The sequence below is a fragment of the uncultured Chloroflexus sp. genome, assembly GCF_937951745.1.
Taxonomy (GTDB): domain Bacteria; phylum Chloroflexota; class Chloroflexia; order Chloroflexales; family Chloroflexaceae; genus Chloroflexus.
Genome location: NZ_CALFBQ010000030.1, coordinates 1 through 57,671 on the forward strand (window position 1 = coordinate 1; position 57,671 = coordinate 57,671).

The following is a 57,671-nucleotide window of genomic DNA, read 5'->3' on the forward strand; positions in this document are numbered from 1 at the left end:
CGACAGGCCGTCATACGCGACCGGGAGTTCGATGAACTCGATCCCGTTCTTCTTGCAGATTTCCATCTCTTCGACGCGAATGGGGCGCGAAGCGTTCGAGATGTCAGTCTCGCCGTTGCAGAACTTCTTGAACCCGCCACCAGTGCCCGAAATACCCACGCTTACCCGCACATTCGGCGCCAGCTTGGAGAACTCCTCCGCTGCCGCTGCCGTGACCGGATACACTGTCGATGAACCGTCGATCAGAATGTCGCCGCGCAGTGCAGCAAGATCCGAGGCGGGTGCCGCCGTTGGCTGAGCCGGTGCCGCCGTTGGCTGAGCCGGTGCTGCCGTTGGCTGAGCCGGTGCCGCCGTTGGCTGAGCCGGTGCTGCCGTTGGCTGGGCTTGCTGCTGACCGCCACATGCTGCGATCACTGGGATCAACAGCACCATGAGCATAAAACCGTAGATCCATCGTTTCGTGCTTCGTACCATACGTGTCACTCTCCTTACCAAGCCTATCTGCGAATCGCAAGCATGCTCTACCATAGCAGAATGTCTGCCCGGTACACACACTTCATGGTGCAACACTCTAACAGGATGCAGAGAGCAACGCTTGCAGGGATACGATATCAGTGATGGTTTAAGAAAATATCATTGGATAGTTAACCAAATGTTAAATACAGGTGAACGTTCGGGGGAACAAGGCGGTTATGGACGAAATGCCAACGGGATGTAGACGTGCGAGACGAGCGCCGCCACCCGCACCTGCGTCGCACCAACGACGCTTCCCGGCCCGCTAAGGCTGATAGTCAGCAAACCAAGGTCAGCGACATCGCTTGCAGTCAACGTCACCCGCACGGTTTTACTGTCAATAAACGTAGTCGTCCGTGGTTGCCCGTTCACCAATGCTTGCGTCGCATCAGTGAAATCAATCCCGAACAGCAGCAACGATACCGGTTGATCGAGCGTCACTAATGGCGGGGTTGCTATCAGGGGCACTTGCAGCTCGAATGCACCGAGATCACAGCCGTTAAGCTGAGGTCGCGGAACACCACGCTGATCGTTCACCGGGCATGCCACACCAGCATCACGTGCCGGGCTATCGGCAGGAATAGCCATCGTTTGGGTTGCCCCACCGTTATTAGCTAATGCTCGCAGCAGGGGATCACGAAACTGCAGATCGGCAGTCTGGGTTGGCGCACTCTTGCCGGCAAAACACGTCACATCATTCCAAAAACTTGCACCGGTTAACCGTGGCGGGTATTGCAGGCTGCGGCCATCGTGAGTCAATTCACGCGAGCAGTGCTGCTGAATATTCCAGCTATTCCCGCCATTACCGGCAGTGTTATACGCAAACAGACTGTTACTGACGCTACCGTTGCCAGAATGACTGATTGCACCGCCAACCCAGCCAGCGTAGTTGTGGGCAAAGGTACTCGTTTCGATAATGAATGGTGCTGAACGGTTATTGATGACGTACAGCGCACCACCGTTGGCATTATAACCGGTTCCCTCAGCCTGATTCGCTACAAAGGTTGAGTTGACAATCCGTAGCGCAACTTGCTGCGGGAAGGCTACTGCGCCGCCCGAACCATCTTCACGTGGATTCCCTTCCGCCCCCGCTGTACGACGAGCACGGTTAGCGTGAAACAGGCTACCGCTAATCAAGACGCTAGGGTTACCGGTACCACCACCGCTACTCGTACCGCCGCCGCCAATGGCGCCACCCTGCCCGCGATTGCCACCAATAACAGCATTATGAACAAACGAACTATCAATGATCTCAAGACCACTGCTGTCTTCGTACATGTTGGCATGAATCGCACCGCCGGAATTGTAGGCTTGGTTATCTTGAAACACACAGCGCACCACTCGCAATCGCCGGTCAGCACCACCAAGTCCATCGGCTGAAATCGCGCCGCCGAGACTATCTTGCGGACGCGCGCCGATAGCGGTATTGCCCACAAAGACGGTATCCTCAACCAATAAACTGCTCTGTAACAGGTGAATCGCACCGCCAGCGCCGTTGTTGGCATGATTGCCTTCAAACCGACTACTAGTCACAATTACAGCGCCACCGCGGCTGTAAATCGCCCCACCACCGTAATCGTAGGCGTCGCGACCGGCAGGTACAGCGGTCAACGTCGTTTGGTTATCACGAAAGATAACCCGATCAATGACCAATGTTGGCGTAAAGGCTGGATTGGCAGCGGCGAAATAGCTCCGGATCGCACCGCCGCTGCCGTTGACAGCCGACTCATCGGTACCGCCGCCGCTGGCCCTGCCGCCAATGATCGTCAAGTTACGCAGCTCAAGCCGGCTAGCGCCGATCAGACCGGTGGTGTAGTGGTCAATCAACCGGCTATTGTTACCTTGCAGGATGATCCGTCTGCCGCCATCAATGATCGTCTGCGGCGCAGTAATGATCAACGGAGAGGCGAGCAGTATGGTGTGCGGATTCGGCCCGCAATTGAAGCTAATCTCGCCGCCGCCGGCAACTGCTGAAACTAACGCTGCGGCGGTGCAACTGGCCGACGTACCATTGCCGACCACTTTTGCTTGGGCGCGCGCCGGCATCGCTGGCCAGCCGGTGAAAACCAGCATGGCAATACCGATCCAAAGTATCGACCAGAACCGCTGGGTAACGATACGAGCACAAGCGCGGTTCACCATAGCTAGCCTTTCTGCGCAGAGCTGCTTTGTTAACGCAGCAGAGGAGCATCACCGAACGAAATCCCTCTGCATCAAACACGCCCCCGGTTTACCCCATCAATGCCTCGCGCAACGCACCAAGTGGCAACCCAGCCAATGCCTCTTCATCGCTGCCGGCCAAGCTCGACCAGAGCACAATCGCATCGGGATCGAGCCGGTAACGGCCATCGAGCTGGCGCAGCAGCCAGCGCAAAGCACGCACCTGCGCATCGGTATTGCCGGCGTCGCGCGTTGCCGGCCATCCTGCTGGGCGCTCAAGGGCAATGCCGATACTGATCCGGTTGAGGTTATAGCGAGTGCCGCCGCTAGTGGCAAACCCGGCATGCCATGCCGCCTTGGCTTCATCAACTAGCCGGTAGATGTGGCCATCGAGGCTAATCAGGTAATGGGTAGCAAAGCGAGAGTTGAAATCGGTCATCGCGGCAATCGTCTCGGCGACCGGGCCGGGAATAGCGTGGAGCACGACCATACTCACCCGCTCACCGCCGCGTTCGCTAAAGGCCAGCGCCGGCGGCGCCACTTGGGTAATATTAAACCCGCCATCGGTCGGCGGTGTGATTTCGGCGCTACGCACTGCCAACACCGGAGCCGGCATCGCCGCACCAAGCACCGGCATCCCATGCTGGCGGGCCAAGTCACTCAGGCGCTTCACCTCGCTCCACTTTGGCACCACATTGTAGAGCACGTCGAGCGCAAACGGCTGCAAGGCGTAGGTCGTCTTTTCGAGCGTGACTTGATAACTCTGAGCCAACGGCGCGCCAATCGCCCACTGGCGGGCCAACTGGTGAAAAGCCCAATCAGGGCGGTAGGTTGTACCCGCCTGCCGATAGGTCTCAGTCAGCAAAGCATCACGTAGCCGCACCGTCGCCGGGTCGGTCGCGGTACTGATTTGACTCAACTGACGCACATCTTTCCAATTGGGCACAAGATTGTAGAGCGTATCAACCGCAAACGCCTGATAGGCGTACTGCTTGCCGTCAACCGTGATCTGGGCGCTTTTGCCAACTGGCGGCCCCAACTTACGGGCCACGGCGTATTGATGGAACGCCCAATCAGGCCGGAAGGGCGAGCCACCAGCTTGATAGGTTGCCTCAAGCAAGGCACGCCCCAAGCCGCTGGACGGAATACTCCCACCCAGTAAATCGCTCAGCGTCTTAACCTCACCCCAATTTGGGACTTCGCAGTAGAGAGTATCACGAGCAAACGGCTGATAGTTGTACTCCTTGCCCTCAAACTTCATCCGCACGCTTGGCCCCATCGGCATGCCAAGCTGATGCTCGAGCGCGTACTGGTGAAAGGCCCAATCGGCATTGTAGCCTTGCCCCTTTGTTTTATGCCGGTAGCCCTCTTCGAGCAATGTTTCGATCAACCGCTCTTCATCCGGCGACGGCGTACCAATCTGACCGGGCGGCAGCGCCGGCGGCGGCGCAGCATTATTCAGATAAGCTTCGACTTGCGACCAGACCCACTCTTTGGTAACAGCCCAGCCGGGGCAGCTCTTCTGATTGGTGTAGTCACGGTGAAACGAGATGAGCTGGCGTGGCGGTATCTTGAGCCGGCGCGAGAGTTCGCCCATCACGGCGACCGAATGTTCCCAGACCTTGCCAGAGGGTAACACCCGATCAAAATAGCCTACCATCTCTAACCCGATCGAATACCAACCTTGTGCCAGCGATCCGTTCCCGGTACCGGCGTGAATGCCAATCTGCGCCATCGGCGTCGCTAGCCAAATCCCATCAGGGCCGGTAAAGATATGCGGCCCCGCCGTCCAACCTTTACCGGCATAAAACTTCTGAATCCCGCGCATAGTGGTCAAGCCGCGCCACATGGTCTCATCAGGTCGATAGGTGTGATGCAGCACCAACCGGCTAGGCGCGAGGCGACCAAAATCGTAGTTCGCGACGTAATCACGCCACTCGGCGATCGTCAGCATACGGTTGATAAAGGGCGGCGAGCCTTCGGTAGGAAAATCGGGCATAACCAAGCTCCTTCCGGCGCTAATCGGTCGCCGCGGCCAATCGCCGCGACCGAATGATCGATGCTGCAACCGAGGCCAGCAACGTCACGACAATCACTGCTAGCGAGACCGTGGTGGGGATATGTAAGCCATGGCCACCAAGAAACCAACCGGTGACCAACGGGGTAAGCATCTTGACCCCAATAAAGGACAGAATTATCGCTAACCCGAAGCGGAGATAGTAAAATGCGCGCATAAAACTCGCCAGCAGGAAATAGAGTGAGCGCAGACCGAGGATGGCGCAGATATTCGAGGTATAGACAATAAACGGATCATGGGTGATACCGAAGATAGCGGGAATTGAGTCAACCGCAAACAGCAAATCGGTGCTCTCCACAATCACCAGCACCAGCAAGAGCGGGGTTGCGTTGAGCCGGCCCTCTTCACGCACAAAGAACCGATCACCGCGCAACTCGGCAGTCACCGGCAGAAACCGGCGCACTAAGCGAGCCAATGGATTCTGTTGCGGATCGACTTCCGGATCATCATCTTGCCAGAAGAGCCGCACGCCGGTCACGAACAAGAACGCACCGAACAGGTAGAGGATCCACTGAAACCGTTCAATCAATGCTGCGCCGAGCAAGATCATCGAACCACGCATGAGCAGCGCGCCGAGAATGCCCCAGAAGAGTACGCGATGCTGGTACTGCGGTGGAACGCGAAAGTAGCCAAACAGCAATACGAACACAAAGATATTATCAACACTAAGCGAGTATTCGACTAAATAGGCGGTGAGAAAGTTGAGCGCATCTTCGGGGCCGCGCCAGAGCCAAATCAGGCCGTTAAAAGTCATTGAAAGCGAGATCCACACCAACGTCCAGATACCAGCTTCACGCGCCGAAACCCGATGCGAACGGCGATGAAACACGCCCAAATCTAGGGCTAATACGAAGAAGACAACTGCATGGAAGGCAATCCATGCCCAGATGGCGGTTTCCACGATAGCTCCTTGGTTGTCCTATGATGGTGATACACGTGGGACACACAGCGAAGGGACGCACAACCATGCGTCCCTTCCGGGTTACAAATCGATCCGATCGTCTTCAATGATCCGTTGCGGAAACCGCACCTGTGCCCGCATCCAACCCGCGGTTTCGTCACGGATCAAACTGAACGAACCGTCCAGATCGCTCTTCACCAGCGTTTCGATAATTTGCAGGCCCAACCCGCTGCTGGGGCGCGGCGGCGGCGGCGGATGGCGCGGGCCATCATCGCGCACTTCCATCAACACGTGCCCTTGCTCAAGCACCGCTTCCACCTCGATCCGGCCACCTTCGGCGGCAAGCCCGTGAGTTAACGCATTATCAATCAACTCGTTAATGACTAACGCCAATATGGTCGCATCGCGCGAGCCAATCCGCACCTCATCGCCAAGAATCGCAAACTCAACCCGGATATCAGACTCGATCAGCGGAGTCTGAACATTTTCGATGACTTGCCGGGCGACGGCGCCGACCGTCGTCACGCCAATATCATCACGCGATAGCAAATTGTGAATGGCAGCAATGGCTTGAATGCGGGCAGCGCTCTCGCGCAACGCTTTCGCGCCGGGACTGGCTGGGTCAAGCCGGCGCAACTGCATTGACAACAGCGCGGCAATGGTCTGCAGGTTGTTGCGCACGCGGTGGTGCATCTCTTTGAGGAGCGCCGACTTGACGCGCAACGCGCGCAAACTCTCTTCGTAGAGACGGGCATTCTCGATCGCAATGGCCGCTTCATCGGCGAACGTGTTAAGCAGGCGCACCTGTTCGTAATCAAACAAGTGCGGCTCACGCCGGTAGAGGCAGATACCGCCGATGGTGCGACCACGGGCGCGCAACGGCATGCAGAAGAGCGAGTGGAAGTTCTCGCGACGGGCCACCTCAGGCAACTGTGGAAAGCGCGCATCCTGATAGGCGTTCATCACTGCCAATGGGCGGCCATCGCGCACCGTCTGAATGATCAGGTCGCGCACGCCATCACCCTCGCCGCCATAGCTGGCCACTAGCTTCAGATTACCATCATCGCCGACTTGAAAGATGGCCGCCCGATCGACCTTCGACAAATCGACCGCCTTCTCAGCGATCAGACTTAGCACATCATGCAACCCAATCTGCTCGGCGATCGACTTCGAGACCTGTTGGAGCGTGGTCAACTCGCGCAACTTCTGATGCAGGCGTTCGTCGGTCTGCTGATAGAGCTGGGCATTGGCGATAAAGAAGGCCAATTCGCCGGCAGCCATCTCGACAAACGAAATCTCTTCTTGGGTAAAATCGCGGGGCGCGATTGTCTGCACTGTAATCACGCCTTGCAGTTTATCGGCGCTAAACTGAAACCGCTCAGCCGAGAAGAGCACGATTGGCACCGCCAGCATCGAGCGAAAAATCTCTTCGCCGAGTTGTGGCTCACGATGGTAGCGCGGATCTTTGTAAACATCGCTCACCGAAACGGGATAGCCGAGTTGGGCCGCCCAGCCGGTCACTCCTTCGCCCAAGCGGGCCACCACCTGCCCGACCGCCGCCCGATTCAGGCCATGGGTCGCGCGCAAGACCAGATCATCGCGGTGCTTGTCGTATAAATAGATCGAACAGACCTCGACGTTCATCACATGCGCCACCGTCTCGACTACGGTTTGCAGCGAGGTGTCGAGGTCGAGAGTCGAATTAGCGGCAGAAATAATCCGGTGGAGACCATCGAGCTGGTCGGCGCGTTCGACCAGCCGCGCTTCCCATTCGCGGGTGCGCTGTTCTTCTTGAGCAGCACCAAACGCGAGCAACAATTCGCTGACCACCACCCCTTGCGACATAGGCAAACGGGCGGCCAGATGCAACCCTAGTTCGGTCAACACCTCGGCCAAACCACCGCAGGCATGCCACTCGGTACCGATCTGCCGCAACAAGCTCAAGCGCATCGCCGGATCAGACTGGTGTTCCAGCGCATCGATCAACATGCCGATCGACGGAATTGTCTCGCGCAACGCGCCGATCAGATCAGGCGGTTGCGATGTCAGCACCTCATACATTGGCAAGCTTGTCGCGCTCATAGACCACCCTCAACGAATGTTTGGGTCAATTATACCCCGTCGCGCAAGGATGATCAGCGCCAGCGCGTGAGAATCTTTTCGCGCTGAAATACTTGGGTTGCCAACCAGAGCAAACCGACCGCAACCAACGCCAATACCAGCGAGAAGAGGAGCGCCACCACCGGATTCAGCACAAACAACCCCAACATCTGGCCGAAGAAGAGCAACATCACCGGCACGATCAGCACGCCGGCAATTTGCTGCGCGCTGCGTGGATCGTTCACCCGCGCCGAGACCATCACTGTTAGCGCAACGGAGATGAGGGCTAGGAGCGGGCTGGCCAACAGCAACATGACCATCCACCCCGGATGCAACACCAACCCCGGCACGGCCGGATCAATGGCAACGAAGCCTAAACCGGCAGCAAAGATCAGCGCGCACAACCATGTCAAGGCGATACCGGGAATAATTGCCGCCAACACCTTACCCAGCAACACATCGCCGGTCGAAATCGGCGCAGCCAGCAGCGGCTCAAGCGTACAGCGATTCTTCTCGCCGACGATGCTGTACGAAGCGAGCACATTGGGAATCACCATCGGCAACAGCAAAAAGAGGGTGGAAAACTGGCGGCCAAAGATCACTTGGGCCAAGGCTTCGAGACCGAGACCGGCCAGCGCCGGGTCAATCGCCGCAGCCGGTATCTCGGCAGTATCAGGATCGCTGACCAGACCCATAGCGAAGATCAAGCCGAGCGCAAGGAGTGCCAAGATCAGTGGCGGCAAAAAGGTGCTAAGCAGCAAACCGCGCGAACGGCGCAACTCCAGCCACTCTTTGCAGATCAAGACGGATATACGTTCCCAATGGAGCATAGCGATTCTCGCTCTCTTTGGATTGCGCGATGCTATGGAATGCGGTCGTTTGACTGTCGCACTCCCCATAAGAGGCACCCAGTCAGACGGCAGTCTAGCGTTCAGCCTGAGCCATTTACCGTTACCGCCTCCTGTATCAGCTCGAGGTAAACCGTCTCGAGCGAGGGGGTAAACGGTTCGAGGTAACAGATATCAGCGCCGGCAGCAACCAACGCCCGCACCAGCGCCGGATTATGCTGGTCAGGATTGGCGAGACGCACCAACAACACCCGCTCCTCAGCAGACACTTCCGACACAAACGGTAACCGCTGCACTAACGGCGCTAGCGGCGCAGCCGGGCCGGCCAACACCACCCGCACGCTCTGGCCAAACAGGCGGGCACGGAGATTGGCCGGCGTGTCGAGCGAGATCAAACGGGTACGGAAGACGCCGATCAGATCGCACAACTCATCAGCCTCGGCCAGATTGTGAGTAGTGAGAAAGATCGTGCGCCCACCAGCGCGCAGCGTCTTAATCACATCGCGCACTGCCCGCGCCGCAGCCGGATCGAGGCCGGCGGTCGGTTCATCGAGAAAGACCACCGGCGGATCGTGGAGCAAGGCCCGCGCGATCGCCAACTTCTGGCGCATGCCTTTAGAAAAGCCGCCAACCGGATCGTGGCGTCGTTCCCACAATTCAAATAGCCGCAGATAGTGGGCAGCGCGCTCGGCGGCTTGCATCGCCGAGAGACCGTACAGACGGGCGAAAAAGGTCAAATTTTCGAGCGCGCTGAGGGTATCGTACAAGCCGGGAGTCTCGGTCAAAATACCGGTCGCGGCTCGCACCGCAGCGGCTTGAGTCTGCACATCAAACCCGGCCACCCGCGCCGTCCCACTCGATGGCGCGATCAAGGCGCACAACATACGCACCGTCGTCGTCTTGCCAGCGCCGTTGGGGCCAAGAAAGCCAAAGATCGTCCCCGCTGGAATCACGAGATCGAGATCGGCAACGGCTACCAAGCGATCAAACTGGCGGGTGAGACGGTGGCATTCGATGGCATTCATAGCATTCTCGTGATCACATCGCGAAGGCGGTTGGCGGATCAGCTAACAGGCGCTACAGAATGGCAAGCAGTGTTTACAGACCTTCGATTATTATGACAAGTTGACGCCGCAGACAAGGCATGTTGATTGCGAAGCAAGTTGGCGCTGGTTGGTTGATCCGCTACCGGTAACAATCGCGCTTAGAGGATTGCTGCGGGCAGAGCGTACCCGCACTATGACATAGTACCACGAGCGATAGCGTTGGCGCAGCGGAAAGCTAGCCAAGATTAGTTTCAAACTGCGCTGCCCCGCGCAGCGACGCCATCCCCCGCGAGCACGAACTGCACCCACTCAGCGCCCATACCCGCTACCGCGGGAGATTGCTTCGGTCGAGCGGCACCCAGCAGCGCTGGTCGCCGCCGCTCTCGCCCTATGACAGATCTCAGCGAACCCCTGCCACAAGAGCAAAAAAAGGAACCATCGCAGTATTCCATGTCGTTGTATATTGTACAGTGCGAACCACGCGAACTAGACCGTCACTCGCGATGCGCATCACAAAGTATCGCATGCAAAGATTCCTGAGTTCCCTATAATAGCGGGTGCAGGGGCAACTGTTTTATGATGGAGGGTGTATGGCGCGGCAAGATTTAGCCAGTCTGATCCGGAACATTCCCGACTTTCCGATCCCCGGCATTCAGTTCAAAGATATTACGACCCTCATCGGCAATGGGCCGGCGTTTAGCGAAGTGATCGATCGATTGCACGAACGGTACCGCGACCAACAGATCGACGCCGTTGTCGGCATCGAGTCGCGCGGATTCATCTTTAGCGCACCGCTAGCTTACCGGCTCGGCGTCGGGCTAGTGCCGATTCGCAAGCCGGGCAAACTGCCAGCAGCGACATACCAAATCGAATACCAACTGGAATATGGGACAAACAAGTTAGAAATTCACCGCGACGCTTTCCAGCCGGGGGCGCGGGTACTGGTGATTGACGATCTGCTGGCGACAGGCGGTACCATTGCGGCGGCGTGCGATTTAATCGGGATGGCTGGCGGGCAGGTGGCCGAATTAGCCTTCGTGATCGAACTGACGTTCCTCAACGGGCGTGAGCGATTGCGCAATCATAACATCTTCTCGCTAATTCAATTTTAAGTGCCCTTGCTGTGGAAGCGCGGTAGCAGGCGAGATACTTGCCGCCGCGCTTTCAGCGCAACAGCTTGCGGTGATCTTGACATACGTGTTATACTAGACCCAAATCCCGAATGCAAGATGACCGTAGCGCTCCGTGACTCCTGCGCCGCTGGCGCTGCGACGATTTCCCCATCTTCACATTGCTGAGCAGGCATCGCACTGATTACCGGCTCTCGTTGTATGCTGGTTCAATACACAACAAAGTAATTTCGTTTCTGCATGCTTGATGATCATGTACCGCTTGATCCAACCGGCCAAAGGATCTGGCGCGTATGGATGAATTCAGTCTTGTTTCCCTTCATTCTTGCTGTTCCAAGGAGTACGTATCGTGATGACGGTGGCCGAACTAGAAAACAAAACGCTCGCGGATTTGCGCGAGATGGCACGTAAACTTGACATCTCAGGGGTTAGCGCCCTCAAAAAACGCGAATTAATCGACAAATTACTGCATGCCCAAACGATTGAACAAGCGGTTGATCCCGGCACCATTTATAGTGATGGCATCTTAGACATTATGCCGGAAGGTTTTGGCTTTTTGCGCGGCAATCGAATGATCTCTAGCCCCGAAGATGTCTATGTGTCGCAATCGCAGATTCGCCGCTTTGCCTTGCGCAGCGGAGACCGGATCTGGGGGCAGATTCGCCCGCCGAAAGAGAGTGAGCGATACTATTCACTCTTGCGAGTCGAAAAGATTAACGACTTAGACCCCGAAACGGCGCGCAACCGGCCCTTCTTCGATCAACTGACCCCGATCTTTCCTAACGAACAAATCAAGTTAGAGACAGAGCCAAACCTCTTACATACGCGGCTGGTTGATCTGATTGCGCCAATCGGGCGCGGCCAACGCGGCTTGATCGTCTCGCCACCCAAAGCCGGCAAGACGATGCTGCTCAAAGCGATTGCGAATGGCATCACCACCAACTATCCGGACATTCACTTGATGGTACTGCTGATCGGTGAACGACCCGAAGAGGTGACCGATATGCGCCGCTCTGTCCGCGGCGAGGTCATCTCTTCGACCTTTGACGAGCCGGTCGAAAATCACACCAAAGTCGCCGAGATGACGCTCGAACGGGCTAAACGGCTAGTTGAGATCGGGCACGATGTTGTGATTCTGATGGACTCGATCACCCGGCTGGCCCGCGCATACAACGTCGCTATGCCGCCGAGCGGGCGCACCCTCTCAGGCGGTATCGATCCGGTGGCACTCTACCCGCCCAAACGCTTCTTTGGCGCGGCACGGAACATCGAAAACGGCGGTTCACTTACGATTATCGCCACCTGTTTGATCGATACCGGCTCGCGTATGGATGATGTCATTTACGAAGAATTCAAAGGCACCGGCAATATGGAGCTGCATCTCGATCGCAAACTGGCTGAAAAGCGCATCTTCCCTGCGATCGACATTCAACGCTCGGGCACCCGCCGCGAGGATCTCTTGCTCAGTCCAGAGACGCTCCGCCAAGTGTGGACACTGCGCCGCATGGTGAGCATGCTCGGCGACAACGAGGGCACCGAGCTAATGCTGACCCGGATGGCAAAGACCAAATCGAACGCCGAATTTCTGCAAACCTTGAGCAAGAGTTGAAACGTTTATGGCGCTCGCTGCGTAGTATCGTTGCGTCTGATGTCGAACCAGTCGCAGTCTGAGGAGGTCGCGGTATGAATTGTCCGCAATGTGGTTCGCCCGTTGCTCCGGGAACACGTTTTTGCACGAATTGCGGGTATCGGCTGGCGCCAGCTACGCCGACCCCACCGCCGATGCCGCCCACCCCACCCTCGCTGATCCCGTCGTCGGGCGATGCCGCGAGTATGGCCGATGTGTACGATAACCGTCCCGGTGAACGGCTTGATCTGCCTGAGCCGCCGGTAGCGGGCACTGGTGTCGGCGCTAGCGGTCTCCGCTTCAAGATCATTGGCACTACTATGCAGGCGGTCATTCTAGAGGTACCCGCCGGCCAGACCGTCTACTCGGAACGCGGCGGCATGAGCTGGATGAGCGCTAACGTCCAAATGCAAACCAATATGGAGGGTGGCTTAGGCGGCGCATTTAAGCGCATGTTCTCAGGCGAATCAATCTTCTTAGTCAACTTCACCCCCCAAGGCGGACCGGGGATCATCGGCTTCTCGGCTGAGCTGCCGGGCAAGATCGTCCCGCTCAACCTTGGGCCGGGGCAGGTCATGATCTGTCAGAAGGATGCCTTCATGTGCGCCGAACGCAGCGTTTCGCTCGATATTCACTTTCGCCGCAAGCTAGGGGCCGGTTTCTTCGGCGGCGAAGGATTTATTATGCAAAAGCTGACCGGGCCGGGGCTAGCGTTTGTCGAGCTTGACGGCGATATTGTTGAGTATACGCTGGAAGCCAACCAGATGCTGAAGGTGGATACCGGCCACGTAGCACTGTACGAACCGACCGTCCAGTTTGATGTCGAGATGGTGCGTGGCTTCAAGAACATTCTCTTCGGCGGTGAAGGGTTGTTCCTAACCACATTGCGCGGGCCGGGGCGAGTCTGGCTGCAAACGATGCCGGCAATGAATTTGGCCAAGAAGCTTGCCCAATACATGCCGAGCACCGGCGGATCGAGCAGTTCAGGTGGGATTAATCTTGGAAGCCTATTTACGAACGACTAAGAGGGTCGAGCGCTGCTCGGCCCTATCGCTCAATATCATTGTACGGGTCGAGCGCTGCTCGGCCCGTACCATTCCTACGACCAACTATCGTACACACCCGCAAGACACAAACAGCCCGCTAAGAGCGAGCTGTATGAGCATCTTCCCGGCTGGCTGAGCGAGCAAGGGCTAGACGAGGTTAACCAACTCGTTCGCCGTGCGCCGCATATCGAGGAACACCAGACCGAGCTTAGCCCGGCTTTGCGCCAGCGCAGTCAATACCGCTTCCTCACCGATAGCCATTAGGATCACGTACCCATCTTCACCACGCACAAAGACCTGATCGAGCTGCCCGCGCCGTAACTCGCTAGCGATACGCTCGCCGAGCGAGAGCATAGCAGCGCTCATCGCCGAGACGCGATCTTCTTCGACATCTGCCGGCAGCGCCGAAGCCATGATGAGGCCATCGACGCTCACTACGGCGGAGGCCTCAATATCGGGCGTGTTCATCGATAGGGCCTTAAGATGCCGCACCATCTCTTCGGTTCTGCTTGCCATTCATATCCTCCTTAGAGGCCGTCAGCCAGTTCGGGACAAAGACGAAACCGTGTGGGCCTTGACACTGACTAGTGCAGAACTACCTTTACGACGGCCTACACATCGCTTATTCTACTACATCTTTGCAAGCACAGCAACTAGGTTTGCCGGCTTTTTGCCCATTGAGCGTTTGGTAGACCGCGGACACCGCTGTTATTGTAAGAGGTTTTTGGTTGTTGGTCAACTCTGCTATGGTGGCGCTAACCGACTGCGGAGTATCTCATCAGCGATGGTGACAGCCTGTTCAGGTGTGAGCAGACCACGCACAGCGCTAAGGTGCATATCAACCAGCGTTGTCCAGACCACTTCATTCGCGAGGCGTTCGGCGGGCATCGGCAAGCCCTGCTGAGCCTGTGCGCGAAAAGCGCGGGCCGCCGCCAATTGCACCCGATCATCGAGGTCGGTATCACTAAGCTGCAGGGCCAGTTGGGTGGGTTGGCGACCGGCAGCCAACAAGGCGCGCTGGCTATTGACCTCGATCATAAACCGCATAAACGCTTGCGCGGCAGCTTGTTCGGCCAGATCGGTTAAACGAGCATTGAGCACGATCACATCGGCCTGCACATACGGTTGGGGCGGGCGATCGGTGGCGTTTAGCTTCGGCAGCGGCGTAACGCCAAGCTGGTCGTTCCAGATCGCGCGATACTCGGCTTGGGCATGGGCCCAATCGATGGTCATAATCGCCTCGCGCGCCTGCAAGACGCGATCGACGACCACACCGTCGAGCGTCGCCAGCACGCGCTCATCGCGGTAGAGTTCGCTCAACCATGCTAACCAACGCTCGGCGCCCGCCCGCCCGCTGTCACCTAACACCACGGCGCCATTCTCATCAAACACCCGGCCACCAAAGGCATACAGGTAGCCAATTGTCCGGTCGAGCGCAAGATTGTAGGCCAACCCCCACACCGGCGGCATTCGCTCGCGATCGGTGAGCGCGCGTCCGGTTAGGAGCAATTCTTCGACACTAGCCGGCGGTTGGAGCACATTGGCGCGGTTGTAGTACAAGGCCAATGTATCAAAGCTGATCGGCAGGCCGAACAATGTTGACTGATCACCGACCGTCACACGAGCCGCGCCGGCGGCGGTGGGAATCAGACTATTCAATTCGCTGGCCGATATCAGGTCATCGAGCGGGCGCAGCGCACCTGCACTAACGAGCATACCGAGAGTATGGCTCTGGACGATCGCGAGATGCGGTCCGCCGCCTTCATTGACTGCGGTTGCCAAATCGATTGGCAATGACACCGCCGGTCTGGCTTGTACGATGATTTGCCATTGCGGATGCGTCTGATTGAACTGATCAACGAGGGTTTGCAAGACACGGCCTTCCGCTGCCGGCCATGCATGCCAGAGGCGCAGTACGACGCGATCAAATCGATTGGGTGGTGTGCTGGTCGGCGGCACGGAACATGAGACAAATACCAGCAGCCAGAGCAACAGCAAGCGGCGAAACAAAAACTGGCAACGCACATTATCCTCGCTGGATCAGCCGGGCTGCTTCATTATAACAGGATGCGTGCGGGGATTGAGAATAGCGCCAAGCAACTCAAGTAGCGCAAAGGGGCGAGCGCTTGTCAGCCTTGCGCCAAATTGACAGAATCACCAACACCCGCTACCCTAATAGTTCAGCCATCAACCAGAGGAGGTGTGATGATGCGCGTCGGGCTTGACTTTGGTACCACCAACTCAAGCGCTGCGGTCTACGATGGCCACAACCTGCGCTTGATCGACCTTGATCCGGTGAATGCGCAGCCGGCCATTCTGCGCTCGACGCTCTTCATTACTCGCGAGGGCGTGCCGTTCATTGGCCGCGAGGCGATTAACCGCTTTACCGAAGGTAATGTCGGGCGCGAAATTGAATACGTGTGGAAATATATTGGCGACGCCGAACTGACCTTTGCCGAGAGCGGCACGGTGACGCAAGCACTGTACGTCCCGGTTGACGCCAACGCGCCGGGGCGGTTGTTTCAGTCGCTTAAGAGCAGTTTGCGCGATCGTAGCTTTCAGAAAACCAACGTCTTTGGCGTCTATTACACGCTGGAAGAGCTGATTGCGCTCGTTTTGCGCATGATTGTCGAGCGGATCGAGCAGCAGCTCGGCCAGCCGATTAGCCATCTCGTGATCGGGCGGCCGGTACATTACGCAACTGATCCGGCCAGCGATGCGCTCGCGTTCCAGCGCATGCAAGCAGCTTGCCGGCTCGCCGGTATCCGCTCGTTCAGCTTTTTGGCAGAGCCGACGGCAGCGGCGCTGTCGTATGCCCGCACCAACCGGCGCACGCAACGGGCGCTGGTGTTTGACTTTGGCGGTGGTACGCTTGATATCACGATTATGGAACTCGACGAGCGCGGACAACCTACCTTCTTGGCAACTGACGGCGTGCCGGTTGGTGGTGATCTGCTCGACCGTCGGATCGTGATGGGCCGCCTGCTGCGCCACTTCGGCGAAGGCGCGACGCTCGGCGCGCGCCAATTGCCGTTCCCTAACCACGTGCTCGAACATCTCAGCGAGTGGCAGACGATTATTGACCTGACCCAACCTAAATATCTGGCAATCATTGATGAAGCCGTGGCTATCAGCGACCGTCCGCGCGAGATGCAGGCGCTCCGCACACTGGTGCGCAAGAACTACGGTCTGCCAATGTACGAGGCGGTGGAACGCACGAAGGTGGCGTTATCGCAAGCTGAACGAGCAACGTTCACGCTCGATATGGGCGAGATTACGGTGCGCGACGAGATCCCGCGCTGGGACTTCGAGCGGCTGATCGGCCCCGACGTGCGCGCGGTTGAGAAGTGTATTGACCGTGCTTTGCAGACAGCCGGCTTGCGGCCTGAGCAGATTGACGTTGTGCTGCGCACTGGCGGTAGCTCACGTGTGCCGCGCTTCGTGCGTATGTTGAGCGAGAAATTCGGTGCCGAGAAGCTGCAAGAGATGGATGTGTTTACCAGTGTAGCAGCGGGGTTGGCAGTGAAGGCATATGAGGAGTGAGTGATGAGTATGGTCATACACAGGTACAAACAACGAGCGAGTTGAGAGAAGTCAGATATAGCTTCGTTACACCTCCTTCGTACAATATGCCTTGATCTGGCATAACGCGAAGGAGGAACCTAATGAACGACATCTCTAGCACGAGAAACAATTTCACTTATGTCTTCCGCTGGCCATTTGGTAACGCCAGCTTTAACGATGTGACTCAGCATTTAGGGTCATTCTTCACTCAGATCGATTCGTCACTGGTCGATAACCTCAATCGCCGGTTGTGGAGCATGGGCATCGGTAGCAGCGCGGTGTACTGCTCGTTCAAGCGGTAAATATTGCCATAATCAACGGCACATATACCGTGACCTTTTCAGCCGAAGGACAACGCCTGCTCGGACTCGGTCAATTGTCCATTATGAATGGCCAACGACCACTCTTGGTCGATTCAGCAGGCAAGATCGTGGAAATAGGCCGCATCACACCCAATATTGCTCTTGTAGCAGCATCGGTGACGTCGCTCGTTGTCGCGACTGCCCATCTCATCGCAACTCGTGATCTTATCCAACGGATCGAGCTGCTGCAACACAACGTTAACTGGCTAATCAAAGCGCGTCAAATCGACCAGTGGGCAACCTTCGAGCGTATCTTCTACGCCGCGCGTGAGATCTGTGCGCGGCCAATTGATGAAACGGCCCGAATGGAGTTGTGGCGCATGCGGCAGGAACTTCGCGAGCAGCGCATCAGGCTGCGCCGAGAGTGGCAAGCGAAGCTAGCAGAGATAAAGATCGAACCGCTCTGGGTTGACCAACTGCCCCCTAACGTCGTCGAGGGGATCTTGCGGAATCCGTTGATCCGGAAGATGTATGATGATGCTCTTGTCCGAGAACAAAAGAAGACAACCCAAGCACTTGATCAAACCTTGAGCTACCCGTTGCTCATCGAACTAGGATGGCGGCTGGAGCATGTGCTGGCTGTCGCCAGCCAGACCGAGTTAGAGTTTGGGATGTCGATCAGCAATGAGGTGGAGGAAGTTGCGAACATTGTGCAAACCATTGCCGAAAAAGGGCAGCGGGTCAAATTGCAGTATTGGTTAGTCGAGCCGTATAACGAGCTGGTTGAGCGTTATCGCCAGCTTAGTAGGTGGGCGCCGGGTAGCGCATTGCCGGCGTAGCGGCTGTTAGCCCTCACCCCCAGTTCTGCCCTCGCTCCGCGGGAGCGGGGTGCAGTTGTCCTGACGCACTCCAGACGATACGAAGGCGAAGCGCTGATTAATGTCACGCATACGGACGTGATCTGCGGCATGCCAGTTCGTGCAGGTATTGTTGGCAACCCTACCCCGCAACGTAACACCACCGGTTATAATAGGCGCGAAGTTTCTACGACGGAGCGCCTATGCCGTTTCAACAGCAACTTGACGAAGCGATTGAGGTGTTGCAGGCCAGCGCAACACTCGTCGTTGCGATCGATGCGATCACGACGCTGGCAGCGGATGCGTTGCTGGCCGGGCATACCCTCTACACCGCCGGCAATGGTGGCAGCGCCGCCGATGCGCTGCATTTGGCGGAAGAGCTGATTGGCCGCTATCGCGGCAATCGCCGTCCGCTGCCGGCGATCTGTCTCAACGCCGATATTGGCGCGCTGACTTGCATTGCCAACGATTTTGGCTACGATGAGGTTTTCGCTCGCCAACTAGCTGCGCTGGGCAAACCGGGCGATGTGTTGGTGGTATTTAGCACCAGCGGCCATTCGCCCAATATCCTCAATGTGTTGCGCACAGCCCGATCAAAAGGTGTGATCAGCATCGCATTGCTCGGCAAAGATGGCGGCGCGGCTCGCGCCTTGGCCGATCATGCGCTGATTGTGCCGAGCAATAACACGGCTCGTATTCAAGAGGTGCATACGCTCATTCTGCATGCGATTTGCGAAGAGGTTGAACAACGTTTTGCCTCCACGACGAATGCAGAAAAGGTTTAAACCAAACGTGCCAAGATTTCTCTGCACACATACAGTACTCACTTGACAGCAGGAGCAAAAGGAAACCATGAACCGCATCCTTGTCACCGAGAAGATCGCCGCCGAAGGTCTGAACGTCTTGCGCCAAGCCGGTACGGTTGATGTCCGGCTCGATCTCGACAAACCAACGTTGTTGTCTATCATCGGCGAATACGACGCCCTCGTCGTGCGTTCGGCGACGAAAGTTACCGCCGAGGTGATCGCCGCTGGCGAGCGGCTGCGGGTGATCGGGCGGGCCGGCACCGGCGTCGATAATATCGATGTCGATGCTGCGACCCGGCGCGGCATTATCGTCGTCAATGCGCCGGCTTCAAATAACGTGGCCGTCGCGGAATTGACTATCGGCTTGCTGCTCTGTCTGGCCCGGCGCATTCCACAGGCGCATGCCTCGGTACAGAGCGGGCGCTGGGCGCGCAACGATTTTGTCGGTTGGGAGGTGCGCAGTAAAACGCTCGGCCTCGTCGGGTTGGGGCGGATTGGCTCGGAGGTGGCACGACGGGCGCGGGCGATGGAGATGGAGGTGATCGCGTATGACCCGGTTGTTTCGTTCGACCGCGCCGAGCAGTTGGGCGTGGCGCTGGTGACGCTCGACGAGCTGGTACAGCGCAGTGATGTCGTCTCGCTGCACGTGCCGTTGATCGAGAGCACGCGCAACCTGTTCGACCGTGAGCGGATTAGGCAGATGAAGCGCGGTGCGTACCTCATCAATGCAAGCCGAGGCGGCATCGTTGATGAAGGAGCACTGGTCGAAGCGCTCAACGACGGCCATCTGAACGGCGCGGCGCTCGATGTCTATACCCAAGAGCCGCCACCTGCCGATAGCCCGCTGATTGGCCATCCCAAAGTTATCACCGTCCCGCATATTGGTGCTTCAACTGTCGAAGCGCAATTGAGCGCCGGCACCGAGATGGCCGAAGGCGTGGTGATAGCATTGACCGGCGGCACGCCGCGTTATGCGGTGAACGCGCCATTTGTCGCACCGGAAGCGTGGAATGTGTTGCAGCCATACCTCAGTCTGGGCCGGCTGCTCGGCACACTGGTGATGCAACTGGTGAAAGACCCAGTGCGCAGCTACGATCTCGAACTGGGTGGCGAACTGGCCGAGATGGACACCCAACCGGTGCGATTGGCGGTGTTGCAAGGCTTGCTAGCGGCTAGCAGCGTCGAGCGGATTACGCCGGTGAACGCACCGATCATTGCCCGCGAACGCGGTCTACGACTTACTGAGCGAGTTCGTCCTGAAGCCGAGAATTACGCTGGCCTGATTACGTTGCACGTACAAACGGCAGAACGCACGCGCACCTTCAGCGGTACCGTCCTGCGTGGCGAACCGCACATCGTCCAGATGGACGGCTACTTCGTCGATTTTGTGCCGCAGGGAGCACTCTTAATTACCTACCACCACGATCAGCCGGGTATGATCGGCAAAGTCGGACAGTTGCTCGGCGCGGCGGATGTCAACATTTCCGGCATGTACGTAGGCCGGCGTGCTCCCCGCGAGCAAGCAGTGATGGTCTTGACGCTCGATGAACCGGCCCCACCGCACGTGATGGAGCAGGTGGCGGCCATTCCGGGAATTGATGCAGCGTTTAGTGTGATGTTGTAGGACATTTGCCTCCTTACCGCCCGTGTACCTCTGCCACGTGGTGGCAGAGGTTTTTTCTTGGCTTGACTCTCTCTCATCTATAACGTTCGTTTAGGCGAAAACTGAACTTTCGCGCAACAACTCTGCGATATGACATTGGTATCCTCCATCCCATCCGCAGTACCAAGCGAAGGACACGCTGAGCGAGTATGCACTCAACCTTCACCAACTACCAAAAGCTACGGCACTGTCCAAGCACTCAGGGGACATCGCTGAGGGTCAATCGCGGTGAAATCTTTGCGTTGCAAGGGCCAAACGACGCCGGCCAATTTACCGCACTAAGCATTACCGAGGGAATTGGTAGAAATCTAGACGCCCGTACTGCTACAAGATACCGCAGCACGGGCAATCTATGCACTTAGCAAACTTCAGAAAAAGTGTGGATGCCGGTTATCCTCTGGGCATCAGAGGAGTGAAGATCATGGCCGCGACATCTTGCCACCGCATTTCACGCCTCTGGGCCTCCATAATGCGTATGGTTCAGACACACGCTCAAACCAACCTAGGCCGCACTCTCGGCTTCAGCCATCGCCTTCGCCGGCACTAACAGCAGGCGGCGATCCAGTCGGAACATCGTCACAATACCGAGTATCTGCACAACGGCGAGGGCTACCAGCAAGACGAAATAGACCGGTGAGAACTTCTCAACCAACCCGTTCTGCACCAAGCCAACGTGCAGGAAGAACATGCCGAATACAAACAGGCCAACTGCCGGGCAAATCAGGCCGTAGGAACCGGGACTACGAGCCGGGCCGTTCAGATAGGTACGGAAGTAACCCACCCGCTGCAACACCGACCAACCGAACAGACCGGCCAAGAGTTGCAGGCTAAAGAAGACCGCCGTCATCAACAACCGGTGCGGCGCTTCAATGTGCAGCTCAAAGCCACTGTGTAGGCCGTGGCTAATGCGCAAGAAGGCAATGCCGATCAGGGTTATGAGCGGGATTGGCATCCACAGGCTTGGCGCTGCCTCAACCGCTAGCCCGCTGGTCAACATTGCCCGCACACCCAACACCAGCAGCACCAGCGCCAGCACAATCGCCGCCGAGATGAAAAAGATCGAGCCGAGCATCGCGATGCCGATCGTCAGCTTGACCGTGCTCATCGCCGCTGGCGCCGCCAGTCCAACGCCAACCATTGCGAAGGCGAAGGATGCCATCAACTGGGTCAAGTTGTTGTTGCGCGTACAGTCGAAATGGCCAGTAACAATCGCGCGACCAAAGATGTCGGCGAAGGTGCGCAGGGCCAGCACACCCACGGCAAAGAAGGCCGCCAACGAGAAGGGGAAGAGATATTCAACCACGTTCCACAGACCGGGCACAAACACCGCACCGAGCACAAAGAGCACGTTAATCGTCATCGCCAGTGTCAGCGGCAGAGTCATCAACATCACTGCACCGTTGGTTTCGCGCAGTTGTATATGCGCACTGCTGCGGCGGAAACGAGCAAACTCGCTCAGATTCCAGATCAACGACTGGACATGGCGGATAGCGAAGAGCGCAATACCAGCCATCGCCAACAGCAAGAGTGCCTGCCCGACGAGATCCGACTTCGCCCAGAGAGCAGCAATGCTATCGAACGTTACAATGGGAGTTTTTGGATGGGGAACGAGAAAGTTCAACCAGATGAAGAAGGTAATGGTCATCCCACCATTACCAAGCGCCGCCAAAAAGTAGGTCGGCACATACTGCTCGCCGAGTGTCCGCAATCCCGTCAAACGACTGATCAACTGACTCATAGATAGGCAACCTCCCTACTTGTCACAGATATTTTGACCTTTTGCCCATAAGATGCAATATATTGGGTGAAGGTTACACAATTCGCCCAACAAAATAGGGCGACGCATCCGTCGCCCCACACCGGTGGTTGATCACGCCAGTTATCGGCCTTTGGCAGCGGTCAACGAACGCCGGCCACGGGCAACATGTTGCGGCGCCGGCGCCGCGACCAACCACAGCAGTGCAGTCATTGTCATAGCCGACAACAGACACCACAGACACGTTGCCCCAATCACAAACGGCTCAAGAAAGGTGAGGTAGAGCGAGAAGAGCGTACCGGCCAGCGCCATTACGACTAACGCTTGGCGGGCAAGGCGGAGATGCGCAAAGTGATCGAGCAGCCATGCCACAATGATTGCGAGATAGCCAGCCAAACCAATCAAACCCACCGGAATACCGAACAACCGGGCATACGCACTCTGATGAACGGTATTGCAATCGCCGACCGGCCCACAGACCGCGCTTTGCTGGTTCACTTCAATGAAGGCCAGATAGCCCGCCAACAACACGCCTACCGCTGCCAAGACCGGAATCCAGCGCGAGCGGGTGCCGGGCAATGGCCGGTCGAAGGGCCAGCGTAGGCGCGTAACGGCGACAAAGAACGCAATAGTCATTCCGGTCAACACCAATAACGCGAGCGTATTGGCGAACGGATCGCGACTGAATGGCGACGATGCCGGTGGCGCAACCGGTGCAGCACCCGCCTCAAACGTCGCCGTCAGCGGCTCGATGCCGGGGATGGCCGGCCATGCATTCCCGCCGGCGGCGAGCGCCTGTTCGATCAAACCGGACAGGCGGGCCGGGATCTCATCACTGCCAACCAGATGGGTTTGGCCAAACAACAAGGCCGGTACTCCTTGGCGGCCAGTAGGGACAGCAAAGGTTTGCAATGCCGCACTGTACAACGACTTCCCAGTAGGAGTCGTCACATCTATCGTGAGGATTTGCAACTGGCTACCATAGCGGGCCTGCAACGGCGGCAACACTTCATCGAGCACGACGTGACAATGCGGGCAGGTTGGCGAATAAAAAAAGTACGGCGCGAGCAACCGGGGCCTGTGCGAACGCCGGCGACACGCCGAGCAAAGCGATCAACACTACCAGCATCAGCCCAAAACCACGCAGAGCCATGACAACCTCCTTTCAGCATTACATGCATGATATTGGTTGTCATAGCGAGCAAGTAGCGCAAATCACCCAACGAATAAGTACAAATTACGCAACTAGCCCAACGGCGTATAGATTGCGCCGCGCGGAGTCAGTTGGCTGCGGAAGAGGATGGGGCGCTCGCTCTGCCACGTGAGAGGTTGGGGAACGACCGCGGGCAACGCCGCGCGGAGGGCGCGCAGCTCAGCCGGCGTGGCTGCGGGGCGGGCACGAGCAAGGGTGATGTGAGGGGTAAAGGGGCGGGGATCGGTGGGCAAACCAACCGACTGAACAACGCTGACAAGCGATTGGAACAGCGCCTCTAGACCAGCCAGATCGCCGCTGAGACCAACCCAAACGACGCGCAACGAACCGGTTGGCGGAAAACAACCCAGCCGGTCGAGGCTGAGACGCAAAGCTGGCGCAGCAATAGTGCGCATCCCGACCAGCAACGGTTCCACTAACCGTTCTGGCGTCTCACCGAGAAAGTGGAGGGTGAGATGCATACCGACCGGGTCACTCCAGCGCACAGCTCGGCTATGAGCACTGAGGCGCATCTGCACATCGCGCAACTCACGGCGGACCTCGTCCGGGAGGTCAAGCGCAATGAAAAGGCGCATAGTTGGTTCAGCAGTCGGCGATGGATCAGACATAGCTGTATGGTGAAGCTTCCGGCAAATCCGATGCTATTGTACAACAAAAAGCAACTGCCTTTTACATCAGCGAGTAACGGCATGATACTGTTGAAGACGATTGGTGATCCGCGTGAAAAGGCGGAAATAATAATTAATCCATCCAGCGCCCAACCTACAAAAATCTACTATCATGCCAATCGTATTACGTGTTAGACCATATCGATCACACGTTTATTTGTATAATCGTGATAAAACTCACCATATTCATATAGATCATGATAACCTCATTGCTAAGTTCTAGCTTGATCCTGATATGAGGTTGGCAGAAAATCGAGGTTACAACTACAAAGAGTTACGCGATATTGAACGAATCGTCTGTTCAAACCTAGAGATATTACGCTATGAGTAGGACCAATTTCTATCACGATCACCCTACCTAGAATAAGGTAAGTTTCGATCAGCGATAACACTCTTACGGTTAATTGGGAAGGTGGGCGAACTATTTCAGCGCCAATTGCATAGTATCCGCGCTTAGCGTGTGGCACACCAGCAGAACGTGCCAACTTCTAGATCAGCAGCGCCGGCTACGGCATCCACCGACCGGATCTAGACGAAGATATTGGTATTGAGGGATTATTGCCGAGAAACGTTCCAAATGAGCGCGCGACATCGGTTGAGCGCTGGTTACGGCGACGGCAAAAATGCCAGTGAACGATCATTCGTGCGCTCAACTATTGTCATTCTGCCTACATCAATCTCTTGCTACTCTCTACTCCCAGCCAACACCTCCCGCCAGACCTCAATCGGCTGTGCACCGGCCAGCAGACGGTCGTTGACAAAAAAGACCGGCGTGCCGAAGACACGCAAGGCATGCGCCTCGCTGACATGGCGGGCAATGACGGCTTTGGTCTCGGCGCGTTCGGTGCAGACTTGTAACGCCGCTGCATCGAGGCCAAGCTCGGCAACGATGGCCTCAATGTGGCGCTGCGCTGTGGCCGCGTCGCGTTGCCATGCTTCACTAGCGGCAAAGAGGGCATTGTGCATCTCCCAGTAGTGGCCTTGTTCGCCAGCGCAGAGCGCCGCCAGCGCAGCACGTTCCCCTTGCGGACTACTGACCGGCATGTGCTTGACGACGTAGAAGACATTCCCGGTCGCAATAAATTCTTCAACCAACGTGTGGAAGGTGAGAAGGTGGTGGCGACGACAGAAGGGGCAGCCGAAATCGGTGAATTCAACGATAGTCACCGGCGCGGCGGGATCACCGAGCACGGCGTAGGGTTCAGCGCTGAGGCCAAGGCGGGCCATGCTCTCGGTGAGAACGCCGTTTTCGGTGATGGCCGGCGTTGGCGTCACGGTCAGTGATGGCGTTGGCAAGGGCGTTTCCCCCAAGCGGATGACGCGCGCAGTGGGTGCTGGCACTGCCGGCGGTTCAGGGGTAACCGTTGGTAAGCGCGCGATCGTGGGTGAGGGTGTGGGAAGATTCGCGGTTGCGGTGCAGCCGGTAAGAAAGACGAGGAAGAAGATGAAGGCACGAATTGCGTTTACTGAGCGACTTTGATAATAGGCCATAGCGCGAGCCTTTGTTTAACGACAAAGTGGCAAGCAAGAAAAGCATACCATACCTTGCCCGCGACCATTTCCGGCCCACAAAAATATCATTGCGAGGGAGTGGCGGCACCCAGCCGCGCTAGGTGGCACCCGACCGAAGCAATCTCCTCTTTCGACAGCAACAGACACTGAGCGGGTAGCTCCCGTGCTCGCGGGGACTACTTCGCCGCCTCCGGCGACTCGCAATGACAGAGGGGCAAGCGAGGAAGGGCGTCACCGCGCTCGGCGTGACGCACATAGACAGAGAGGGAGCAGCGGAACACAGCCCCCACCTCAGCCTTCCCCCGTTGGAGAAGCGAGTCCCTTACCTCTCCCCTCGTGGGAGTGGGGCACGATCATCGCTCATGCTCGCGGCAGATGGCTGCGCTGCGCATAGGAGTATTGAGATGCGGCAGTTGACCCGCCGCACTCCATAATCCTTACCCGCTCACCGGCGCAGCAACGAGACCAAGCTCGCGCAGCACTTCGTCCATGTGCTTGACCAGCACAATTTCGAGCTGTTCTTTAGCTTCGGCGGGCACTTCGCGCAGATCGATCTCGTTTTCGGCGGGCAACAGCACCTTGCGCACACCGGCCCGCTGCGCGGCCAGCAATTTCTCTTTCACCCCGCCAATCGGCAAGACTTTCCCGCGCAATGTCACCTCGCCGGTCATCGCGATCCGCTTGTCCACTTCGCGCTTGGTGAGCGCCGAGACAAGCGCGCTGGTGATAGTAATGCCGGCTGAGGGGCCATCTTTAGGGACAGCACCAGCGGGCACGTGAATGTGAATGTCGCTCTTTTGGAAGACCTCACTCTCGATACCCAACTCAGTGGCCCGCGAACGAGCATAAGTTAACGCCGCCCGGGCCGATTCTTTCATCACATCACCTAATTGGCCGGTGAGGATCAACTGGCCGTTGCCGGGGATCACACTCACCTCGACGAAGAGCACATCACCGCCGGCTGGTGTCCATGCAAGGCCGGTAACAACACCCACCTCGTTCTCGCCGAGCAACGTCTCGCTACGGAAGCGTGGCGGACCGAGCAGTTCATCGAGATCGGCGGCGTCAATCTGAGCCGGCAACTCTTGGTTTTCGGCCAGCCGGGTCGCCATCTTGCGATACACCGCGCCGATGCGCCGTTCGAGATCACGCACACCGGCCTCGTGGGTATATTCGCGAATCAGCCGTTGTACCGCAGCCGTCGTGAGTTCTGGGCCACGTGCCGCCATCCCCTGCTCGTTCCGCTGACGCGGAATCAGATACCGGCGCGCAATTTCAAGCTTCTCTTGCTCGGTATAACCCGACAGTTCGAGCAACTCCATCCGGTCGAGCAGCGCTGGCGGGATAGTGTCAGCGCGGTTGGCAGTGCAAACGAAGAGCACTTTGCTCAGATCGAACGGCACATCGAGATAGCGATCAACAAAAGCGACGTTTTGCTCAGGGTCAAGCACTTCAAGCAACGCCGCCGCCGGATCACCCTGAAAGCCGATGCTGAGTTTATCAACTTCATCCAGCAGGATGACCGGGTTATTGCTGCCGGCACGACTGAGACCTTGGATGATCCGCCCGGGCAGTGCGCCGATGTAGGTACGACGGTGACCACGGATCTCAGCTTCGTCGCGCACACCACCCAACGCAACACGCACAAACTTGCGCTCAAGGGCACGGGCAATCGAGGCACCCAGACTCGTCTTCCCTACACCGGGCGGGCCGACAAAACAGAGGATAGGCCCGCGTGCTTCGCTGTTAGCACCCTCTTCCTGCCGCAACTTACGCACCGCCAGATACTCGACGATCCGCTCTTTGATCCGTTCAAGGTCGTAGTGATCCTCATCAAGCACTTGCCGCGCCCGCGTCATATCGAGATTGTCAACCGTGCTGTTGTGCCACGGCAGATCGAGGATCCAATCGAGATACGTCCGAGCGACGGTATACTCAGCCGCACCGGGTGGCATCCGCTCTAACCGAGTTAATTCTCGCTCGGCCTCTTGGCGCGCTTCGGCAGGCAGGTTAGCTTCTTCCAGCCGCCGGCGTAGCTCGGCAATTTCGGCAGCGTGATCGTCAGTCTCGCCAAGTTCACGCTTAATTGCCTCAAGCTGCTGGCGCAAGACATACTCGCGCTGGTTCTTCGAGACCTCTTCCTGCGCCTTGCGCCCGATCATCAAAATTTCACGCTCCCGTTCGAGCAGGCGCAGCACGTGCTGCAATCGCTCGGTGACCTCGAGCATATCGAGCACCGCCTGCTGATCGTCAAGGTTGAGGTTGAGATTAGCCGCAATCAGGTCGGCCAGCATACCGGGATGGGGCGCATTAGCCGCCGCCATCGCCAATTCATCGGGCAGATTCGGGCTAAGCTCAACGATCTGCTGGAAACCGGCCAAGGCGGCCCGCGCCAAACCCGACACCTCCACCGGCACATCAACCGGATCGCGCGAGATGCTGACCCGCGCTTGCGGGTATGGCTTAAGCGACACCCAGTGCTGCACCTTGATGCGAGCCTGCCCTTGGAGCAGCAACTGCACGCCACCTTGCGGCATCCGCATCATGCGCACAATCACCGCCGCCGTGCCGGTAGGCGCCAACGCCGCCGGATCAAACTCCTCGCTCGCGTGCGCTCGGCGAAAGACGCCAATGGTCTTAGTTGAGAGCGCCGCTTCATCAACCAACTTCACCCAAGCGTCGCCACTCACCACCAACGGCAAAAACATGCCGGGAAAGAGCACAGCATTATTGATCGGCAAAACCGGCAAAACTTCGGGTATTTCCGGTGTTGCCGGACGGGGAATAGGGATTGGTTCACTCACGGTCGTTCTCCCTCCAACACCGGAATCACTACCTGCCGCAGCGCACGCCCGGCGAAGGGCAGGTGAATTTCGAGCAGGCCATGGATTGAGCGGGCGCTGGTCTGTTCGGGATCAATCAGGCGCTCGAACGGCACTTCGATCTGAAACACGCCGGCGGCAATTTCCATACGGTGCAGACGGCGCAACCCCGCCGGCAACGACAATTGGCGTGCGCCGGCAATGCGAACGACCTCTGGGTAGGCTTCGATCTGCAAGGTGGCCGGATCAACGCCGGCCAGCTCGATCACCAGCACCATTTCACGATCGGTCTCAAAGACGTTCAAGGGCGGCGACCATGGCCGGCTGTCGAATTGGGCATACGGTAACCGGCTGCGTAGAATGCGAATGTACGACGAATCGCTCATTGTTTGCTTCCTTTACAGTTATGGCTCGATAAGGAACGAGCGCTTAAAGAGTTCGTACCGCCGTGTGACCTGACGCACCCGCCAACCCAATACGAGCAAGACCACGCCAATTGCAATGAAGAACACTGCGGCAAGGTATGCCAATAGCTCAGGCCAAATGATCACTGCTACGCCAAGCACCACCAACGCAATCCCTTGCGAGAGGTAAAACCACCAGAGCGCCGAGAGTTCGGCAGTGATGTAATCAAATGGGCGAAAATCGATCGAATAGACCGGCATTGCTCCACCTCCTTTCATTCATACCAATCGGCGTCAACCCACGTGGTGACGCGATCGAGTGCGCGCCGGTAAGCCAACTCGGCGCGCAAGCGGGCAATTTCGCGTTGCATTGCCAACATACGCCAGCGCATGCTCAATACAAGATCGATGACATCGACAGGCACTTCTAGATCGTCAATCAGCCGGCGTATCCGGCGCAATTCATCAAATTCGGCTGCCGGCAATTGGGGAATTGGGTGAATGTACCCCAACTCTGCAAGATGTTGAAGCACCGATACTGGCAGCCCAACGACACGTGACAGTTCCTCTAAACTCATGCGTCGCACTAACATAGGCGGCGTCTCCTCGTGTGGCGAAGCACTGCTTCACTATCGGTGGACGAAGCACTGTTTCGCTATGGGTGGACGAAGCAGTGCTTCGTCCCTACAAGGGTTATCGTAATTCGGCCAACGTCACCGGCAGGGTCTGCTCGCGGCCATCACGGATGAATGTCACCTGCACGGTTTCACCGACTTTGGTTTCCGTTTCCAAATACACCAGCAATTCCTGAGTAGTGGTAATAGATCGGCCATTGATAGACACAATCACATCCCCGCCAATCGGCAAGTTCCAATTGCCAACCCGCCCTAACCGGTTGGGGCCGCGCAAACCGGCCCGCGCCGCCGGGCCGTCGGCCACTAATTCGGCAATCAACAATCCCTGAGTCACCGGCAATCGCATTCCGGCCCGCTCGAAGAGCGCAGCCCGCTGGGGAGTCAGTTCGATCACGCGCACGCCCAGTGACGGGTGTGGATAACGCCCCTCGCGGATCAAGACCGGCACGACCCGCTGCACCGTGCGCGCCGAGATTGCGAAGCCGATACCGGCATTAGCTCCACTAGGGCTGAGGATGGCCGAATTCACCCCAATCACCCGCCCCGACAAATCGAGCAGCGGCCCGCCAGAGTTGCCCGGATTGATCGCGACATCTGACTGGATCACCTCGCCAATGAAGCGCTGGTTCGGGCTTTCGATCACGCGGCCCAAGGCGCTGACGATGCCGAACGTGAGGGTGCGCTCTAGCCCGAACGGGTTGCCAAGCGCGAGCACAAATTGGCCGACATAGACCTGCGTCGAGTCGCCGATCGGCAACGGGCGAATCTCGTTAGCCGGCAGATCAACTTTGATTACGGCTAAATCGTTTGACGGATCGCTGCCCGCGATCTGCGCCGGTACTGTGCGGCCATCGGCCAACGTTACCTGCAATTCATTGGCATCGGCAATCACGTGATAGTTGGTGATGATGTGCCCTAAGGTATCGTAAAAGAAGCCTGATCCGCTCCCTTGGCGTGGCACCGGATTGAAGAAAAAGTCATAACTAATCGAGCGGCTGGTAATATTGACAACACTCGGCCCGGCCTCGCGGTAGACAGCCGCGATCTGGGCTTCTAGATCGGTCGCGGTCAGCGGGATAATCGTCGGTGCTCCAACAACCACCGGGGTCGGTGAAGGCGCAATAGCCACCGCCGCCGGACGATTGCCGGCAAACGCTGTCCATATAAACGCGCCGGCGATAACGGCCAGCAATATCAATTCGATGAATAACACGATCCAACGACCGCGACCGGGTTGTGGCGACATAGAAAACCTCGTGGCAATTTTATTTCTTGTTGGAATCGCACGGCCACTAGAGCCGCACGGACGGGCGGCTTCACTGGCCGGATACTGTCACGAACGCTTGCGATTACGGATCAACTCGCGCAACGTATGCAATTCAGCATCGCTCAACGGTTCTGGTAACACCAACTTCACCCGCGCAAACAGGTCACCGCGTTCAGACGGGTTTTCTAGCTTTGGCATACCCTTGCCACGCAACCGGAAGACCTTATCAGCTTGGGTACGCGGTGGAATCTTGAGCGTCACCGTGCCATCGATCGTCGGCACGCGCACCTCGCCGCCTACCGCTGCCGTAAAGGCATCAACCTCGATCGTGGTGGTCAAATCATCGCCGTCACGCTCAAACTGCGGATGCGGCTCGACTTCGACCACCAGATAGAGATCGCCGGCTGGGCCGCCACCAATGCCAGCAGCGCCCTGCCCACTTAGGCGCACACGGGTACCGGTACGCACCCCTCGCGGAATGCGCGCTTCGATCCGCCGGTCGCCAACTTGCAGCGAGCGCGTCGTGCCAGAAAAGGCCTCTTCTAGGGAAACCGTCACCGGCGCTTCGAGGTCGCGCCCGCGGGCCGGACGGCTAGGCCGGCGGAATTGCGGCTGCCCAAAGATCGAGCTGAAGAAGTCAGAGAAGGGACTATCAGCTCCAAATAGGTCTTCAAGGTCTTCGGGCGAGACATTATAAGTGTACACCTGCTGACCCGGCGCCGCCTGCCATTGGCTCCAGTTGAAATCGCCGCGCCCGCCGCTACGCTGCCAGCGCTGATAGTACGAGCGCAACTCGTCGTACTTGCGCCGCCGTTCAGGATCGCTCAGCGCCTGATAGGCTTCGTTAATCTCTTTGAAGCGCTCTTCGGCTTTCTTGTCACCCGGATTGACGTCAGGATGGTATTGCCGCGCCAGTTTGCGGTAGGCTTGCTTAATCGCCTGATCGTCAGCATCGGGGCTAAGGCCCAAGATGGCATAATAATCTTTGAATTCCATAGTATTTGTACCATCTCAATGATGTGATATAGGTAGCGCAACCGCACGACCTCACTATTGCGCCGCAGGTCCGACAGCCCTCATACGCCGGATTACCAGCGCAAGATGCCGGCCAACCCGCTGAAATCGCGCAGCAATCGCTCTTCGGCTACACCCGACATAAATTCAAGCCGGGTCGCAAAGGCAGTGCAGGCGTCAACCAGCACATCACGCAAGGCAATCGGTTGCGGTTGTGTTTCGGGCTCCAGTATCATCGCCTGCTCACGGCTACCGGCCAACAAACCGTTGCCAGCCAGCCATACCTGCTCGTTGAGCCGCCACGGTGCCAACAAGACGCTCAGCCGGCCTTCTTGCAGCGCAGCCAACACCGGATCAATGCCCCATACGCCGGGTTGGCGCATCACCTGATCAAGTAACTCTTGCTCATGAACCTGTTCGACATATTCAAGCGCCGGTAAGACTTTTGCCAGCACATGGGCCGGCGCTGCGTCGGGGTGAGGCAGATCAGCCACGTGGGCCACCACCATCTGCTGGACGGTACGCGGCAACAGTGCTGCAAATTGCTTCGTTGCCTCATCCCGGCCGAGCAAAACCAGTCGGCGAATGCCGAAGTGGGCCAATGCCCGCTCGGTCAAACCTGCCAAGCGTTGCAAGTAGCGCGCCGCGATATTCTCCATCCGGCGCGCGAAGCGATCGCGGTTACCCATTGCCTGCGCACGCAACCGCTCACGCAACCGCTGTGGGTCAAACTGATCGACTTCGCGCCAGAGATCGGCCTCGACGCTGCGGAAGACATCGGTATGCTCGACAATCTCGCCCAAAAAGACCTCATAGAAGCGCCAGCCCTCGCCGCGCAACCAAACGACCGCCGCGCGCTCGTATTGGTCAAGCGCATAGATGATCGGGGTAATGTACGGCTCGCCCCAACGCGCCTCTACCCGGCCATTGCTCAAATCGAGCAGCGGCAGCGCGATGTGCAGCGGCAAGCGCGTTATCGCGACCTGCGAATTTGCAAGCTCAGCCGCAAAGATCGCTAACGTGCGCGCTTCGGGGGCAAACTCTGCCTCGAGCGCGGTGATTACCGCCTGCTCTACCGCAGCCGGCGCGGCCAGCGCCTTCACCGCATTGCGCGCCCGCAACTCCCATGCCCGTCGCGCATTGTCTGGCTGCGTAGGATCGACCTCAACATACAACGACAGCACCGGCGGCTGCAACGCTCCCAACTCGGCTCGGATCTGTTGCACTGTGTCGCGATCGATCATATATTCCTTCCTTTCTGGTGATTACCGCCACCAACGCGCAATGAGATTGGCAATGACGGTCAACACCAGACTCACCACCAGCATAGTGCCGAGTGGAATAAAGATGGTTAGATTATCGCGTTCGATCAAAATATCGCCGGGCAGCCGGCCTAGCCACGGTAAACGGCCGGCAGCTAACACTACCAGCCCGATCACGATCAACACCACCCCGGCGCCGATCAACCAACGTCCTAGCTCGGTCATGGCTGCACCTCATAACGGGCAGACGAACGCCCCAATATTTGTCTGCTTTGGTATTATGGTGAAATGATATTAGCTGGCGGTCAACGAGGTGCTAATAATGTGTTAGAAATGCATGCCGAGAGCGATTCCGGCAACCGTGATCAGGCTTGCCAGCACCTCTTGCCCGCCGACCAACGGCGTCGGCGTAGACAGGCTACGCGGCAACAGCCCAATCCAACAGCGCAACCCTAGCAACCCAAAGGCTACCAGCACGGGCCAGCCGATCCAGCCTGCGATCACCAATCCGCCCACCAACCCCAAGGCAGCGCCATGCCACCAAAATGCCGGCGCGCGGTGCGCCGGTTCGTTGCGGGCGAGGCGTAAGCGAATCCGGACATAGATGATCGCGGTGACGGCTTGTAAAGCCAGCAGCATCCATGCCAACAACGCTCGCGATGCCGGCCAGCCATTTGCCATCATGATTGCCGCCGCCAACGCACTGATCGCCACTGCGCCGCACAGCTCGGCGGCCAGCGCGCGACTCTCTTTGCGCAGATCGAAGAACAATTGGCCCAATGCAAAGGGGACTGCCAGCGCGATCGGCAACCAAACCGGCGCTGCTGCGGTGCTGATTGCTACGCCAAGGCCAGTCAGCGCGATCGCGCCGTACCCCAGCGCAAAGCGCTCGGCCCAGACGGTGCGTGGATACCGTTTACCGCGCTGGTAATCACCAAACGCCAACTTCAACGGCTGACGGGTCAGAAACGCGCCTAATGCAGCTATGCTCAACCCAATTCCAGCCAGCGATGGGGCCAGCCACAGCCCTAATAGCACCGGCGCTGCCAACAAGCCCCAACCGCCGTGCTCGACCGGCAAAGCGATCGGTCGCAAACGTACTTGTGATGATTTCGCTACTGCTACTTGATTATCGCTTTGCATCTGCACATCCTTACCGTAATCCTCTGAGCAACAGCAACAACATGATCACCGGTGTACGCGCCTGAATACTGTGCGGCAAATGCGCTGGCATATGCACCCACGTGTTGGGCTTAGCATCAATCACCTCTTGACCAAGCGTTACCCGTGCTTCACCTTGCACAAAATGGAGAATTGCCGGCATTGCAGCGGTGTGCTCCGATAATGCTTGCCCAGCGGCGAAGCCGAATAACACTGCTTTGATCGTCTCGTCTTGGTAGATGGTTCGGCTGATCGTGCCATCCTCCGGGATAGACACCTGTTCAATGAGCTGGCGAACTGTGGCGAGATTCATCGCTTCTCCCTTCTTACACACTGGACGGAGAGGCACTACAGGATAGGCAGCTTTTGCTCAAGGCTCGTAGCAACACACATTATCAAGTGCATCATACCAAATCTATGTCGTTCGCAACAGCCTGTCCGTAGAGCAACCACACCACGCTAGGCCTCGTAGCACGGTAACCCAGAGACAGATTCCACCGATCAAGAGTGGGAGAAATCCCCCCATCATTAACCGAGCATAATAGGGTATGCTGCTCATGAGAGTCTTAAATGACAAAGATGAGATGGAATGTCCATCGTCATTTCTTCATACAGGTAGAAAGAGAATTGCTATGGGTCAAAGTCGTCAATCATTTCCCACCCCGACAATGCAAGGATGGTCAATATCAGCACTGATTACCATTGTCCTGATTGCGATGATCGGCGTGTTTATGGCAAGCAACGCAGTCACAACGATTGAAGCTGGTACTCGCGGTGTCTTAAAGACGTTTGGTGAGATTACCGGTATACTTGACGAGGGCTTGCACTTCCGCATGCCGTTTATTACCTCAGTAACCGTCGTCGAAGTGCGTACTCAACGCTACGTGTCGAATTCGAGTGCTGCGTCGCGCGATTTACAGACAGTTACAACGGAGGTTGTGATTAACTATCGTCCAGATGCCTCGCAAGTTGACCGGCTCGTGCGCGAGATCGGCGTTGACTACGAACGGCGAGTCGTTGACCCCGCTATTCAAGAGGCGATCAAGGCCGCAACTGCCCGCTTTACAGCGGAAGAATTGATTACCCGCCGGCCAGAGGTCTCGGATTTGATTTTAAGTGTGTTAAGTGAACGGCTCCTACCACGTGGCGTGATCGTCGAGAATGTCTCGATCACCGATTTTAACTTCAGCCCAGAGTTTGCCCGGGCCATTGAAGCCAAGCAAGTGGCCGAACAAGATGCATTACGCGCTTCGCGCGAGCTAGAGCGCGCACGGATCGAGGCACAACAGCAAGTGGCTCGTGCTGAGGCAGAAGCTAAGGCTCGGCTCGAAATTGCTCGCGCCGAGGCCGAGTCGTTGCGCTTGCTTGGTGAAGTTGTTTCACCACAATTGCTGCAACTGCGCTTTATCGAGCGCTGGGACGGCATCTTGCCCCGCTTTGTCGGCGGTGACAACGGTCTACTGACGATGCTTAGCATCCCGACCGACGACATCTTGAACGAGCCGGCAGCCACGCGCGCGACACCACAGAACATCGCCCCGGCGGGAACGGAAGCGGCGCCGAATCCGTAAGTGCGTTGCTCGTCGGTAACGTGTGTGTAACGACCATCTCTTTGCTTGTCATTGCGCGCCGCGCAGGGCGCGGCGCGGCAATTTCCCCCACGAGCAGGAGCATCCTGCTCACGCATTACATTCCGCTAAAACGGGAGATTGCTTCGGGCGCTCCGCGCGCTCGCATATGAGAACCTCCACTTGCGGAACGACAGCGTCGGCTACGCTCACTTATCGCCCCACTCTCCATTTGACACCACACCCGACTTCTGATATATTCTCTACGCTATGAGAAACATACACGCATCTACCAAGCAGAGCAAGCGCGCGAAGAAGCCGGCCGCAAGGTCTGGTTAGCTACGCTTGTCTGCTGTGCGTAAGAGACAAGACCCGGCTCGCCAGACCGAATGGTGGGCCGGGTTAATTGTTTGTGTCTGGAGGGACGTATGAAACAGATTCGCACGACTAGCCCAATCGCGTACACGCCACGTTACTGCCGGCCCGAACTCTTCGGCTCCTGTCAAGTAAGAGAGGTGCTACCGTATGTCGCTGCCTGAGCGCCTGTTTTTTGTCGATACGACCCTGCGCGAAGGCGAACAGTTCGCCAGCGCCCGCTTTACCACCGCGCAACGGATCGCTATCGCCGAGATGCTCGACGCTTTTGGCGTTGAGTACATCGAAATGACCTCGCCCGCCGCCTCGCCGCAAAGCGCGCGCGATCTCGCCACCATCGCTCGCCGCGGCTTGCGCGCTCGTATCCTCACCCATATCCGCTGCCACATGGCCGATGCCCGCCTCGCCGTCGAACACGGCGCGCAAGGCGCTAACCTGCTTTTTGCCACCTCTGAACCACTGCGCGCGGTCAGCCATGGCCGGAGTTTGAGCGAGATTCTGGAAGAAGCGCAACAGGTGATCAGCTTCTTGCGTGACCACGACCTCGAAGTGCGCTTTTCAAGCGAAGATAGCTTCCGCACCGATCTCGCCGACCTGATCCGCATCTACCGCGCTGTTGAGGCAATGGGAGTGCAACGGATCGGCCTCGCCGATACGGTTGGCATCGCCACGCCACGGCAAGTCTACGAGGTGGTCAGCGCAGTGCGCGCCGAAGTCAATTGCGACATCGAATTTCACGGCCATAATGACAGCGGCTGCGCCATTGCCAATACCTTCTGCGCTGCTGAAGCCGGCGCGACCCATCTTGATGTGACGGTGCTCGGCATTGGCGAGCGCAACGGCATTGCTAGTCTGAGCGGGATGATCGCCCGGCTGGCTAGTGTAGACCCGGCCCGCGTGCAGCGGTACCGGCTCGATCTGCTGCCCAAGATTGATGAGACGGTCGCCACCATGCTCGGGATCGAGATTCCGTTCAATCAGTGCATCACTAGCCCTACCGCCTTCCATCACAAAGCCGGGATGCACACCAAGGCGGTGCTGGCCGATCCGCGCAGTTACGAAGTGCTCGATCCGAATTGGTTTGGCCGCCAACGCACAATCGCGATTGCCCATCGCCTAGTGGGATGGCACGCCGTCGCCGAACGAGCCCGCGAGCTGGGTATTACCCTCAGCGAAGCGCAAGCCCGCGCCGCCGCCGCCCGTATTAAGGCCCTTGGCGATGAACACGATCTTGATGGCGCGATGATCGACGAAATTTTGTATAGCTACGCCGAATAACGCCCGTGGCCGCATAGCACGCGGCCACCAACCAAACGAGGATACGACTATGCCAACGATGAGCGAACAGATTTTGAGCCGCGTCGCCGGTCGTCCGGTGCGCGCTGGCGATGTCGTGACGGCGAACGTTGATCTGGTGATGGTGCATGATAGCTTGGCCCCCGGCATCATTCGCATTCTGCACCAAGAGTTGGGCGCCGAGCGGGTGTGGGATCCGCAGCGGGTGGCAGTGGTGATCGACCACGTGGCTCCCGCTGCCAGCGTGCAGACCGCCGAAAAGCAGCAAGAGGTGCGGCGCTGGGTGCGCACGCAAGGCATCCCCAACCTGTTTGATGTCGGGCGCGGCATTTCGCACCCGGTGTTGGTTGAAGAGGGGTTGGCCCAGCCGGGGATGTTGATTTTGGGCAGTGATAGCCATAGCACGGCGTATGGCTGCGTGGGAGCGTTTGGCAGCGGCATGGGCAGCACCGACATTGCGCTGGCGCTGGCGACCGGCAAGACATGGCTGCGCGTGCCGGAGACGATTGTGGTACGCGCGCGCGGCACGTTTGGCTTCGGCGTCGGCCCGAAGGATTTGGCCCTCCGCGCCGCCCGCTTGCTCCGCGCCGATGGCGCCACCTACGCCGCGATCGAGTGGCACGGCGTCGAGCAGCTCAGCGTGATGGAGCGGATGACGCTGGCGACCCTCTCGATTGAAATGGGGGCCAAAGCTGGTATTATCTCGCCTGCTGGTCTCGACCTCACCGGCCCGCTGGTGCCTACCGTCGATGCCGATGCGCAGTATCAAACGGTGGTTGAGATCGATCTCGGTCAACTTGAGCCACAAGTCTCCGCCCCACATTATGTCGATAACGTCGCCGATCTGAGCGATCTGGGCCGGGTGGCGGTTGATGTGGTCTACCTCGGCACATGCACTAACGGCCACTACGAAGACATGGCGGTCGCGGCCCAGATCTTGGCCGGACGCCGCCTCGCGCCGGGAGTGCGTATGATCGTCGTGCCGGCCAGTGCGCAAGCCTTGCAACGCGCTGCTAGCGATGGCACCCTCGCTACGTTGCTCGCTGCCGGGGCCACGATTGGTACACCGGGTTGCGGTGCATGCATTGGCCGTCACATGGGAGTGCTTGCCCCCGGCGAGGTTTGCCTCTTCACCGGCAACCGCAACTTCCGTGGCCGCATGGGCAGTCCCGAAGCGCAGATCTACCTCGCCTCGCCGGCAGTCGCCGCCGCAACGGCACTTACTGGCTATCTAACCGATCCGCGTACAGTGATGGATGGCCAGCCGGTCGTATCGCAATAACGCTCAGTGCAGAAAGAGAGGCTTTGCTATGGCTCGTGTGTGGCTCTTTGGCCCCGATATCAATACCGATCAGATCGTTCCCGGTCGCTATGCGCCGTATATGTTGAAGGATGAGAGTGAACTGCGTCGCTACCCGTTCATCGAACACCGGCCCGATTTCGCGCCCAACGTGCGCCCCGGCGACATCATCGTCGCTGGCAAGAACTTTGGCTGCGGTAGCTCGCGCGAATACGCTCCGTTAGCTTTGCGCATGGTCGGCGTTGGCGCAATTATCGCCCCGCTCTTTGCCCGCATCTTCTTCCGCAACGCGCTCAACCTCGGCATTCCCTGCTTTACCGCCGATCTGACCAGCGAGCTGGCCGATGGCGATGAGGTTGAACTTGATCTGGAACAGGGACGGATTACAACCAGTGATGGGCGCGTGATCCACTTGCCACCGCCACCGCTCTTCCTGCGCGAGGTGTGGGCCGCAGGTGGCATTGTGCCGTTCTACCGCCAGTATGGTCGTTTCCCCGGTGAGGTGGCGTGATGCAGATTTGTGTCATTCCCGGCGACGGAATCGGCCCGGAGGTGATGGCTGTAGCGACGGCGGCGCTGCGTGCGCTGGCGCCTGACCTCACGCTGACCGAAGCTGAAGCGGGGTGGGGCGTCTTCCAGCGCACAGGCGTCGCTTTACCCGCCGAGACACTGGCGGCAGCCCGTGAAGCGACCGCGATTCTCTTTGGCGCAGTCGCCTCGCCAAGTCACCCGGTGCCCGGTTACCGCAGCCCAATTGTCGAACTGCGCCGCACCCTCGACCTCTACGCCAACATCCGGCCCACAGTCGGCCCCGGCGTTGATCTGGTAGTCGTGCGCGAGAACACCGAAGACCTGTATAGCGGGCGCGAGCGGCTCGAAGACGATGGAAACACCGCCATCGCCGAGCGGGTCATCACCCGCGCCGCCTCGGCCCGTATCGCCCGCACCGCTTGCGAAATAGCGCACGCACGCCAAGCAGCCGGTCATCCCGGTAAAGTCACAATCGTTCACAAAGCCAATGTGCTGCGTGTCACCGACGGCCTGTTCCGCACCGTGGCGCTGGAAGTCGCCGCCGATTTCCCCGAATTGACTTTTGAGGAGCGGTTGGTTGATGTGGCCGCAATGCAACTAGCTGCCCAACCGCAGCGGTTTGATGTGATCGTCACTACCAACCTGTTCGGCGATATTCTCTCGGACATTGCCTGCATTCACGGCGGTGGCTTGGGTGTCGCCGCCAGCAGCAATCTCGGCCACGGTCGGGCGTTGTTCGAGCCGGTGCATGGCGCGGCGCCCGACATCGCCGGACGCGGCATTGCCAATCCAACCGCAGCCCTCAACTGCGTGGTGATGCTGCTTGAGTGGATCGACCGGCCCCACGTGGCCGAACGGCTGCGCCGGGCCATGGATGCCGTCGCCGCTGCTGACATTCGCACCCCCGACGCTGGCGGTGACGCAACAACTCGTGAAGTAGCCGATGCTATTCTGGAACAGATCGCAACCCTAGCTTGAAAGGAGCACCTAACTATGCACGCTGAATGCCCCGAATGTGTTGCCTTGATCACGCTGCCGGCCAACACGCTAGAGAGTGAGATTATCGCTTGCCCCGATTGCGGCGCTGAATTGGAAGTTGTTAGCTTGAACCCGCCTACCCTCGCCCTCGCCCCTGAGGTCGAAGAGGATTGGGGCGAATAACGACCTTATGTCTACCCAACAAAGGAGTTCATCGATGCGCGCCGAATGCCCCGAATGCGCCGCCGAGATCACGCTGCCGGCAGGCACGCTTGAAAACGAAATCATCGCCTGCCCTGATTGCGGCGCTGAATTGGAAGTTGTCAGCCTCAACCCGCCCACTCTCGCCCTCGCCCCTGAGGTGGAAGAGGATTGGGGAGAATAGGAGAACCGATTATGCGCATTGCCGTCCTCTGCTCGCGCATCCGCGCCGAAGAGAAGCTGCTCTTTCAAGAGCTAGAACGCCGCGGTCTCGATTATGTCAAAATTGATGACCGCGAGCACATCTTTGACCTCCACCAGACCAGCTACCCGTTTGATGTCGTGCTCGAGCGCGCCATTCAGCATAGCCGCGCACTGTACATGCTCAAAATCCTTAACGACGCCGGCGTACCAACGGTCAACACCTACCACGTCGCCCTCACCTGCGGTGACAAGTTTCTCACTACGCAGGCGCTCATCCATGCCGGGGTGCCGACGCCACGCTGTTTGCTCGCCTTCACGCCGGAAAGCGCGCTTGAAGCGATCGAGCAGCTCGGCTATCCGGTGGTGCTCAAGCCGGTAATCGGTTCATGGGGGCGGATGGTGAGCAAGATCAATGACCGCGACGCCGCCGAGGCCATTCTCGAACACCGTGATGTGTTGGGTAATTACCAACACTCAATCTTCTACATCCAGCAGTACATCAATAAGCCGGGCCGCGACATCCGCAGCTTCGTGATCGGTGACGAGTGCATTGCGGCGATCTATCGCACCAGCCCGCACTGGATCACCAACACTGCCCGCGGCGGCGTCGCCACGAACTGCCCGGTCACGCCAGAGCTGGCCGATCTGAGCGTGCGCGCCGCCCACGCGGTCGGCGGCGGCGTGGTCGCGATCGATATTCTTGAGACACCAGATGGCGAGTTGTTGGTCAACGAAGTGAATTACACGATGGAGTTCCGCAATAGCATCGACACCACTGGGGTTGACATCCCGGCCCGGATTATCGATTACGTGGTAGAGGTGGGCAGCGGGCGTCGTAGTGTTTAATGAGGCGTGTATGACTTTGCGCGTTAGCATTGTGGGAGCGAGCGGCTATGTCGGCGGCGAACTGTTGCGCCTCTTGCTCGACCACCCGCACGTGACAATTGTGCAGGCGACCAGTGCCCGCAACGCCGGGAGATACCTCTATCAGGTGCATCCCAACTTGCGTGGCCGCACCAATCTGCAATTCGTCCACCCCGACACCTTACAGCCGTGCGATCTGCTCTTTCTAGCCCTACCTCATGGCGAAGCGGCGCAGGCCATCGAGCGCTACGCCGCCCTCGCCGAGCGGATCATCGACTGTTCGGCTGACTTTCGCCTGCGCGATCCGGCGGTTTACCAGCAGTGGTACGGCAATCCGCACCCGGCCCCGGCGTGGCTGGAGCGGTTTGTGTATGGGTTGCCCGAAGTGAACCGGGCCGCCCTGATCGGCGCGCGCTATGCCAGCGGCGTCGGTTGTAACGCCACTGCCACCAACCTTGCCCTGTTGCCGCTGGTGCAAGCCGATCTGATCGACCACACCCGACCGATTATTGCCGACGTGAAGGTGGGATCATCGGAAGGCGGCGCGACGGCCAGCGACGCCAGCCACCACCCCGAACGATCCGGCGCGGTGCGCTCGTTTGCGCCGGTTGGTCACCGCCACCTTGCCGAAGTCGAACAAGTGACCGGCTTGCGCAACGTTCATATGTCGATCACCGCGATCGAGCTCGTGCGCGGTGCGTTAGCGACAGTGCATGCCTTCGCGGCGCGTGACTTGACCGAAAAGGATTTGTGGCAGGCGTACCGTGGCTTTGCCCGTGAGCAGCCGTTTATCCGTATCGTGAAGGAACGGCAGGGGATCTATCGCTATCCAGAACCGAAGATACTGGCAGGGGCCAATTACGCCGACATTGGCTTCGCCTACGAGCCAACGACCGGGCGGATTGTCAGTATCTGCGCGATCGACAATTTGATGAAGGGGGCTGCCGGCAGCGCTGTGCAGTGCATGAACCTGATGTGTGGTTTTGCCGAGACGACGGCGTTGACGTTTATGGGGTTGCACCCGTAGGAACAGGTTGATGAGCGTTTTATGGAGTGCGGCAGTCATGCTGCCGCATTTCACCCCTGTGGGCAATCGCGACCCTCAGCGCCGCACTGGGCCATCCATAAAGTAGGGAGTGCAGCAGTATAACTGCCGCACTCCCCAGCTTCAAAGAAGCCGGCTTGCAACCGGCCTCTATTCATGTTCGGTCAATTGCTGATCGGCCAATTCGGCCTGCAACGCCTGAATCGCTACTAGCAACTGGCGCTCGCGCTCGGCCAACGTGGCCGCCATTGCGCGCGCCGCCGACAATTGTGCAGCACGAGCTAAGGCCGTCGCCCCAGCGGGGACGGTATCATTTTCTAGACGGGCAACCGATTGGCGCGCCCGCTCAAGGCCGGGGCGCAAGCTGTTGAGGCGAGCGGTAAGTACTTCGATGCGCTGGCGAAAGTGATCTTGCATGGTTTATCCTCCACATATTCGCCGGGCACATCCGTAGCGCCGCGGCGACAATGACCTGAGCGGCACCGTCGCCGCGATCCGCCATCTAGTATATCGTGTTTGCACATTTTTTGCAATGGGTGTGCAGAGATGGTGAAATACAATGCGCAGGGAATATTGCTTTCCCTGCGCATTGTGCTGTGTTACGTTACTCCAAAGGATTGATCACGCCATCGCGATACACTTCGATCACCAGATCGTGTTCGATGCGGCCAGCACAGCGAGTCGTCTTTTGCTCTGGCGGTTCGTCGCCGATCGTCTCAACAGTGACGACAATGGTTATATCAATGTCGGTGTAGGCATTCTTCTGCGTGCTGATCCGCCAGAGCGGTTCACCGAGCGTATCGCCTTTACCCACATATTCGAGTTTGTCGAGCGTATAGCGGGTGTCGACATTGCCACTGATCGACACACCAACACACCCCGTTAGCGTCGTGCTCATGAGCAACCCAACCAACAACAGCGCTATCCGGCGGCGCGATCGCCACGCGAGGATGCCGGGAGGCACAAAGACCAATGCCAGCCACACCGGCGCAGCATTACTCGTGGCCGGCGGTGGGAAGACAACCTGCATCTCGCCTTCGATCGCATCAGGTGAGATCAAGGCTAATGCCGCGAACTGCGAGGTATCATCCGCTTCGCTGGTCAGCGAGGCTGCCCCTCCGTCAAAGACAAAGGCCAGTTCGTTCAGGCCGCTCCACTGGTACGAACCGCGCGGTGCCACTATCAACGAAATCGCTTGAGCCAGCTTAATCAGATCGGCTGGATCATCATTAAAGTTTTCATTGTCATTCACACACGATACGGTCGTGCTGATCACCTTCTGGCTCACCATGATCCAGTCACCCTGCAAATCGACCACATGCACTTTGGCCTTGAAGGTGGCTGACTGATTGCGGGCCAAGGCTACCACCCGCACCATGTCGTAACCCATACCGCGATGGATTGGGCCGAGCACCAGTTGGCTGGAGCCATCGTGATACGTGACCGGCTCATCGCCCCGCCGGTAAAACAGCTCCACTCCCGGCTCAATGGTGAGCATGACCGGCCAGCCGGATGTGTTCGGGTTAGCTCCGCCGTTCACCACACTCAACGGATAGACGGCGCCACTGTCAATAACGGCTTGGATCTGGTACTCAGGCGGACGGCCATTTGGCGTTTGTTTCTCGATCTGCGGCGCCTCAGCAGTCGAACTGAGCACAAAATGATCACCCCTGTTGCGGCGAACGCTGATCACATCACCGACCCGGCTGGCTTGTTGCAACACCTCCGGCAGCATGATCCCGGTATTGGCCCGTTCCGGCGCCACCCCAAGCAAATAGCGGGCATAATCATCGAGGTTAGCGCGCAGCTTCGCTTGGCGCGCTTCATCCATCAACGGGTAGCTGCCCTCGTTGATCGCCTTCACCAGCTCTTCCTCGCTCAGCGCGCAGGCACTGTTCGCGCAGAGGTTGACCTTCAGCAATTGGGCGTGAATGTAGCGCGATTCATCGTTCCGTCCCCACGTGAACGGTTCGGACTGAAAGCCAAGCTTCGGCCCATCAACCGTCGTTTGGCCGTACTGAGTGAGGTTGTGCTCTTGCGCTGCCGGCTCGATCAGAAAGACCAAGTTCTCATCGGTTGTCTCTAACCACCACGCCTTGATGCCAGAGAGGGCCGCCACCGTCATCGCATACTCTTCATCTTGCACCCAGTGGGCCAGCTCGTGAATCAGTTCGTAGCGTCCGGGCGGGTTGGCGATGGTTTGGGCGCTATCAACCGGCAACGAGAGGATGCTACTCTTGGGGCTGTATGCCGGCGCGTTGAGATCAGGCTTGATCACCACGAAAATAGACGAGTTCGACTTGGCTGCGGTAAACCCTTTCTGAGCAAAACTCCGCAGAATCGAAGCGATCTGGCGAATCACTTCATCGGCCTGATCAAGCGTGAACTTGGCCGTCATTGGCCACATCACGTAGATTTGGCCATTGGTGCGGCACAGTGTGTTCGACGTCCATTGCAAACAGAGATGATAGTCGTCGGCGGCGAATGCCGGCGGGGGTGCGAGCGTCTGCCACAGCTTTCCATCGCTCGCGGCGCTCTGCGGGCGAGCCACGAAGTAGCGGATCGTACCACCCCCGCCATTGCCGGAGGTGAGATCAGGCACACCGGTGGGCGCCACCCGCACTGCCAGCTCCAGTTTTCCATCACGTGGTTCTTGATCGAGCACCGCCAGATAGGTGTCATCGACTAACGCCACAATGCGCGATTCGGGTGAAGCGGCGGGCAGCGACAGCGTGACCCGGCCCCGACTATCGTTTGGTGCAGTCACTGCGTAGAGCGGCGTCTCGATCACGGCCTGTTCTTGCAAGGCGACGGCCAATGGACCCTCAGCGGCGCTGAGGGCAACCGTAATCGGCTCGCCGGTTTCCATAACGGTGGGTGGGGCAATGATTTGCGTGCCGTATTCATCGGTGTAGGGTTGACCATTGGGTTGCACCGGCAGGCTGGCTAACGGCTTTACTTCCATCACCAGCGGAGCGGGAACAGCGGTTGGCGGCGGCGCAACCGTCGCCTCCGCGCCACCCGGTGTAGACTCGCTCGCGGTGGGAGGGCCGGTCACGCAAGCGGCCAAACCGCTCCCGATGACAAGAATAAGGAACCAATAGAGGGCGCGTGAGATGCCTTTAGCAGGACATGGAGCAAACGGCGGACGAGATGGGGCGAGCATACGGTTCCTCCTTGGCGAAAGGATGGTTCGGCACAGGGAACCTGTATGTTGTTGTAGCGCGTACTGCACCAACTGTCACGGTGTTTCGATATAACTCCGCATTGCGAAGAAGCAACAAATGGACAACCGCTATAACACTGTGCTAACACTACGCTACTACCCAACTAATATCGCCAGAGTAGAGTGATGTTAGCTGAAAAACAACAGAACTCAAGCGAGGTCACTATGGTCTTTGCAAGCCCAATTCGCACGGGCGAACAGAGCATCAACCGCGTCTTGCAAGCAGGATTGCCGGTCTTACTCGTCTTCGACCGGCGCGGTTGCCAAACTTGCCAGCAACTCGAACCAACCCTCGAACGGTTGGCGCAACGCTTTGCTGGCAAGGCGCTGATTGCGCGGGTTGATGCCGATGATAACCCGGCTCTAGTGCGGAAATATAGCGTCACCGATCTACCGGGGCTGGTCTTTATTAGGCATGGCGCGATAGTGGCACGCACTGCCGGCGCTGCGCCAGAGACGGCCTTACAAGCATGGTTAAACTACCTGAGCGGCGAGGGTTCGCAGCCGCCGTTGCCGAGCGGGCCGAGTATGCCGCTGCACCAATCGGCGCCGGCCACCAATGGCACCGCACCCAACCCTACGTCAAACCGTCCAGCCGCCAGCGAACCACGCGCGCCGGCTGGGCCGGTGATACTGCGCGACGCCACCTTCGATCAAGTAGTCGGCCAGAGCCAGCAGCCAGTGCTAGTCGATTTCTGGGCGCCGTGGTGCGGCCCGTGCCGGGCCGTCGCGCCATCGATCGAGCGGCTGGCGCAAGAGTTCACCGGCAAGGCGGTGGTTGCCAAGCTCAACGTGGACGAAAACCCGTACACGGCCCAACGCTTCGGCATCACCGGCATCCCAGCGATTTACGTCTTCAAAGACGGTCGGGTCGTTGAGCGGCTAGTCGGCGCACAGCCGTATCAGGTCTTGCGACAAGCGCTGGCCCGGCATGTGGGACGATAGCACACGGGTAGCCTCGGCGGGAATATCTCGCCGAGGCCGTTTTTGCATGCAATGATGGTTACGCATAGAGTGGGGTTAGCGTGAATTATGCGCAAACACTGTGTTCGCCTTTCATACGTCAGGCTCCCTGCTGTATGAAATACTCCTACCTATCTTTAATCCACATTCAGCAGAGAGGTCATGAGGAAGGTATAGTCTCGCTATTCGCTCAGGACCATCATTGAGTGGCCGGGCTTGCTCATCGCTGATGTGCTGTTCTTCGCCCTCGGCTGGAACATCCGCGCCGATCTTGCCCGCCAAATGGCAACCATGATCCCGGCACAAGGCACCGTTGTCGAAGACGTATCGCGCATTGCCAACACCAACAGCGGGAAGCGAACCTTCGACGACCCGGTAGTCAAGTTCTGCACCGCCAATGGCGAGCCGATCCGGTTCGAGAGCACGCTTGGCGGCAATCTGCCAGCGTTTCAAGCCGGCGAGCAAGGAGAAGTGCTGTACACCCTTGTCAATCCATAGGAAAACTGACTACCGGTATATATCTTTCTCGGCAGTTTGGTGACGCTCGATCTGTATTGAATTCTTGAAACTCGGCGGATTGCTTGGCCTGATCGGCACGATTCTGTGGCGCCGCCGCGCCTAGATACACGGCATCCCACCTTTTCTGTCGGGCAGGATGCCGGGTTGACACTTATGGATTAGCCGGCGTTTCTCCCGGCGTTGACGGCTGCGTGCGATTTGGCTGCGGAACAACAAGGGCCTGTCCATCCACCGCTTGATTGTTAAGCAACAGGGTCAGATTGGTGTTTGGGTCAACGAACCACACATTCCCCCTCGACATCATTTGCACGAGCAATTCACGCTTGCGCAGCTCGAACAGTTCGGGGTTTTCGCGCCAGTAGCGACCTTCAATTGCTCGCACCTGCGCTTCGCGATTGGCGGCCTCAAGTGCCGCTGCCGTGATACCTTTTTCGCGAGTCAACGCGACCAAGGCCTCTTGCTCGGCTTGGAAGAGGTTATTGGCTTGTTGCGCTTCGATCTGCTGCCGGCGTTTCTGCTCGGTTTCAATCTGCACTTCAAGATTCGCTTTTTCGGCCAACAACTGAGCGTATGTCTCACCAACCTTGATATCAAGTACCTTTACCGCTTCGATCGTGATGTACAGTTGATCAACCGGCGCGCGTTGGCCATCACCGGGCGGCGTGGTAAGAAAACGGCGGATCCGCTCGGCAAAGGCGCCACGATCCGAGAGCGCTTCATCGAGGGTAAACTGGGTACTGGCGCTCTTGAGCGCATCATTGATAAACCCATCCAGAAAATCATTCAGTTGCGCATCACTGACCCCGATCTCAGCATAGGCGGCGCGTAACGCCTGCTCAGTTGGTAAGCGGCGAAAATCGACTTGAATATCAATGTCGTACAACTGTTTGTCACTGCTGGCAACATTTTGCGAAATTTGCCGTGACTGGCGGCGGATATTGACCAGTTCGATTGCGGTGAAGGGGGCAAAGGGGCGAAAGATCGGCCCCGGCCCATGCACAGCCACGATCCGACCTTGCACCAGCTCAATTGCAGCCTGACCCTCATCAACCTGTACATACTTCATTGTGCTGAGGCCGATACCAGCAATGATCAGCACAAGAATAAGCCCGCCAACTAATGACAACCGTGCATTCATACTTCCTCCTCCACCCGGGCGTGACGCACGTTGCGACAGCGCACCCCCCGATTACGTCGGGAACGACGTGTGTTCTCGTTGATTAGTACGCACCGCAGGGGCGGAAGTTGCAACCGCCTCGTCGATCCCTAACGTTTCGGCAACAATATAGAGTGGCCGGCCTTTCACTTCGTCGTAGATGCGACCGACATATTCGCCGATGATGCCGAGCGAGATCAGTTGAACCGCACCAAGGAAGAGTACACTCGCCAACGTGCTGGCCTGACCATAAAACGCCGGTTCGGCGGCAGCGGGATTGGCTAACCGCATTACAAACACCACAATCAAGAAAATCATACTGATTGCGGCCACGATAAAGCCGAGATAGGTCGCTAGTTGCAGCGGCAGATACGAAAAGCTGGTAATGCCATCGAGGGCAAACCGCAGCATCTTGCGCAACGGATATTTGGTAGTACCGGCGGTGCGGGCATGGCGACGATACGGCACACCGGTCTGACGGAAGCCAACCCACGCTGACAACCCACGCATAAAGCGGTGGTGCTCGCGCATGCGTTTGAGCGCATCGACAACCTTGCGATCCATTAGCCGAAAATCGCCGGTATCGACTGGAATCTTGACGTTGGTAATCCGCACGATCAGGCGATAGAAGATAGCTGCCGTCGTTTTCTTAAACCACGTCTCACCTTCGCGCTCCTCGCGTACACCATACACCACCTGATAGCCTTCGCGCCAACGGGCAATCAGATCGGGGATCACCTCCGGCGGGTCTTGCAAATCAGAATCGATCACGATCACCGCTTTGCCGGTAGCGTAGTCGGTGCCGGCGGTAATCGCAATCTGATGGCCAAAATTGCGCGAGAAGTTGATTACTTTGATGCGTGGATCGCGCTCGTGCAGTTCACGCATAATCTCCGGCGAACGATCTTGGCAACCGTCATTGACCAGCACTAGCTCAAACGGTTCTCCCAGCGGTTCGAGGGCCGCAATCACCCGCCGGCAAAACTCGCCGATCAGTTGCTCTTCATTGTAGACCGGCGCGACCACAGAAAAGGTTGGTTGCACATCAGCCATGGTTCCTCCCCGCCGCATTGGGCGGTTGTAAAGACATTGGATAGTAGCATCTTACGCAATGCAGACGTATCACAATGCGCTTACCAATGACGAGTAAAGCCGCCTGTAGCAAGTTCGATCTCGGCTACCGTAAGATTGATCACAACCCAATAAAACAGGATCGCACTGATCAAGAGCGATCCGAAGGCGAACGGATTCCCAAATCGCCTAAGCCGATGATCCATCTCAGCTAGAAATGACGTTATGAAGAGCGCCAATGCCGGCATCATCGGTAAGAAGAAGCGCTCCTTATTGGTCGTGAGCATCACAACCAAACCGTAGAACATGACCCATCCAAGCAACAGTAGATAGCGCCGATTCGATAATGGGCCTTTCACGATCATACCACCGAACGCTACGAGCCCGAGCGGCCATATAAATAGTTGATGGATTGTATGCTCGCCAAATTGGCGGATATTGCCTAACCAATGACGCCAAAGTCCATACGGATCAAAGTTTAAAATAAACCACATTTGTTCAAACGTTGATCCTTCCGGCACTGAGTCAGTACGCTCAAAAGCGAATGACCAAATGTTGACGTATTGCCGCGTCGAAAATGGCAGACCCGTATCGCGAATATCGAGCAACCACTGCGGCGCCGACACAAGCAGAAATCCGCCAAGCAAAGCCAGCGGGCCAATCAAACGGCCAAGGCGGCTCAACCAAGCTAGCCGTAGCGGCAGTTGAGGCATAGGTTGAAAGTACAACCACACCAAACTCGGGATCAACAGCATCGTGGTCTGTACGCGAAAGAGGTACGCAAGACCAAGCGCCATTCCAGCGAGGATGACTTGCCGCCAAGGCAGTGGCTCATGCCATAGCAAAGCCAGTAACGCCAATGCGGCAAAACTGACCATTGGCGCATCAGTGCTGGCAAAGACGCCATGGGATACCACCACCGGCGCTGCTAACATCACTGCGCCGGCCACCCATGCATACGATCGATGAATCGCTCGCCAAACCATAAGCGTTGTAGCGCCTATCGTCATAAATGTAGCGATAGCGCTGGCGATCCGGCCAAACAGCAGCGCTTGATCACCGGCCAACTGCCCCAACCATAAAATCAGCGGAAAACCGAATGGATAAAAGGGATGGGCGCGGAATACACGCTGCCAAGAGCCGCCATGGTACAAATGCCAATAGTAATCAGGCCCTTCAACGTACCAATGCCATTGCAAGGTTGCTATGACGGCAAACGCCAGAAGTATGACGATCATCCCGGCAATGAACGCGCCGCTATGTGTGCGAGCGGCGCTCTGCGCGAGGAAGGCGCCAATGGTTAATGCCGCAACCATGCCCGGCAACCACGAACATGGCAACCACGTGTAGTCGTTTCCCTGAAGCGGATGCCATACAAGAAGGTCGTATCCTACCGGCAAGAGGAGAGCAACCACGGCAAACCACACAAGCCGTTTGCCGCGCAACGGCCAGAGCAGACGAGCAAATCCCAACAGAGTTACGCCAATCGTGATCAGCGGCGTAATCGGTGCCGTCAACGTGTTTGAACTGCGAATACTTACATGACTGACCGCAATTCCTAACAACCGGGGATCATCTTGATTACGGTTTCGGGTTTCAGCATCAATGGTGAAACGACGTGGTGTAAACAAATCTAACCAGTGATAGGTTGCAGGTGACTGCCAAAGGATATGGTATCTGCGGAAGTCGGGGAGCTGATCTGTAACCACGATTGTGGCCACTGGAAAGGCACGGTCTTTGATCTCAACGTAATAAGGAATAACATCACTGGGAGTGTAGGCGCGTATTGTAACCAGATACCTTGCATGCACCGGTGGGAGATTGATAATAGCAGGCCCGCTCGTCCAGCGAAATGGCGTACCATTAGAAGATAGCTCTTTGGTGAAAAAACCGGTTCCCACGATTGCCGAGTCAGCGCCGCCAATGACTGCATCAATCCGCCATGGACGTGATGCCAAGAGCCATGTTGCGCTTAGGGAAATGACGAGCAGTGCAAGGAGCGTTGCCAATGGCAGAAGCTGGATACGCGAGAAATGATAACGCATAATAATTTCAATAACTCAAGCAATCGCGAATAACCACGTCTCACACCGCCGCCATCTCTTCCCAATTCGGCCCAGTCTCGAGATTGACGCCAAGGGGCACAATCAGTTGGTAGGCGCTACTCATCACTTCACGCAAGAGCTGGGCCGCTTCCACCACCTCTTCTTCCGGTGCTTCGGCGATCAACTCGTCATGCACTTGTAAGAGCAGGCGAGTACGTAAGCCGCGCTCACGTAAGGCGCGATGCACGTTAACCATCGCGATCTTCATGATGTCGGCAGCAGTCCCTTGGATCGGGGCATTGATCGCCTCGCGTTCAGCCGCTGCTCGCCGCGCCCCGCTGGCGCGTAAGTCGTCCATCATACGCTTACGGCCAAACAACGTCTGCACATATCCGTGCTGACGACCAAAGGCGAGGGTCTGGTCAATATAGCGGCGAATGCCGGGGAATTGGGCGAACAGGTTGTCGATCAGTTGACGAGCAAGATCGCGTTCGATGCCAAGACGTTGGGCGAGACCGAAGGCACTAATACCGTAGATGACACCGAACACGACTGTTTTGGCGACACGGCGTTGATTTTTATCGACTTGATCGGGCGCAACGCCAAATAAGCGGCTGGCTGTAGCGGCGTGAATATCAAGGCCCTGTTGGAACGCAGCGATCAGATTTTCATCACCACTGATATGGGCCAGCACACGCAGCTCGATCTGCGAGTAGTCGGCGGCGATGAATCGATGACCCGGGGCGGCAATAAAAGCGCGTCGAATTTCGCGCCCCTCTTCGGTGCGTACTGGAATGTTTTGCAAATTGGGATTATTCGATGACAACCGGCCAGTCGCGGCGCCAATTTGGTTGTACGAAGTATGAATACGGCCCGTGCGTGGATTGACCAGCTCAGGCAGAGCGTCGATATACGTACTCTTGAGTTTGGTGAGCTGGCGATAGGCCAGAATATCGGCGGCGATCGGGTAGAGCTGGCTCAGCTCTTCCAACACTTCAGCCGTAATCGAATAGCCACCGCTCTTGAGCTTGCTGAGGCCGTGGGCGCGCGGATCAATGCCCATCCGCTCAAACAAGACCTCGTTCAGTTGCGGGCCAGAATTGATGTTAAACGGGCCGCCGGCCTGCGCATAGATGCGTTCGGCCAGCTCGTGAATGCGGTGGGCGAAACGTTTGCCCAGCTCGCGCAGATACTCGTGGTCGAGCAAGATGCCGGCCAACTCCATATCGGTCAACACGTCGATCAACGGCAGTTCGACCCGATAATACAAGTCGCGCAGAGCGGCATCAGCTTCAAGTTGGCTACGCAACACCTCGGTTAAGTGCAGCGTATGCAGCGCATCGGCAGCAGCGTAGGGAGCGGCCTGCTCGATAGGCACGGCGGCAAAGCTGATCTGCTTGCTCCCTCGCCCGATCAGGTCTTCGATCGTCGTGGGTGGTTCGGATAGTTTCAACTCATAAAAGGCCAAATCCTTCAACCCTTGCCGTTTGCCCAACATCGCTGCAGCAATCATCGTATCAAACGCCAGACCAGCCACCTTCATACCAGCACCGGCTAGCACTTCGGCATCAAACTTGGCGTTGTGAGCAAATTTGGGCGTGTGCGGGTCGGCAAATAGTGGGCCAAGCACCGCCACCACCTCGGCCAGCGGCAACTGCTGACCCGTCTCGTGCCCAACCGGTATGTAACAGGCGTCGTCAGGAGTAGTTGCAATCGAAATACCGACCAGATCACTCCCCACTGCTTGCAAGCTCGTGCATTCGGTATCGAAGGCAAACGCCGGTGCGGCGCGCAAGCGCGCCACTAAATCGGCCAATGCCGCCGCGTCGCGCACAATCCGCGTCGCCGCCGAAGCCGGATTAGCTGCCGGCACTGCGCCGCCAAACAGCGAGAGCTGGGTCGGGCCAGCGGCAGCCAGCGGCGCCGCCGGCAGATCGGCGGGCAACTCGGCCAACGCCGGCGCTTGCACCACCGGTGGCAACTTCTTGATCAAGTTTGAGCTAACACCAAACTCCAACTCTTGCAAGAGGGCCATCACTGCGGCCCGATCGTACACGCCAAGCCGGGCTGCCGCTAGATCAAGCTGCACCGGCACGTTGGTCACGATTGTTGCCAGTTGGCGCGAAAAACGGGCTGCATCCGCTTGCCCATTCAGCAAGGTCTGGTACCGCTTCGGCGCATCAGGAATGTGGTCAAGGAGATTGTCGAGTGAGCCAAACTGCTTGAGCAAGGCAATCGCGCCCTTCTCACCGATCCCGCGCACGCCGGGGATGTTGTCAGAGGGATCACCCTTGAGACCACGCAAATCGGCGAGTTGTGCCGGTTCGAGGCCATCGTACCGCTTGCGCACCTGCTCGACATCGTACAGTGTTACACTCGTCTTGCCACCGTAAGGGTTGGCCAGCGCCACGCGCACCTGCTCATTCACCAACTGTAACACATCAGAATCGCCGGTGAGGATGATCACATCTAGCCCTTGAGCAGTCGCTTGGCGAGCCAGTGTGCCGATCACATCATCAGCTTCATACCCCTCGGCAGTGTAGATCGGGATTGACAACGCCTGCACCAATTGGGTGATCCGCTCAAACTGCGGGTAAAACTCTTCCGGTGTCTCGGCGCGCCCGGCTTTGTACTCAGCGTAAAGGTCATCGCGAAAGGTACGCCCGACGTCGAAGGCAACGGCAGCGTATTCAGGCCGGTAGTCGGCCAGCGCCGTCAGCAAGATTTGGGCAAACCCAAAGACGGCATACGTCGGCTCGCCGCGCGACGAGCGCAGCCCACTCTCGCGCAAGGCAAAAAAGGCGCGATACGCCAACGCATGGCCATCAACTAACACCAACAACGGGCGCGCCATACCAAAGCTCCATTCCCAACGATGCGCAACACCCTTTCTGCGCCCATGGATTATACCACGCCGCAATATGGGAACATCCTCGCTCAACGTAAACGGACGTTAATTGCTACGTGGTACAATGTGAGCAATGTCAAAGGCGCTGGCGTAACAACGCGTGATTGCCCAATGCTTGACACCGCCAGCAGCAAATACAACTCACTTGACACACTTGTATGACCACAGCCATTGCAACCGATCAACGGTTCGATCTGCATACATGGCACGGCCACGTTGAACAGGCCAGCCGGCTGCATGCCATTCAGCGCGCGATCCAATCAGCGGGTTTACTCGGCTATCTCAAACCATTGCCCATCCGTCCGGCAACCGAGGCCGAATTGTTGGCCGTTCATAACCCACACATGCTGCACCGGGTGCGCCAACTGGCCAGCTATGGCGGGGGACAGATCGATAGCGACACCTACGTCACCGCTGATTCGTGGGAAGCAGCCATCCTAGCGGCAGGCGCAACGATCTGCTTAGCCGAAGCTATCGCCGAAGGGCGTTGTCACAACGGATTTGCCCTCGTCCGTCCACCCGGCCATCACGCGACTGACATCCGCTCAATGGGGTTTTGCCTCTTCAACAATATTGCGGTTGCCGCACGGGTATTGCTCGATCGGCACGGCCTACAACGAATTGCCATCGTCGATTTTGATGTGCATCACGGCAACGGCACCCAAGACATCTTTTACCGCGACGGGCGGGTGCTCTTTTGTTCGACCCACGCTGCGCCGCTCTACCCCGGCACCGGCGCGATTCACGAGATGGGAGACCCGCGCACTGCCGGCGGCACAACCCTCAATGTTCCCTTACCCTACGGCACTGGCGATCAAGGGTACGACCGCGTCTTCCGCCAGATCATTGGGCCGGCGCTGCGCCGGTTTCAGCCCGAAATCATGCTGGTTTCCGCTGGGTTTGACGCGCACTGGAGCGACCCGATCGGGCCAATGGCGCTTTCAGTAAAGGGGTTTGCCCGTATCGCGCAACACCTGCTCGATTGGGCCGCCGAGCTGTGTGATGGCCGGATCGGATTTGTACTTGAAGGTGGCTATAGCTTGCCCGCCCTCGCTGCCGGTGTCGTTGCCACGCTTCGCTTAATGCTCGGTATGGATCCCGGCCCTGACCCGATGGGTGGCGTCCAAGCACCTGAACCAACGATTGACCATATCATTACCGCATTGCAGAATCAACATCCGCTTTTGATGCAGACTGGTTATCAGGGAGAAGCATGATTGCAGTGATTAACTATGGCGCCGGCAACCTGCCCAATGTGGTGCGCGCGTTGCGGCGGGTCGGCGCCAATTTAACCGTTACCGACAACCCAGAGGTGATTCGTTCGGCGCAGGCGGTCGTCTTACCCGGCGTCGGCGCTACCGCCGATACGATGGCCAGCCTGCGCCAGCTCGGCATTGCCGCTATCTTGCCGGAAGTGGTGGCAGCCGGCACACCGTTTCTCGGCATTTGCGTCGGCATGCAGGTCTTGTTAAGCGAGAGCGAAGAGTTTGGTCGGCACCCGTGTCTCGATATTGTGCGTGGGACAGTTCAACGCTTACCAGAGAGCGCCGGTAAGATTCCGCAAATTGGATGGAATCAGATGCAGATTGACCCAGCATTTCGCGACCATCCTCTCTTTGCCGATATTCCCGATGGCGCTGATGTTTATTTCGTTCACTCGTACTACTGTGATGTCGCTGATCCGACGATCATCGCCGCACGCACCGATTACGGATTGCTCTTTCCGAGCGTGATCATCCGCGACCGGCTGGCAGCGGTGCAGTTTCACCCCGAAAAGAGCGGCGACTATGGCTTGCGCCTGCTAGCCAACTTTGTGGCGTGGAGTGGCGCAACCACTCAGAGAGGATGAGATATGGAGATTATTCCGGCAATTGATTTGAAAGACGGGTGCTGCGTGCGGCTGTACCAAGGCGATTTCGCCCAGATGACAGTCTACGCCGACGATCCGGTCGCCGTGGCGCGGGCATGGCAAGAGCAAGGGGCAACCCGTCTGCATCTGGTCGATCTCGATGGCGCCCGCGCCGGGAGACCGCAGAATGTCGCTGCTGTCTTGGCCATTACCCAAGCCGTGCAGATTCCAGTGCAGCTTGGCGGCGGCTTACGCCGCGAAGAGGATGTCGAGGCGGCTTTAGCCCTTGGGGTCGAGCGCGTGATCATCGGCACCGCCGCGATCGCTGAAACTGAACTGGTGGCTCGCCTGCTCAATCGCTTCGGCGAGCAGATTGTGATCGGGATCGACGCGCGGAACGGTATGGTGGCGACCGATGGCTGGACGGTCACCTCAACTGTGGCGGCCACTACACTCGCCGCACAGATGGCTGCGCTCGGCGCGCGCCGGATCATCTATACCGACATCAACCGCGACGGAGCGCTTAGCGGTCCGAATTTCATCGCGCTGGCCGAATTGATGCGCACCGATGGTCCAGCGATTATCGCGAGCGGCGGCATTGCCACCCTCGATCATGTGCGCCGGCTGGCCCAGCTTGGAGTCGAGGGAGCGATTATCGGCAAGGCGTTGTACGTGGGAGCGATCAGCTTGCCCGAAGCATTGGCCGTCGCCCAAACGGTGACTTCACAACCATAAGAGGATTGTATGTCGAATTCAGACCTCACTGCGCGGTACGAAGAAGAGCGCCTGCGCGCGCAAGAGCAATCGCAATTGGTCTACCTGCAAAGCCAGATCGACGAATTGCGCCGCCTGCTCAAGGACCAGACCAACAAATATCAGTGGGCAATGGAGCAGGTACGCAAAAACGAGGGTGCAATTGCGCAAGTGCAAAGCCTCTTCGAGCGTCACACCAGTGAAGTTGCCCAAGCTAATGAAATCGTGCGCCGCGATGTGGTCGCACTACGACGGGAAGTGGCAGCGGCACTGGTCAAAATCGAAGAAGGTGTGCGTCCGTTGCGTGATATGCAGTCACAGATCCAACAGATCGCCGAAGCGCGCAAACAAGATCGCGACTTTCTCGCCGGCTGGCTTATTCGCATCGAACACGTTGAACAACAAATTACTGCCCTCTCGTCGCAGATCAAAGAACTCGACGAACGTCAACGTCAATTTGCCTTG

Annotated in this window: 53 protein-coding genes (1 of these 53 running past the window's edge); 23 read left to right on the top strand and 30 right to left on the bottom strand. The window is 57.9% G+C overall.

Annotated elements, in window-relative coordinates; all coding sequences use genetic code 11:
- The 7 genes from Q1A59_RS08110 to Q1A59_RS08140 all read right to left on the bottom strand — a co-directional run.
- Positions 1-474: substrate-binding domain-containing protein (locus tag Q1A59_RS08110; protein WP_299644772.1), on the bottom strand; the 474-nt coding region annotated here is incomplete at its 3' end.
- A gap of 216 nt (positions 475-690) precedes the next feature.
- Positions 691-2,655: a choice-of-anchor Q domain-containing protein gene (locus Q1A59_RS08115; RefSeq protein WP_298406026.1), complete on the bottom strand. Its 1,965-nt coding sequence runs from the start codon at positions 2,653-2,655 to the stop codon at positions 691-693.
- 88 nt (positions 2,656-2,743) lie between these two features.
- A complete protein-coding gene (locus Q1A59_RS08120; protein WP_298406028.1) occupies positions 2,744-4,672 on the bottom strand; it encodes an N-acetylmuramoyl-L-alanine amidase in 1,929 nt (642 codons plus the stop codon).
- Positions 4,673-4,691: 19 nt separating this feature from the next.
- A complete protein-coding gene (locus Q1A59_RS08125; protein WP_298406031.1) occupies positions 4,692-5,651 on the bottom strand; it encodes a TerC family protein in 960 nt (319 codons plus the stop codon).
- An 81-nt stretch (positions 5,652-5,732) separates the two neighbouring features.
- Positions 5,733-7,733, bottom strand: coding sequence for a GAF domain-containing protein (locus tag Q1A59_RS08130; protein ID WP_298406033.1), 2,001 nt, complete (start codon positions 7,731-7,733; stop codon positions 5,733-5,735).
- Between the two features lie 53 nt (positions 7,734-7,786).
- Positions 7,787-8,581 carry an ABC transporter permease subunit gene (locus Q1A59_RS08135; RefSeq protein WP_298406035.1) on the bottom strand — a complete coding sequence of 265 codons (795 nt, stop codon included), beginning with the start codon at positions 8,579-8,581 and terminating at the stop codon, positions 7,787-7,789.
- A gap of 101 nt (positions 8,582-8,682) precedes the next feature.
- Positions 8,683-9,624, bottom strand: a complete 942-nt coding sequence (locus Q1A59_RS08140) for an ABC transporter ATP-binding protein (RefSeq protein ID WP_298483156.1) — start codon at positions 9,622-9,624, stop codon at positions 8,683-8,685.
- 611 nt (positions 9,625-10,235) lie between these two features.
- Between Q1A59_RS08140 and Q1A59_RS08145 the strand changes: the two genes are divergently transcribed.
- The 3 genes from Q1A59_RS08145 (at position 10,236) to Q1A59_RS08155 (ending at position 13,427) form a co-directional block, all read left to right on the top strand.
- Positions 10,236-10,757: an adenine phosphoribosyltransferase gene (locus tag Q1A59_RS08145; protein WP_066789559.1), complete on the top strand. Its 522-nt coding sequence runs from the start codon at positions 10,236-10,238 to the stop codon at positions 10,755-10,757.
- 370 nt (positions 10,758-11,127) lie between these two features.
- Positions 11,128-12,384 carry a transcription termination factor Rho gene (gene rho / locus Q1A59_RS08150; RefSeq protein ID WP_298406148.1) on the top strand — a complete coding sequence of 419 codons (1,257 nt, stop codon included), beginning with the start codon at positions 11,128-11,130 and terminating at the stop codon, positions 12,382-12,384.
- 74 nt (positions 12,385-12,458) lie between these two features.
- Positions 12,459-13,427 (top strand): TIGR00266 family protein, encoded by a 969-nt coding sequence (locus Q1A59_RS08155; protein WP_298406039.1) that lies wholly within the window; start codon positions 12,459-12,461, stop codon positions 13,425-13,427.
- Between the two features lie 168 nt (positions 13,428-13,595).
- Here Q1A59_RS08155 and Q1A59_RS08160 read toward each other — a convergent pair whose 3' ends face one another.
- A complete protein-coding gene (locus Q1A59_RS08160; RefSeq protein ID WP_012256185.1) occupies positions 13,596-13,964 on the bottom strand; it encodes a roadblock/LC7 domain-containing protein in 369 nt (122 codons plus the stop codon).
- Between the two features lie 228 nt (positions 13,965-14,192).
- Complete coding sequence (locus tag Q1A59_RS08165) at positions 14,193-15,473, bottom strand: extracellular solute-binding protein (RefSeq protein WP_298406048.1); 1,281 nt, start codon at positions 15,471-15,473, stop codon at positions 14,193-14,195.
- 180 nt (positions 15,474-15,653) lie between these two features.
- Here Q1A59_RS08165 and Q1A59_RS08170 point away from each other — a divergent pair, with 180 nt between their 5' ends.
- The 5 genes from Q1A59_RS08170 to serA all read left to right on the top strand — a co-directional run bounded on the left by Q1A59_RS08170 (position 15,654) and on the right by serA (position 20,601).
- Entirely contained in the window at positions 15,654-16,991 is a 1,338-nt protein-coding gene (locus Q1A59_RS08170) for an Hsp70 family protein (protein ID WP_298406049.1), read from the top strand.
- Between the two features lie 122 nt (positions 16,992-17,113).
- On the top strand, positions 17,114-17,314 hold the full coding sequence (locus Q1A59_RS08175; RefSeq protein ID WP_298406050.1) for a hypothetical protein: 201 nt from the start codon (positions 17,114-17,116) through the stop codon (positions 17,312-17,314).
- Between the two features lie 29 nt (positions 17,315-17,343).
- On the top strand, positions 17,344-18,153 hold the full coding sequence (locus tag Q1A59_RS08180) for a hypothetical protein (RefSeq protein ID WP_298406051.1): 810 nt from the start codon (positions 17,344-17,346) through the stop codon (positions 18,151-18,153).
- A 221-nt stretch (positions 18,154-18,374) separates the two neighbouring features.
- A complete protein-coding gene (locus Q1A59_RS08185) occupies positions 18,375-18,956 on the top strand; it encodes an SIS domain-containing protein (RefSeq protein ID WP_298406053.1) in 582 nt (193 codons plus the stop codon).
- A 67-nt stretch (positions 18,957-19,023) separates the two neighbouring features.
- Complete coding sequence (serA, locus tag Q1A59_RS08190; protein WP_298406055.1) at positions 19,024-20,601, top strand: phosphoglycerate dehydrogenase; 1,578 nt, start codon at positions 19,024-19,026, stop codon at positions 20,599-20,601.
- 541 nt (positions 20,602-21,142) lie between these two features.
- Here serA and Q1A59_RS08195 read toward each other — a convergent pair.
- The 15 genes from Q1A59_RS08195 to Q1A59_RS08265 form a co-directional block, all read right to left on the bottom strand.
- Positions 21,143-22,378 carry a TsoY family (seleno)protein gene (locus tag Q1A59_RS08195; protein WP_298406057.1) on the bottom strand — a complete coding sequence of 412 codons (1,236 nt, stop codon included), beginning with the start codon at positions 22,376-22,378 and terminating at the stop codon, positions 21,143-21,145.
- 141 nt (positions 22,379-22,519) lie between these two features.
- Positions 22,520-23,416 (bottom strand): vitamin K epoxide reductase family protein, encoded by an 897-nt coding sequence (locus Q1A59_RS08200; RefSeq protein WP_299644779.1) that lies wholly within the window; start codon positions 23,414-23,416, stop codon positions 22,520-22,522.
- Complete coding sequence (locus Q1A59_RS08205; protein WP_299644781.1) at positions 23,406-23,549, bottom strand: hypothetical protein; 144 nt, start codon at positions 23,547-23,549, stop codon at positions 23,406-23,408. Before Q1A59_RS08205 ends, Q1A59_RS08200 begins: the two co-directional genes overlap by 11 nt.
- 92 nt (positions 23,550-23,641) lie before the next feature.
- A complete protein-coding gene (gene thpR, locus Q1A59_RS08210; protein WP_298406061.1) occupies positions 23,642-24,217 on the bottom strand; it encodes an RNA 2',3'-cyclic phosphodiesterase in 576 nt (191 codons plus the stop codon).
- A 744-nt stretch (positions 24,218-24,961) separates the two neighbouring features.
- Complete coding sequence (locus tag Q1A59_RS08215; RefSeq protein ID WP_299644783.1) at positions 24,962-25,768, bottom strand: DsbA family protein; 807 nt, start codon at positions 25,766-25,768, stop codon at positions 24,962-24,964.
- Positions 25,769-26,226: 458 nt separating this feature from the next.
- A complete protein-coding gene (gene lon / locus Q1A59_RS08220; RefSeq protein ID WP_298406064.1) occupies positions 26,227-28,593 on the bottom strand; it encodes an endopeptidase La in 2,367 nt (788 codons plus the stop codon).
- A complete protein-coding gene (locus tag Q1A59_RS08225; protein ID WP_298406065.1) occupies positions 28,590-28,997 on the bottom strand; it encodes an Hsp20/alpha crystallin family protein in 408 nt (135 codons plus the stop codon). The genes lon and Q1A59_RS08225 overlap by 4 nt, the downstream gene beginning before the upstream one ends.
- An 18-nt stretch (positions 28,998-29,015) precedes the next feature.
- Positions 29,016-29,276, bottom strand: coding sequence for a hypothetical protein (locus Q1A59_RS08230; protein WP_298406068.1), 261 nt, complete (start codon positions 29,274-29,276; stop codon positions 29,016-29,018).
- Positions 29,277-29,290: 14 nt separating this feature from the next.
- Entirely contained in the window at positions 29,291-29,608 is a 318-nt protein-coding gene (locus tag Q1A59_RS08235; RefSeq protein WP_298406070.1) for a chaperone modulator CbpM, read from the bottom strand.
- Between the two features lie 100 nt (positions 29,609-29,708).
- Entirely contained in the window at positions 29,709-30,896 is a 1,188-nt protein-coding gene (locus Q1A59_RS08240) for a S1C family serine protease (RefSeq protein ID WP_298406072.1), read from the bottom strand.
- An 87-nt stretch (positions 30,897-30,983) separates the two neighbouring features.
- Entirely contained in the window at positions 30,984-31,913 is a 930-nt protein-coding gene (locus Q1A59_RS08245) for a J domain-containing protein (protein ID WP_298406073.1), read from the bottom strand.
- A 92-nt stretch (positions 31,914-32,005) separates the two neighbouring features.
- Positions 32,006-33,175, bottom strand: coding sequence for a VLRF1 family aeRF1-type release factor (locus Q1A59_RS08250; protein WP_298406074.1), 1,170 nt, complete (start codon positions 33,173-33,175; stop codon positions 32,006-32,008).
- A 21-nt stretch (positions 33,176-33,196) separates the two neighbouring features.
- Positions 33,197-33,418: a DUF2905 domain-containing protein gene (locus Q1A59_RS08255; protein WP_066791680.1), complete on the bottom strand. Its 222-nt coding sequence runs from the start codon at positions 33,416-33,418 to the stop codon at positions 33,197-33,199.
- 102 nt (positions 33,419-33,520) lie between these two features.
- Complete coding sequence (locus Q1A59_RS08260) at positions 33,521-34,336, bottom strand: YwiC-like family protein (protein ID WP_298406077.1); 816 nt, start codon at positions 34,334-34,336, stop codon at positions 33,521-33,523.
- Positions 34,337-34,346: 10 nt separating this feature from the next.
- On the bottom strand, positions 34,347-34,667 hold the full coding sequence (locus Q1A59_RS08265) for a cupin domain-containing protein (RefSeq protein WP_299644786.1): 321 nt from the start codon (positions 34,665-34,667) through the stop codon (positions 34,347-34,349).
- Positions 34,668-34,986: 319 nt separating this feature from the next.
- On the opposite strand from Q1A59_RS08265, the gene Q1A59_RS08270 reads away from it, so the two are divergent.
- The 9 genes from Q1A59_RS08270 (at position 34,987) to argC (ending at position 42,698) form a co-directional block, all read left to right on the top strand.
- Entirely contained in the window at positions 34,987-35,925 is a 939-nt protein-coding gene (locus Q1A59_RS08270; RefSeq protein WP_298406079.1) for a prohibitin family protein, read from the top strand.
- A gap of 522 nt (positions 35,926-36,447) precedes the next feature.
- Entirely contained in the window at positions 36,448-37,575 is a 1,128-nt protein-coding gene (gene lysS, locus Q1A59_RS08275; protein WP_298406082.1) for a homocitrate synthase, read from the top strand.
- 49 nt (positions 37,576-37,624) lie between these two features.
- Positions 37,625-38,875 (top strand): 3-isopropylmalate dehydratase large subunit, encoded by a 1,251-nt coding sequence (locus Q1A59_RS08280; RefSeq protein ID WP_298483148.1) that lies wholly within the window; start codon positions 37,625-37,627, stop codon positions 38,873-38,875.
- 28 nt (positions 38,876-38,903) lie between these two features.
- Entirely contained in the window at positions 38,904-39,404 is a 501-nt protein-coding gene (locus Q1A59_RS08285) for a homoaconitate hydratase (protein WP_298406087.1), read from the top strand.
- Positions 39,404-40,402, top strand: coding sequence for an isocitrate/isopropylmalate dehydrogenase family protein (locus Q1A59_RS08290; protein ID WP_298406088.1), 999 nt, complete (start codon positions 39,404-39,406; stop codon positions 40,400-40,402). Before Q1A59_RS08285 ends, Q1A59_RS08290 begins: the two co-directional genes overlap by 1 nt.
- Before the next feature lie 15 nt (positions 40,403-40,417).
- Positions 40,418-40,585, top strand: a complete 168-nt coding sequence (gene lysW / locus Q1A59_RS08295; protein WP_028459069.1) for a lysine biosynthesis protein LysW — start codon at positions 40,418-40,420, stop codon at positions 40,583-40,585.
- A 34-nt stretch (positions 40,586-40,619) separates the two neighbouring features.
- Entirely contained in the window at positions 40,620-40,787 is a 168-nt protein-coding gene (gene lysW, locus Q1A59_RS08300) for a lysine biosynthesis protein LysW (RefSeq protein ID WP_298406090.1), read from the top strand.
- A gap of 11 nt (positions 40,788-40,798) precedes the next feature.
- Positions 40,799-41,653 carry a lysine biosynthesis protein LysX gene (gene lysX / locus Q1A59_RS08305; protein WP_298406092.1) on the top strand — a complete coding sequence of 285 codons (855 nt, stop codon included), beginning with the start codon at positions 40,799-40,801 and terminating at the stop codon, positions 41,651-41,653.
- Positions 41,654-41,663: 10 nt separating this feature from the next.
- The gene (gene argC / locus Q1A59_RS08310) at positions 41,664-42,698 is read left to right on the top strand and encodes an N-acetyl-gamma-glutamyl-phosphate reductase (protein WP_298406093.1); all 1,035 of its coding nucleotides are present in this window, start codon (positions 41,664-41,666) and stop codon (positions 42,696-42,698) included.
- A gap of 168 nt (positions 42,699-42,866) precedes the next feature.
- Here the strand turns inward: argC and Q1A59_RS08315 are convergent, their stop codons facing one another.
- Both Q1A59_RS08315 and Q1A59_RS08320 read right to left on the bottom strand, forming a co-directional pair.
- Positions 42,867-43,133: a hypothetical protein gene (locus Q1A59_RS08315; protein WP_066791651.1), complete on the bottom strand. Its 267-nt coding sequence runs from the start codon at positions 43,131-43,133 to the stop codon at positions 42,867-42,869.
- A 187-nt stretch (positions 43,134-43,320) separates the two neighbouring features.
- Positions 43,321-45,882, bottom strand: a complete 2,562-nt coding sequence (locus Q1A59_RS08320; protein WP_299644787.1) for a hypothetical protein — start codon at positions 45,880-45,882, stop codon at positions 43,321-43,323.
- A gap of 225 nt (positions 45,883-46,107) precedes the next feature.
- Between Q1A59_RS08320 and trxA the strand changes: the two genes are divergently transcribed.
- Together trxA and Q1A59_RS08330 are read left to right on the top strand one after the other, a co-directional pair.
- Positions 46,108-46,887 (top strand): thioredoxin, encoded by a 780-nt coding sequence (gene trxA / locus Q1A59_RS08325; protein WP_298406096.1) that lies wholly within the window; start codon positions 46,108-46,110, stop codon positions 46,885-46,887.
- Positions 46,888-47,121: 234 nt separating this feature from the next.
- A complete protein-coding gene (locus tag Q1A59_RS08330) occupies positions 47,122-47,403 on the top strand; it encodes a DUF3592 domain-containing protein (protein ID WP_298406097.1) in 282 nt (93 codons plus the stop codon).
- A gap of 172 nt (positions 47,404-47,575) precedes the next feature.
- On the opposite strand, the gene Q1A59_RS08335 is transcribed toward Q1A59_RS08330, so the two are convergent.
- The 4 genes from Q1A59_RS08335 to polA form a co-directional block, all read right to left on the bottom strand.
- Positions 47,576-48,562, bottom strand: a complete 987-nt coding sequence (locus Q1A59_RS08335) for an SPFH domain-containing protein (RefSeq protein ID WP_298406099.1) — start codon at positions 48,560-48,562, stop codon at positions 47,576-47,578.
- Positions 48,563-48,613: 51 nt separating this feature from the next.
- The gene (locus Q1A59_RS08340; protein WP_298406101.1) at positions 48,614-49,633 is read right to left on the bottom strand and encodes a glycosyltransferase family 2 protein; all 1,020 of its coding nucleotides are present in this window, start codon (positions 49,631-49,633) and stop codon (positions 48,614-48,616) included.
- 80 nt (positions 49,634-49,713) lie between these two features.
- A complete protein-coding gene (locus Q1A59_RS08345; RefSeq protein ID WP_299644788.1) occupies positions 49,714-51,696 on the bottom strand; it encodes a glycosyltransferase family 39 protein in 1,983 nt (660 codons plus the stop codon).
- Between the two features lie 40 nt (positions 51,697-51,736).
- A complete protein-coding gene (gene polA / locus Q1A59_RS08350) occupies positions 51,737-54,550 on the bottom strand; it encodes a DNA polymerase I (RefSeq protein WP_299644789.1) in 2,814 nt (937 codons plus the stop codon).
- 212 nt (positions 54,551-54,762) lie between these two features.
- On the opposite strand from polA, the gene Q1A59_RS08355 reads away from it, so the two are divergent.
- The 4 genes in view from Q1A59_RS08355 to Q1A59_RS08370 are tightly spaced (at most 9 nt apart) and all read left to right on the top strand, a layout consistent with a single transcriptional unit that may run on beyond the window.
- Positions 54,763-55,821, top strand: a complete 1,059-nt coding sequence (locus Q1A59_RS08355; protein WP_298406107.1) for a histone deacetylase — start codon at positions 54,763-54,765, stop codon at positions 55,819-55,821.
- Positions 55,818-56,453, top strand: a complete 636-nt coding sequence (hisH, locus tag Q1A59_RS08360) for an imidazole glycerol phosphate synthase subunit HisH (RefSeq protein WP_298406109.1) — start codon at positions 55,818-55,820, stop codon at positions 56,451-56,453. The genes Q1A59_RS08355 and hisH overlap by 4 nt, the downstream gene beginning before the upstream one ends.
- Positions 56,454-56,456: 3 nt before the next feature.
- Positions 56,457-57,188, top strand: coding sequence for a 1-(5-phosphoribosyl)-5-[(5-phosphoribosylamino)methylideneamino]imidazole-4-carboxamide isomerase (gene hisA, locus Q1A59_RS08365; protein WP_298406111.1), 732 nt, complete (start codon positions 56,457-56,459; stop codon positions 57,186-57,188).
- Between the two features lie 9 nt (positions 57,189-57,197).
- On the top strand, positions 57,198-57,671 hold the 5' portion of the coding sequence (locus tag Q1A59_RS08370) for a hypothetical protein (RefSeq protein ID WP_299644790.1). The gene runs 627 nt beyond the window's last position; the window shows 474 of its 1,101 coding nt (coding positions 1-474); it begins with the start codon at positions 57,198-57,200; its stop codon lies off the right edge, out of view.

Bases quoted from the DNA above. Each gene is read 5' to 3' on its own strand.
- Q1A59_RS08230 (WP_298406068.1), bottom strand. From the start codon at position 29,276: ATGCCGGTCTATTCGATCGATTTTCGCCCATTTGATTACATCACTGCC.
- Q1A59_RS08130 (WP_298406033.1), bottom strand. From the start codon at position 7,733: ATGAGCGCGACAAGCTTGCCAATGTATGAGGTGCTGACATCGCAACCG.
- argC (WP_298406093.1), top strand. From the start codon at position 41,664: ATGACTTTGCGCGTTAGCATTGTGGGAGCGAGCGGCTATGTCGGCGGC.
- Q1A59_RS08195 (WP_298406057.1), bottom strand. From the start codon at position 22,378: ATGAGTCAGTTGATCAGTCGTTTGACGGGATTGCGGACACTCGGCGAG.
- Q1A59_RS08265 (WP_299644786.1), bottom strand. From the start codon at position 34,667: ATGAATCTCGCCACAGTTCGCCAGCTCATTGAACAGGTGTCTATCCCG.
- Q1A59_RS08320 (WP_299644787.1), bottom strand. From the start codon at position 45,882: ATGCTCGCCCCATCTCGTCCGCCGTTTGCTCCATGTCCTGCTAAAGGC.
- Q1A59_RS08225 (WP_298406065.1), bottom strand. From the start codon at position 28,997: ATGAGCGATTCGTCGTACATTCGCATTCTACGCAGCCGGTTACCGTAT.
- Q1A59_RS08240 (WP_298406072.1), bottom strand. From the start codon at position 30,896: ATGTCGCCACAACCCGGTCGCGGTCGTTGGATCGTGTTATTCATCGAA.
- lysS (WP_298406082.1), top strand. From the start codon at position 36,448: ATGTCGCTGCCTGAGCGCCTGTTTTTTGTCGATACGACCCTGCGCGAA.
- Q1A59_RS08115 (WP_298406026.1), bottom strand. From the start codon at position 2,655: ATGGTGAACCGCGCTTGTGCTCGTATCGTTACCCAGCGGTTCTGGTCG.
- thpR (WP_298406061.1), bottom strand. From the start codon at position 24,217: ATGTCTGATCCATCGCCGACTGCTGAACCAACTATGCGCCTTTTCATT.
- Q1A59_RS08255 (WP_066791680.1), bottom strand. From the start codon at position 33,418: ATGACCGAGCTAGGACGTTGGTTGATCGGCGCCGGGGTGGTGTTGATC.
- Q1A59_RS08170 (WP_298406049.1), top strand. From the start codon at position 15,654: ATGATGCGCGTCGGGCTTGACTTTGGTACCACCAACTCAAGCGCTGCG.
- Q1A59_RS08285 (WP_298406087.1), top strand. From the start codon at position 38,904: ATGGCTCGTGTGTGGCTCTTTGGCCCCGATATCAATACCGATCAGATC.
- Q1A59_RS08355 (WP_298406107.1), top strand. From the start codon at position 54,763: ATGACCACAGCCATTGCAACCGATCAACGGTTCGATCTGCATACATGG.
- lysX (WP_298406092.1), top strand. From the start codon at position 40,799: ATGCGCATTGCCGTCCTCTGCTCGCGCATCCGCGCCGAAGAGAAGCTG.
- Q1A59_RS08185 (WP_298406053.1), top strand. From the start codon at position 18,375: ATGCCGTTTCAACAGCAACTTGACGAAGCGATTGAGGTGTTGCAGGCC.
- rho (WP_298406148.1), top strand. From the start codon at position 11,128: ATGACGGTGGCCGAACTAGAAAACAAAACGCTCGCGGATTTGCGCGAG.
- Q1A59_RS08205 (WP_299644781.1), bottom strand. From the start codon at position 23,549: ATGGCTCTGCGTGGTTTTGGGCTGATGCTGGTAGTGTTGATCGCTTTG.
- Q1A59_RS08280 (WP_298483148.1), top strand. From the start codon at position 37,625: ATGCCAACGATGAGCGAACAGATTTTGAGCCGCGTCGCCGGTCGTCCG.
- Q1A59_RS08215 (WP_299644783.1), bottom strand. From the start codon at position 25,768: ATGGCCTATTATCAAAGTCGCTCAGTAAACGCAATTCGTGCCTTCATC.
- Q1A59_RS08135 (WP_298406035.1), bottom strand. From the start codon at position 8,581: ATGCTCCATTGGGAACGTATATCCGTCTTGATCTGCAAAGAGTGGCTG.
- Q1A59_RS08270 (WP_298406079.1), top strand. From the start codon at position 34,987: ATGGGTCAAAGTCGTCAATCATTTCCCACCCCGACAATGCAAGGATGG.
- Q1A59_RS08260 (WP_298406077.1), bottom strand. From the start codon at position 34,336: ATGCAAAGCGATAATCAAGTAGCAGTAGCGAAATCATCACAAGTACGT.
- serA (WP_298406055.1), top strand. From the start codon at position 19,024: ATGAACCGCATCCTTGTCACCGAGAAGATCGCCGCCGAAGGTCTGAAC.
- Q1A59_RS08335 (WP_298406099.1), bottom strand. From the start codon at position 48,562: ATGAATGCACGGTTGTCATTAGTTGGCGGGCTTATTCTTGTGCTGATC.
- Q1A59_RS08345 (WP_299644788.1), bottom strand. From the start codon at position 51,696: ATGCGTTATCATTTCTCGCGTATCCAGCTTCTGCCATTGGCAACGCTC.
- Q1A59_RS08175 (WP_298406050.1), top strand. From the start codon at position 17,114: ATGAACGACATCTCTAGCACGAGAAACAATTTCACTTATGTCTTCCGC.
- Q1A59_RS08340 (WP_298406101.1), bottom strand. From the start codon at position 49,633: ATGGCTGATGTGCAACCAACCTTTTCTGTGGTCGCGCCGGTCTACAAT.
- Q1A59_RS08140 (WP_298483156.1), bottom strand. From the start codon at position 9,624: ATGAATGCCATCGAATGCCACCGTCTCACCCGCCAGTTTGATCGCTTG.
- lysW (WP_298406090.1), top strand. From the start codon at position 40,620: ATGCGCGCCGAATGCCCCGAATGCGCCGCCGAGATCACGCTGCCGGCA.
- Q1A59_RS08245 (WP_298406073.1), bottom strand. From the start codon at position 31,913: ATGGAATTCAAAGATTATTATGCCATCTTGGGCCTTAGCCCCGATGCT.
- Q1A59_RS08155 (WP_298406039.1), top strand. From the start codon at position 12,459: ATGAATTGTCCGCAATGTGGTTCGCCCGTTGCTCCGGGAACACGTTTT.
- Q1A59_RS08235 (WP_298406070.1), bottom strand. From the start codon at position 29,608: ATGTTAGTGCGACGCATGAGTTTAGAGGAACTGTCACGTGTCGTTGGG.
- hisA (WP_298406111.1), top strand. From the start codon at position 56,457: ATGGAGATTATTCCGGCAATTGATTTGAAAGACGGGTGCTGCGTGCGG.
- Q1A59_RS08120 (WP_298406028.1), bottom strand. From the start codon at position 4,672: ATGCCCGATTTTCCTACCGAAGGCTCGCCGCCCTTTATCAACCGTATG.
- trxA (WP_298406096.1), top strand. From the start codon at position 46,108: ATGGTCTTTGCAAGCCCAATTCGCACGGGCGAACAGAGCATCAACCGC.
- Q1A59_RS08250 (WP_298406074.1), bottom strand. From the start codon at position 33,175: ATGATCGATCGCGACACAGTGCAACAGATCCGAGCCGAGTTGGGAGCG.
- Q1A59_RS08315 (WP_066791651.1), bottom strand. From the start codon at position 43,133: ATGCAAGATCACTTTCGCCAGCGCATCGAAGTACTTACCGCTCGCCTC.
- Q1A59_RS08145 (WP_066789559.1), top strand. From the start codon at position 10,236: ATGGCGCGGCAAGATTTAGCCAGTCTGATCCGGAACATTCCCGACTTT.
- Q1A59_RS08160 (WP_012256185.1), bottom strand. From the start codon at position 13,964: ATGGCAAGCAGAACCGAAGAGATGGTGCGGCATCTTAAGGCCCTATCG.
- polA (WP_299644789.1), bottom strand. From the start codon at position 54,550: ATGGCGCGCCCGTTGTTGGTGTTAGTTGATGGCCATGCGTTGGCGTAT.
- lysW (WP_028459069.1), top strand. From the start codon at position 40,418: ATGCACGCTGAATGCCCCGAATGTGTTGCCTTGATCACGCTGCCGGCC.
- Q1A59_RS08290 (WP_298406088.1), top strand. From the start codon at position 39,404: ATGCAGATTTGTGTCATTCCCGGCGACGGAATCGGCCCGGAGGTGATG.
- hisH (WP_298406109.1), top strand. From the start codon at position 55,818: ATGATTGCAGTGATTAACTATGGCGCCGGCAACCTGCCCAATGTGGTG.